The sequence below is a fragment of the Johannesbaptistia floridana genome, assembly GCF_057440575.1.
In genome coordinates this window covers 1-47,296 of sequence record NZ_JALKVM010000375.1, presented here as the reverse complement: position 1 = coordinate 47,296, position 47,296 = coordinate 1, and the positions used below count along the sequence as shown (strand labels likewise).

Below are 47,296 nucleotides of genomic sequence, written 5' to 3'. Positions count from 1 at the left end.
AGAAATGAACTTTTTCTGAGGTTAATTTAGTACATAAGTTCTGGTGCAAGATATGAGTTGATGAAGATACTCAAAACAAAATTTTAGTGAGTTTGCTTAAACAAGCTAATCACAATATCGTAACCTCAGATCTTGCATCTTTACCTAATGTTACTTGTGGTGGTTGAGTAATGAGTTTTGAAGTAATGAGTAATGAGTTAAAGAATTAATGCTCAACGCTTAAAAATTGGTATACCTTTGCCAGATCTTAGGCTAAAGAGAAATGAACTTTTTCTGAGGTTAATTTAGTACATAAGTACTGGTGGAAGATGTGAGGTAACTGTTAATGAGGTTGAAATGAACGGAAAAATAGATTCATTAAAACTAAATGCTATTTAAATTTGATCTCTATTGTTACTGAAACTTTTCTAAATCCGCTAATCGAGCTTTGATTTTACGATCTATTTCGTTATTATTATACTTGATCTTTTGATTTTTTTGTAATAAAAGTTCCTCATATCTTTTCATCAATACAACAGGAAGGGATGTTAAGCTTCCTGTGTCCCAGACGTAGTTCAAAATCTCTTGATATAATTTTTGATAATTAGAATCAAATTTATTAGCATCATTTTCCTGATAATTAATAGGTAAGTTTAATTGTTTTTGATTGATTACAAAAGATATGCTTATAACAAATTTAGAGATATAATAATGTTTTTCTTGCAAATCTTCCTGAGAAAAAGTTTGTTTAAATATTTGTTGATATTTATCTAAAATCTCTTTGGTTTTTTGTTTATATTGTTGCTCAATTTGATTTAACTCAGTGATTTTAACTATAGTTTGTTGATTGAGAAATTCTAAATTATTAAGAGCTTCTCTAATTTGATTAAAGTTCATATTTTCTTTTCCTACAATTTGCATTAATTCAAGATTTTCAATAATTTGAAAGTTCATAAGATTAATTGTTAATAGGTTTTTAATATTATACTCATTCTAAAAGAAGTAATGTAGATTTCCTTTTCCCTCATATCAAAGCACCAGTACTCATGTACTAAATTAACCTCAGAAAAAGTTCATTTCTCTTTCGCCTAAGATTTTGCAAAGGTATACCAATTTTTAAGCGCGATCGCATTAATTCTTTAACTCATTACTTCAAAACTCATAAAGATGCAAGATCTGAGGTGAATGCCCACGCCTGACAGGAAGCAGGGTCTTTTCATTCTTGACAAAGAAAATGGTGAGGAGAAGCAGGGAGCACCGGAGCTTCTGAGCAGGGAGAGGGGATTTTTTACTAATAATAAATCCCCTTTTTTCTAATAATAGCTAAAAAGAGCGTAAACTTTTGTGGTGTCTAGCTTCTAGCTAAGACAAAATTTTAGAATGAAAAGACCCTGGACAGGAAGAAGGAAGAAAGTGTAACGAGAAATACAATTTACCCAAAAATGTCGAGAGAGCAAAAAAAGCGAGAAGCCTATTGCTGATTACCTACCTTGACAGTTAACATTAATTTTGTGAGACTACTTATTTTACTAAGCAATTACTATGTCATCAGCCGCTACAATTACCGCCGCCTGCCGCAAATTAGGCATTAAACCCGAAGAATATCAAGAAATAATTAAAAGACTAGGACGTGAACCAAATCTAGCTGAATTGGGAATGTTTGGAGTGATGTGGTCAGAACACTGCTGTTATAAAAACTCTAAACCTCTGCTGAGACAATTTCCCACTCAAGGCGATCGCATTTTAGTAGGACCTGGTGAAAATGCCGGAGTTGTTGACTTAGGTGAAGGTTTACACATTGCTTTTAAAATAGAATCCCACAATCATCCCTCAGCCGTAGAACCATTCCAAGGAGCCGCTACTGGTGTTGGGGGAATTCTGCGAGATATCTTTACCATGGGGGCACGTCCTATAGCCTTACTTAATTCTCTGCGTTTTGGACCTTTAACACAAGGGCGTACGCGCCGTCTTTTTGATGGAGTAGTAGCGGGAATCTCTCACTATGGAAATAGTACAGGTGTACCAACAGTAGGAGGAGAAATATACTTTGATGCGGCCTATACAGGTAACCCCCTAGTTAACGTCATGGCCATCGGTTTGATGGAGACAGAATCTATTGTGAAATCTGGGGCTAAGGGTATCGGTAACCCAGTGTTATACGTAGGTTCAACCACGGGAAGAGATGGAATGGGGGGAGCTAGTTTTGCTAGTTCAGAATTAAGTGAACAATCTTTAGATGACCGTCCCGCAGTACAAGTAGGAGACCCCTTTTTAGAAAAGTCTTTGATTGAAGCCTGTTTAGAAGCCTTTAAAACTGGAGCTGTAGTTGCAGCTCAAGATATGGGAGCTGCGGGTATCACCTGTTCTACAGCCGAAATGGCAGCAAAAGGAGGAGTAGGAATTAACTTTGATTTAGATAAAATTCCTGTACGAGAAAGAGGTATGAGTGCCTATGAATTTCTCCTGTCAGAATCCCAAGAAAGAATGCTCTTTGTTGCCAGTAAAGGCAGGGAAACAGAATTAATTGAGATTTTTCACCGTTGGGGACTACAGGCAGTAGTAGCAGGAGAGGTAATTACCGAACCAATTGTACGTATTTGGCATCAAGGAGAAATCGCCGCAGAAGTTCCCGCCACCGCCTTAGCTGATAATACCCCAGTCTATCATCGAGAACTGCTCCCAGAACCTCCTGCCTACGCACAAGCAGCCTGGAAATGGTCTGTGGAGAGTTTACCCCCCTCGGATTCCACAGGAATTGAAATTTCTGGGACCAAATCTACCTGGAGAGAAATTCTCCTGCAATTACTGGAAAGTCCTAGTATTGCTTCAAAACAATGGGTTTACCGTCAATACGACCACCAGGTACAAAACAACACAGTAATCCTTCCAGGAGGTGCAGACGCCGCCATAATTAGAGTTCGGCCTCGCCTAGCTAAACCTGAGGCTTGTAAGACTGGTATAGCAGCTACTGTAGATTGTAATAGTCGTTATGTGTACTTACATCCCGAATTGGGAGCCCAAGCCGCTGTAGCTGAAGCTGCACGGAATTTAAGCTGTGTAGGCGCTCAACCTTTAGCAGTAACTGATAATCTCAATTTCGGTAGTCCCGAAAATCCCATCGGCTACTGGCAACTAGCTTTAGCTTGCCAAGGAATTGCCCACGCCTGTAACCAATTGGGCACACCAGTAACTGGAGGCAATGTCTCTCTCTACAATGAAACTTTAGACGCCGAGGGGAAACCTAAACCTATTTATCCAACTCCCGTAATTGGAATGGTGGGGTTAGTGGAAAATCTTGACCATATCTGTAGTCAGGGATTTAAACAGCCTGGGGACTTAATTTATCTTCTTGGAGATTTAACACAGTTTAGTTTAGCTGGGTCTGAATATCTGGCCCAAATTCATCAGGTGGTAGCTGGGAAAATCCCCCCAGTTGATTTTCAATTAGAAACTAAGGTACAACAAGTTTGTCGAGAAGGAATCGCTCGTCAATGGCTTAATTCTGCCCATGATTGTGCTGAAGGGGGTATTAGTGTTTGTTTGGCTGAGTCTTGTTTGAGTGGAAAATTAGGGGCGATGATTGATTTATCATCTCTACCTTCATTGAAATTACGCTGGGATGAATATTTATTTGGAGAAGGTCCCAGCAGAATTATAGTGTCTGTGGCCCCTGAATTACAAGCAGATTGGGAAGCTTATCTCCAGGAGAGTTTACCGAATCATTGGTGTCAATTAGGTCAAGTGACATCTAGAGAAGATGGTTTTACAATAGAAGAGAGTAAGTCTAATTTTGTATTAAAAACTACATATAGCGAATTAAATGATCGCTGGTATAGTCTTTGTCTGAAGTGACAAGTATTGTTAAAATTTGATTAAGAAACGGTTAACAAAAGATTAAGAATAGACCATTGAATTACCCTTCCATCCCTAAAAACCAGGAGATTGATTACCCCATGAACTTTAACCAACCCCAAGATAAGCCCAAAGAAGCTTGTGGTGTTTTTGGTGTTTACGCACCAGAAAAAAATGTATCAAGATTAACATATTTTGGTCTCTATGCTTTACAACATCGAGGACAAGAATCAGCAGGAATAGCAACTTTTGACGGGGATCTACTGCATATACACAAAGACATGGGTTTAGTCTCCCAAGTCTTTAATGAAAAAATTCTACAAACATTAACCGGAGATCTTGCTATCGGTCATACTCGCTATTCTACGACCGGATCTAGTCTGGTAGCTAATGCCCAACCCGCCATCGTTGATACTCGTCTAGGTAAACTAGCTTTGGCCCACAATGGTAATTTAGTAAATATTTCTAATTTAAGATCTCAACTAAGCAAGCTCAATTATGAGTTTAAAAGTACAACCGATTCAGAAATGATCGCGATCGCCATAGCGGCAGCGGTAGAATCAGGAAAAGATTGGCTAGAAGCAACGACGGTGGCCCTACAAAAGTGCGAAGGGGCTTACAGTTTGGCGATTGGCACACCTGTAGGAGTGATGGGAGTTAGAGACCCCCACGGCATACGCCCTCTAGTAATTGGGATTCTTCCTGGAGAACCAAATCGCTATGTAATTGCCTCAGAAACTTGCGGTTTAGACATAATTGGTGCAGAATATTTACGAGATGTAGAACCAGGAGAATTAGTCTGGATTACTGAAGCTGGGTTGGCATCTTTTCATTGGGCAAAAGAACCTGCGAAAAAGCTATGTATCTTTGAAATGATTTATTTCTCTCGTCCTGATAGTCTGATGAATGATGAAACTCTCTATAGCTATCGAGTTCGCCTTGGCCAAGAATTAGCTAAAGAATCTCCCGTAGATGCCGATTTGGTGATTGGTGTACCTGATTCTGGTATTCCTGCCGCTATAGGGTTTTCTCAAATATCTGACATTGCTTACGGCGAAGGACTGATTAAAAACCGTTATGTTGGCCGTACTTTTATTCAGCCAACACAACACATGAGAGAAATTGGCATTCGCATGAAACTTAATCCTCTTAAAGATGTTTTAGACGGCAAAAGAGTAATTATTATTGATGATTCTATTGTTAGAGGTACCACTAGCCGTAAAATTGTTAAAGCTGTACGAGAAGCAGGCGCTAAAGAGGTACACATGAGAATTTCTTCCCCGGCAGTTACTCACCCCTGTTTCTATGGACTTGATACTGATAATCAAGACCAATTAATCGCGGCAACTCATTCTCTTCAAGAAATTACTGATAAGTTAGAGGTTGATTCCCTTGCTTATTTGAGTTGGGAGGGAATGCTTAAAGTTACTGGAGAAGATAGCAGTAATTTCTGTTCTGCTTGTTTTACAGGTAATTATCCTATTGCTATCCCTGAAGCGATGAAAGCTTCTAAGTTGATGTTAGAACAAGTTTAGTTATTTGTATATGACTCCCCCTGCTTTTACCATGCAGGGGTGTTTTGTTCTCAAACAGAAAATAAAGAAGATGGGGATAGTTTAAAATAACTCTAAAAGATCCTAGAATTTATGAAATTAACTAGAATTATTATACCTATTGTTGTTTTGGCGATCGCCCTTATTTTCTTTCTGATTCCTTCTTTTACCTATGAATCTTCTCTAAAGGTTAATTCACAACAGTTACCAAACTATTACCAACAAAGACCTTTACACAGTAGAGATGGTATCGGTAAGTTTTATCTAGGTAGAGAAATTGCCAAAGTCATGGGACATCAAGAAATGCTTTGGTTAGAACGTCCTAGCCGTGAAAATCAAGAAAAGCCTCATCAGGTTGTAGACGCTTTACAACTTCAGCCTGATGATATAGTAGCAGATATTGGTGCAGGCACAGGATATTTTACCTTTCGTATTGCCCCAAAATTACCTCAAGGAAAAGTTCTAGCCGTCGATATTCAGCCAGAAATGCTTGATTTGATTAATTTTATTATTGAAGATAATCAAATAGACAATGTTGAAGCCATCAAAGGAAGTGAAACTTCTCCTAATTTAGCAGCAGCATCAATTGATTTAGCCTTGATGGTGGATGCCTATCACGAATTTGCCTACCCTAGAGAAATTATGACAGAAATTTTTACTGCCCTTAAACCTGGAGGTAGAGTGGTTTTAGTAGAATATCGAGGGGAAAATCCTTTGATTCCTATTAAAGCTTTACACAAGATGACCGAAGCCCAAGTGAAAAAAGAAATGGGTTCAGTGGGTTTACAATGGGTAGAGACAGAGGAGTTTTTACCCCAACAACACTATTTAGTATTCCAAAAGCCAATAACCTCATAATTATGATTATGAGGTCGCACTTAATTGCTGTAATTTAAGTAATTTTTGTATAATGGCGGGTTGCGGATTTGAACCACCGACCTTCGGGTTATGAGCCCGACGAGCTACCAGACTGCTCTACCCCGCTATGACTTTTTAAGTATAACTTATCTATTTAAAAATGTGCAAGCCAATTTCCATTTTTATTTTAATTTAGCTTTTCTTTTGACAAATGCCTGTAAATATGATGATAAAAAGGTAGTACTAATGTTCTAATTAAACAAAATTAGATCAACAAAACCATGGAAAGTCTAACAAAAGCACAAAAAGAACTATACGACTACCTAGTTAGGTATATAGATGAAACAAAATATGCACCATCAATCAGACAGATGATGCAGGCAATGGGATTAAAATCACCCGCACCAATTCAAAGTCGTTTGGAACGTTTACGCAACAAAGGATATATAGATTGGACACAAGGAAAAGCTAGAACCATCAGGATTATTAAATCTCAAAATAGCCCCAATAATCAAGGAATGCCTATTTTAGGAGAAATAGCAGCAGGAGGGGTAGTTGAACCATTTACCGATGTTCAAGAAAACCTTGATTTAAACAGTATCTACCAAAAACCTAATCACTATGCCTTGAGGGTAGTGGGTGACAGCATGATTCAAGACTTAATTGCTGAAGGTGATTTAGTAATTATGCGTGGCCTATCTTCCAACAGAGAAACCTTAGTCATTGAATTAGAGTTTAAGAGTTAATAATAAGCTTGACAGGTTAATGTTATCTTATTTGTATGGTAACTCAGTTAAAAAACCTGGTTCTCTCGACATTATTGGATAAATTGCATTTACAGTTACACTTTCCCTAGTAAAACTATGATACTTTTAACCCAATAACAACTACTAAATTCTTTAATTGATACTTTTGTTAAATGGCGGGAGGCGGATTTGAACCACCGACCTTCGGGTTATGAGCCCGACGAGCTACCAGACTGCTCTACCCCGCTATGACTTTTTAAGTATAACTTATCTATTTAAAAATGTGCAAGCCAATTTCCATTTTTATTTTAATTTAGCTTTTCTTTTGACAAATGCCTGTAAATATGATGATAAAAAGGTAGTACTAATGTTCTAATTAAACAAAATTAGATCAACAAAACCATGGAAAGTCTAACAAAAGCACAAAAAGAACTATACGACTACCTAGTTAGGTATATAGATGAAACAAAATATGCACCATCAATCAGACAGATGATGCAGGCAATGGGATTAAAATCACCCGCACCAATTCAAAGTCGTTTGGAACGTTTACGCAACAAAGGATATATAGATTGGACACAAGGAAAAGCTAGAACCATCAGGATTATTAAATCTCAAAATAGCCCCAATAATCAAGGAATGCCTATTTTAGGAGAAATAGCAGCAGGAGGGGTAGTTGAACCATTTACCGATGTTCAAGAAAACCTTGATTTAAACAGTATCTACCAAAAACCTAATCACTATGCCTTGAGGGTAGTGGGTGACAGCATGATTCAAGACTTAATTGCTGAAGGTGATTTAGTAATTATGCGTGGCCTATCTTCCAATGAAAATTTAAAAAATGGTGAAATAGTAGCCGCCAGAGTCCAAGGACATGGAACTACACTCAAACATTTTTATCAAGAAGAGGACCAAATTACTCTTAAGGCATCTAATCCCAGATACAAACCAATTCAAGTTAATGCCGAACAAGTAGAAGTACAGGGAGTACTAGTGGCCGTTTGGAGGTCTTTTAGTTAAATTCTGCGAATAATTTCTTGTAAAGCTGGTTTAATCTCGGGATACTGATACTTAAAAACCGTACTTTGAGTCTGTTTTGGTAGTACTTGTTGTCCTTCTAAAACTACTTGAGCCCCTTCGCCGAGGAGTAACTCTAGAGCGATCGCTGGGACTGGTAACCAAGAAGGACGACCCATCGTTTCCCCCAAACTCTGACAGAGTTGATTCATCCTCACGGGATTGGGGGAAGTGGCATTATAAACTCCCTGAAATTCTGGGTTTTTGATAGCTTCAATCATTAAATTTACTAAATCATCAATATGAATCCAAGAAAACCACTGATTACCACTACCAATTGGTCCTCCAGCAAACATCTTAAAGGGGTTAATCATTTTACCTAAAGCACCACCATTACCCAGAACAATTCCTAATCTTAGAATTACTAGCCTCACACCATACTCTTTAACTTTTTCCGCCTCTGCTTCCCATATTTGGCAAACTTCAGCTAAAAAGTCATTACCGGAGGGACTACTCTCATCAAAAGTTGCTGTTTCACTAGTTCCATAATAGCCAATCGCTGAAGCACTTATTAACACTGAGGGTCGAGGATTAACCTTACTAATAGCTTCTACTATATTTTTAGTTACCGATTGACGAGAAGAGAGAATTGCTTGTTTATATTCTGGTGTCCAACGTTCAGATATAGATTCTCCTGCTAGATTTACCACAGCTTCACAAGTATCTAAGCCTTCACCTTGATAAGTTGATGAGTTGTATGGAACAATCTCTACATTGGGAAAAGCAGAACTAGGGAAAATTTTTTCACCTCGCATCTGATTACGAGTGAAAACGATAATTTCATCTCCCTGATCCTGTAGTTTTTTAACTAAACGAGTTCCTACAAATCCTGTTCCACCAGTTATTGCTACTTTCATTTTTTAGTTATTTATTTTTGGTCATTTTTTTTATCACTATAGCCCATACCATTGGCTTGAGCGTATCTTTCCATAAAGCGCATGAATCTTTCCCAATGATTATCTGAATCTATTTCAAAACCACATTCAACTTTCTGTAAATCATCCCCTTCATCTCCTGCATAGATAATTTTAAGAGATGATGGAGATACACTAATTTCCCCCTCTGAATCAATTAAGCGTAGAGACCCCTGATATCTTTGGGTAAAACTGTTAAATCTTTCTAATGCCTTGAGATTATCAAATGTCATTAATACAGTACGGTTCCCTGTATCCTTTCCCTGTCTCAGGCTCACATTACTTAGTTCTTCGGCAATACCTACAAAAAATTCTATTCTTGGACTTGTCATTTACACTTTCATACTTTATTTTGTTATATCCTAACATTTGGTAAAGATGGAAGATCTGAGTTAAGCTTTTTTTGACACTCACCAACCTGATTTTTATGTTACATTCAAGAACACACCGTTTATTTAAATTAATTATTATTTTCTGTTTGACTGTTTTTACAACCTTATGGTTATTTAACCATAAATATCAAATAAATGCTCAAACAGTAGATTTACAAAACAAAGAAGTACTAACTATAGCAGTAAAAAATAATTCTCCTCCCCTAGGGTTTTTAGATAGTGAGGGAGAATTACAAGGATTAGAAATAGACATAGCTAAAAGATTAGCAAAGGAATTATTAGGCAGCGAATCAAAGGTAAAATTATTACCAGTAAGTAATCAAGAACGTTTAGATGTGGTGATGAATGGAGTTGCTGACTTAGCTATTGCCAAAATGACAGTGAATAACGCGCGATCGCAGCTAGTGGATTTTAGTCCCTACTACTACCTAGATGGAACAGGAATTATTAGTAAAAATCAACAAATCAAACAAACAAGGGATTTAGTCACTAAAAAAATTGCTGTACTTAACGAATCTACCACCATCCCAGTAATTAAATCTCAATTACCCCAAGCCAACCTAGTGGGTGTAGATTCCTATCTAGAAGCATATCAACTGTTAGAATCAGAACAAGTAGAGGCATTTGCTGCCGACCAAAGCACCCTAACAGGTTGGGTACAAGAATATCCCGACTATCACTTGGTGAGTCAGAATCTTTCAGGAGAACCCCTAGCGGTAGTTATGCCCAAAGGCTTACAATATCGCAATCTACGCACCCAAGTTAATCAGGCGATCGCCCGATGGCGTGATTCAGGCTGGTTGCGTCAAAGAGCCACCTATTGGGGACTACCATAATTTTTACATCTTGCATCTGTATCAAGAGTTACTGGTGGAATGCGCGAATGTAGAATTTAGGATTTTGAGGTCTCCTCGCTCATCCGTGTCCTCATTATTTGATTTAACGATTCAAAAAACCCTTAAGATAAAGTTTACTGATTTTTTATAGTAAAAAAAAATAATTATGAATGAAACCCTCGAATCTCTTCCAGTAGTTTACCTATCCGTCTTGTTAGTTATTTTACTAGCTATTGCTATATTCTTACTCAACCAAGTAGTTAAGACGCGGCGTTTAGAATCAAGATTTTCTCAACTACAAAAAAAGCTCAAAGAACAGACAGGAACACCCCAAGAATACTATGAATTAGGGAGTTTGTATCTAGATAAAAAATTATTTGTGCAATCAACTAATTTATTTCAAAAAGCCCTGAAGGCAAAAAACGTAGAACCAGAAAATCAAGCATTAGTATACAATGCTCTAGGTTACGCCTATTTTGCCCAAGAACAATACGACTTAGCGATTCGTAACTATAAAGAAGCACTCAAGTTATATCCAGGATATACAATAGCTTTAAATAACTTAGGAAATGCTTACGAAAAAAAACAACTAATAAAACAAGCAATAGAAGTATATGAGGAAACTCTAAGTATAGAACCAGAGAACAAAATAGCTAAAAAAAGAGTAGAATCCCTAAGTAGAAGAATAGTAACACCAAAAAATGAGAAAAGTAAATAAGATAAATATTGCAGAATTTTAGTAAATTCTCAGAAATGTAACGAAATGCAAAGTATAATGAAAAAAAAGTTAACCAAAATAAAGATAAAAAATAATGCGAGTTGCGATCGCCGGAGCCGGCCTAGCGGGACTATCTTGTGCTAAATATCTAGTAGACAAAGGACATACACCGATTGTCCTAGAAAGAAGAGACGTATTAGGAGGGAAAATAGCCGCCTGGAAAGACGAAGATGGAGACTGGTACGAAACCGGACTACACATCTTTTTCGGGGCTTATCCCAATATGCTGCAATTATTCAAAGAATTGCAGATAGAAGATAGGCTACAGTGGAAAGAACACACAATGATCTTCAACCAACCGGAAAAACCAGGAACTTATTCGCGTTTTGATTTTCCCGATCTTCCTGCACCAATTAACGGAGTAATAGCAATACTCAGAAATAACGATTTACTGACCTGGGGAGAAAAAATAAGATTTGGCATAGGTTTAATACCAGCCATGCTGAGGGGACAAAAATATGTAGAAGCAATGGACAAATACTCTTGGTCAGAATGGATGGAAAAACAAAACATTCCTCCAAGAGTAGAAAAAGAAGTATTCATAGCCATGTCCAAAGCGCTAAACTTCATTAACCCCAACGAAATATCAGCAACCATTTTATTAACGGCCCTTAATCGCTTTTTACAAGAGAAAAGCGGCTCAAAAATGGCATTTTTAGATGGGTCTCCCACAGAAAGACTATGTAATCCTTTAGTAGAATACATCAGAGAGAGAGGAGGAGAAGTAAGATTAAACGCTCCTCTCAAAGAAATTATGATAAATGAAGATAAAACAGTAAAAGGATTTTTATTAAGGGGATTAAATGGAGAACCAGACGAAGTATTTAAAGCAGATGCTTACGTATCAGCGATGCCAGTAGACCCCCTAAAAGTGATGATACCAGAAGCCTGGAGAGGAATAGAAACCTTTGAAAAACTAGAAGGATTAGCAGGAGTACCAGTAATAAACTTACATCTGTGGTTTGACAGGAAACTAACAGATATAGACCATCTACTATTTTCTCGCTCAGATTTACTCAGCGTATACGCAGATATGAGTAACACCTGTAAAGAATATGCAGATCCAAACCGCTCAATGTTAGAACTAGTTCTAGCACCAGCTAAAGATTGGATTAGCAAAAATGACTCAGAAATAATAGAAGCAACTATGGTAGAGTTACGGAAGCTGTTTCCTCAGCACTTTAGCGGTGACCAGCAAGCGAAACTGCTAAAATACCATGTGGTAAAAACACCAAGATCCGTGTACAAAGCCACACCAGGACGCCAAGCTTATCGCCCAAACCAAAAAACACCAATTGCTAACTTTTATTTAGCAGGGGATTACACCATGCAGCAATACCTAGGCAGTATGGAAGGTGCAGTGTTATCAGGAAAGTTAACGGCAGAGGCGATAGCCACTGATTATCCTGTAGAAGCAAATCCCCAATCGGGAGAAAATATCGAAAATATCAATGATGCCTCTACTAAAATTGGTGTATCTTAACCCGATAAGGGCGGTCATTTGCCAGCCTTGGATTTAAAATTCGGGGAACTAATGACAAAAAAGTGCTCACTAATGGGAAAATATTGTAAAAGTTAAGTAAAAATTCTGAACTCTTTCTCAAAGGTGGGCTAATCAGTGCCCAGGAAACCAACACGGAATCCCACCGGAATTTCTGAATTTACGTAACCTTTGTCTTTCTACTGCCGATGAATGCTGCAATTACCTAAACCTGAACACAAACTAAAAAAACCATTAGCCTCAGTAGCTGAGGCTTACGAATACTGTCGCCAAATAACTGCGAAGTACTCAAAAACCTTCTATTTAGGCACAATGCTAATGCCTAAAGCTAAACGTCAAGCAATTTGGGCTATATATGTATGGTGTCGGCGTACTGATGAATTAGTAGACGGTCCTCAAGCTAATTTAACGACTCCCGAAACTCTCAAGGAGTGGGAAGAAAATCTAGAAACAATCTTTGCAGGATACCCTCTAGAAGATCCAGATGTGGCTTTAGTTGATACCCTAAAAAGATTTCCCGAGATCGAGATTACTCCTTTTAAGGATATGATCGCCGGGCAAAGAATGGATCTCTACCGCAGCCGATACCAAAGTTTTGAAGAACTATATTTATACTGTTATCGTGTAGCAGGCACCGTAGGATTAATGTCCAATGCTGTACTAGGCGTGGAATCTAATACCTACAATGCACCTTGGGAATCAGAGCAACTGATTTATATTCCCCAAGAAGAAGCTCTAGCCCTAGGTGTCGCCAATCAGTTAACTAATATTCTTAGAGATGTGGGAGAAGATGCCGCAAGAGGAAGAATTTATCTACCTCTAGAAGACTTGGAGTTATTTAACTATACTGAAGCAGATCTCAATAACTTTGTGATTGACGATCGCTGGCGGGCTTTGATGAAGTTTGAAATCCAAAGAGCTAGAGAATACTACCAAAAAGCTGAAAAAGGAATTAGATCCCTTAACCGGGACTCCCGGTGGCCAGTTTGGTCCGCTTTAATGCTCTATCAAGGAATTTTAGACGTGATCGAAGCTAATGACTATGATGTCTTCAACCAAAGGGCTTTTGTCCCCACTAGGCGCAAAATGCTCTATCTACCAATTTCTTGGTTGAGAGCACAAGTTTTATAATTGAGAAAAAACTACAGGAAAAGTCAAAAATGACAGAAGGAGAATTAAATCAAGAAGAAGCAAAAGCAATCATGCAATCGCTACTTCAAAAACAAGGTAACTGGGTTGAGTGGGGTAAAGCTTGTCATCAATTACAAAAAGCTGGCTATTCTGCCAAAACTATTTTTGAAGAAACAGGCTTCCAAGGCAGTCAACAAAATTTAGTTATAGTAGCATCTCAAGTTTATGATAGTATTGAGAAATCCGGGGCCTCTTCAGAAGTACTTAATTACTATATAGGTCCTCGTAGCGATGTGTTATACGAACTACGCATTCTTAATCAAACCCAAAGGCTAGAAACAGCAGAACTAGCTATGGCAAAAAAACTAGATGCAGAGCAAACCAAAGAAGTGGCAAAAGCTGTACAAGAAGCCTCTCGCATGTCTCAATTACCTGACCAATTCTCCCTTCATCCTGGAGACGTTTTTGCTTATCAATGTTGGAAACGCGCTCGCCAAAAAAAAGACCTGCAAGACCGTTCTCGTTTAATCGCTCAAGGTTTACAATTTGCTCACTCTCCTAGCGCTAGACAAGCAATTGAAAAACTTTTGAGCGACTTTACAGTTGTACCTACAGTTAAGGCTCCTTTGTTACCTCTGTATCGCCTGGATGCAGAAGAAGAAATACCAAGAATTATACCAGTAGCGGGGAGTTTACCTCTAACTCCTCAAGAATTCACTCAAGTTCAATCTTTGAGTAGACAAGAACCTTTTAGCTCAGTTCAAATTTTTCATGCTACCAGCGTAGTACCAATACCTGGTTGGCAGGCTATTCTAAAAGCTCTAGATCCTGTAGGAATTTTTGCTTCTAGTGAGCTACTACCCCAAACAATCTCTACTAACTCAGAAACAGTTTTAGTAGTGGTAGACCGTAATTTCACAGAATGGAATATTTATACTTATTTTTTAGTGGCCGAAAACGACCAATTATTAATTCGCTGGTTTGAAACAGCTCCATCTTTACCTATATTGGGTCAAGTAATTGTAATTTTACGTCCCAAAAAGATTATCGATGAAGGAAATATAACTCAACCTTGGCAAATGGATGATTGATAAACCGATGCTGATTATTTTGTTAGTGGCTAATTTAATAATTCTGCCTCTTCCAGTATTATCAGAAACACCAGATTCTACTACTGTCCATTCTTATCCAGAAGATTTTCTAGAGGAGTATTTTGTAGAATGTAGAGAACTGGCGATCGCTGAAGGATTATTACCGGAAGATGCTCAAGTGTTATGTGATTGTACTATTGATGAATTTCAATCTAAGTATAGCTTTGAGGAATATCAACAACTAATTCCAGAGCAAAGGGAAGAGATAGGTTATGCTTGTTTTGAAGACATTTTATACGAAGAAGAGTAAGATAAAAACCTAAAATATTAACAGACTTTATTATAGAAGTATAAGTCTGTTGAAAAATTATAGGTGTGAGGAAGAGGTGCATAATTTGTTTTTTTTTAGAGGGCGAAAAACTAAAAGTAAAAGAAAAAAAAACCTAGGTAAATGGCTACTGATTAGTACATTACTAAGTGGAGTAGCCTTGATTTCAGCTACCGCAGGAGCAATTCTGGCAGTCTCATATCATGACTACAAACCCTGGCAAAAAACACAACTAACCCCAGAAGAAGAACAATTGTTTGAACAAGAATCCAAGGTTTCTCTAGATGCTAAATTGAGTAGTCCAATTAATATCATGGTCTTAGGGGTAAAAGTTTTAACCTCTGACTTAAAAGAACAAGATCAAGATCAAATAAAAGACTTGGGTTACCATGCCTTGGTGAATTCCTTTGATGGAGTGTCTGACTCAATTCTCCTGATAAGATTTAATCCAGATAATCATAAATTAACTATCTTATCTATTCCTCGGGATACTAAAACTCATATCCCAGGTTACGGAATAGCGAAAATTAATGCCGCTAATGAAGAAGGAGGACCCGCCTTAGCTGCCCAAACCATTAGCGATTTATTAGGAGGCATTGCCATCAATGGTTATATTAGAATCAATGTCCAAGGAGTAGAAAAGTTAATTGATACCCTCGGGGGTGTAACTGTCTATGTTCCCAAAGATATGAAATATACAGACCATAGTCAGCATTTATATATTAATCTGAAAAAAGGGAAACAACATCTCAATGGAGATGAGGCGTTACAATTTCTGAGATTTCGCTACGACAACTACGGAGATATAGGCAGAGTACAAAGACAACAAATGCTCATGCGTGCAGTAGTAGATAAGGCAATTAACCCCGATACCTTATTTAAATCACCAGAAATTTACAAGATTATTCAATCTCATATAGATACTAATCTGACTGTAGAAGAATTAGTAGCTTTGACTCGTTTTGCGGCTAATACGAATAAAGTTAACGTAGAAATGTTAATGCTCCCCGGTGACTTTAACGGCAATGGGAGAACAGAAATTAGTTACTGGTTACCTGATTTGGAAAAAACCGCTAAGATTATGGCAGAAAATTTTCAAACCGGATATTCCAATCTAGATGTGACTACACCAGAAAACCTCAAAGTAGCTATTCAAGACAGTACAGGAGATCCAGAAGTAGTTAATGCGATGATTTTACAACTAAAAAGAGCAGGCTATCAAAGAGTATATGTAGTGCAAAATTGGGGGGAAACACTGAGGAATACTCGCATTATTGCCCAAGGCGGAGATGATGTAAATGCGATCGCCCTGCGGGCTCAATTAGGTGTGGGAGAAGTGTTGGTGGAAAGTACAGGAATTCTCGGATCAGATATTACTATACAGGTAGGAGAAGATTGGCGATCGCAAATACAACACATTCAGAAAGTTAGTAATTGAAGATGAAATATAAACTTCCTCAAGCACGTTGGCAAATAGCTAACCCACAATTAAACCAAGTTGATTCTTTAATACAATATTGTCATCTATCCCCTCTACTTGCTCGCGTAATTGTTAATCGTGGCTTGAGAACCCTTGAGGAAGTACACTTTTACTTATACCCTCAATCTCGACCTTTGCCACCACCTGCTGAAGAATTCCCTGATTTAACTAAAAGTGTGAATTTACTGCAATCTGCCATTTCTCAAGGCTCTAAAATTGCTATCTGTGGTGACTATGATGCCGATGGCATGACTAGCACTGCTTTACTTTTACGTGCTTTAAGATACCTGGGGGCAGATGTAGATTATGAAATTCCCCAACGCATGACCGATGGTTATGGTATTAATGAGAGAATTGTAGTTAAACTCGCACAAGCAGGTGTTAGTCTCATTTTAACTGTAGATAACGGCATTAGCGCCCATCAACCCATCGCTAAAGCCAAGGAGTTGGGAGTAAAAGTAATTATTACTGACCATCACGAATTACCTCCAACTCTCCCCGTAGCTGATGCTATTCTTAATCCTAAGTTAATTCCCCCAACTTCTTCTTACTCCGGTTTAGCTGGTGTGGGAGTAGCCTATCTTTTGGCTAGGAGTTTAGTAAGTAATGACAAGTCTTCAGCTCAATTAGAGCAGGAACTTTTAGCATTATATACTCTTGGTACCATCGCTGATTTAGCTCCCTTGACTGGTGTTAACCGTTATTGGCTAAAAACTGGCTTGGGTTTGTTGCCAAAATCAACTGTTATTGGCATTCAGGCGCTGATGCAAGTTTCGGGAGTTAATGATGCTCAAAAACAACTCAAACCAGAAGATATTGGCTTTAGGTTAGGACCAAGAATTAACGCCATTGGCAGAATTAATAATCCTCAAATCGTCATTGATTTACTCACAACTCAAGATTCTGGAGTTGCCCTGGCATTGGCAATACAGTGTGAACAAACTAATCACCAACGTCAACAAATGTGCCTTCAAATCGAAACAGAGGCAATTTCTTTGATTGAGAATACACCTATTCCTTGGCAGTCAAATCGCGTTTTGTTACTGGTTAAGGATAATTGGCATCATGGTGTTATTGGTATTGTGGCTTCTCGTCTCGTGGAACGCTATGGCGTTCCTGTTTTTATAGGTACTTATGAAGATAACCATAAAGTTATTCGTGGTTCAGCTCGCGGTATAGAAGAATTTAATGTGGTCAAAGCTTTAGAATATAGTAAAGATTATTTAAATAAATATGGAGGACACAAAGCTGCCGGAGGATTTAGTTTAAATAGCGAAAATTTAACAGCTTTTGCCGAAAAACTCTCAAATTTTGCCCATCAGTTATTACAACCAGAACATCTCAAGCCTTTAGTGAAAATAGATGCCGAGGCTAGTTTTAATCAGTTAAATAAAACACTATATCAAGAAATAGACAAGCTACATCCCTGGGGAATCGGTAACGCCTTTCCTATTTTTTGGACACCGAATGTAAAAATATTACAACAAGGAATTGTTGGGGATAAACATCTTAAATTAACTTTGTCTAAAAATGGGATCACGTTAAAAGCGATCGCCTGGCGCTGGGGAGAATATTTTCCTTTACCAAGTAACTTAGATATTGCCTACAAAATTACAGAAAATAACTGGCAGGGAGAAAAAACCATTGAGTTAGAATTAGTGGGGGTGCGTTTACCAAAGGTTAATTCCCAAAGTGCAACTAAAAAAGCCCGATTTAGATATGGCGATAGCCTTTATTACTGTAGTTTTTGGGAACAAGACAATGAAGTGAGAATCAAAAACCCCTCAGGAAAAGTATTAGTTATCGATAAAGGCACATCTCAGGCTGTTGTTGGCACAACGCGAGAAAATGCTCAACCTGTAGATATAACTAAGTCTCCCTACACTGAATTGGTGCCCATAGCATATCAAGTTTTGTTTGAATAATCAAATAAAAACTTATTCTAATTTTTTATTCTCATCCTAATACGACAACGAAACCTAACTGTGGCGGACTGCAAAGTGCGATTCGTTATAATTAGTTGTGGCTAAACAGAACATATTTATAGCAATGAGCAGTCAGATATTGACAAACTCACAGGAGTAAAAAAATGGTCAGAAGCTTTATTCATAAAGCTTTTAACTTCCTGTTGCCTGTTGCCTGTTGCCTATTGCCTAGCGCGCAGAGCTATAACTATAGCTCTACGCATTATGGTGTTTGACATCAAAATAAAGCTCTTTCCCCCCTTTTTCAAGCTATCCTTTATAAACATCTTTCTTAACATAAAACTTGACAAAAGCCGCTACTTGTAATTCAGTGCTTTTTGAGATTTTGTCTAAGAAATTAATGTATAGTAATATACATTTTATCCACAACTTAAGTAATTTTACTTAAAATTTCTCCCCCTCTCCCGGAGCTCCCCTGCTCCCCCTCTCCCGGAGCTATACAAGGATTTGGTGAGTTCCTTATAAAGCATAGTTTTTCAAGGGGGGTTAGGGCAGGGCTGTTTTATTCTAAAATTTTGTCGTAAGCTAGAAGCTAGACACCACAAAAGTTGAGGCTCTTTTTAGCTATTATTAGAAAAAAGGTGATTTATTATTAGTAAAAAATCCCCTCTCCCTGCTCAGAAGCTCCCTGCTCCGGTGCTTCTCCTCGCCATTTTCTTTGTCAAGAACGAAACAGCCCTGGCTCATATCTTCCACCAGAACTTATGTACTAATTTTTAAGGAAAAATGTTCTTTATGGTTAATTCTCTATAATCTTTGTATCCTAGAGGTTTAACATCAATTCTCTTACTCATTACTCATTACTCATTACTCATTACTCAACCACAACCAGTAACTTTTGATAAAGATGCAAGATCTGAGCTGGGGGGGGTTAGGGGGGATCAAAATGTCAAACATGTCAACAAGTATTGCTATAACTGAGATCTTGCATCTTTACATAATGTTACTGGTGGTGGATGAATTATGAGTAATGAGTAATGAGTAACGAGTAACGAGTAAGAAGTCTTGAAGTCTTGAAGTACTAAGCTTTGAAGCCTTGAAGTAAGAAGTCTTGAAGTTTTGAAGTTTTGAAGTAATGAGTTAAAGAATTAATGGTAAACGGAGATCGCCCTAAAAATATTCAATTTTTTTTTGATAAATAAATATTACTCTCAAGGCAAAAAACCAAAATATAATAAACCCTCCAAAATACCAGCAGCATAATTAGCTTTAGCTTGGTAGAGATTATGAGTATTTTGTTTTTGATACCATTGTCTTAATTCTGATTTAGCATTACCCACTAAGATACCCCGATGTTCTCCTGTCAGTAAAGCCATATCATTACCAGAATCACCCGCTGCCACAATTTTATCTGAATTAACTTGCCACTTATCCTGAAGATATTCTAAAGCTAAACCTTTGTCACCCCTGATGGGAAGAATATCTAAATCTTGAGAAGCACTATATATAATTTTAGTCTCTAAACCTTTACTAGCTAATGCTGATTCTAGTTGAGGGATAATCTCAGGCGCTTGATTTTCATCTAGATAATAACTAATCTTAAAAGGGTTTTGTTCTGATTCTGGTTGATTTTCTAACTGAGGGAATTTACTCCCAATAGCTGCCGCAGCTTCTCGATTCCAACCTTGACTCAAAATATTTGTCCAGGTTGAATCAGTTTCGGGTTGATTGGGATTAAAATAAATTTCTGTTCCCACAGCGGTAATTAAAGCATCAGGAGTTAGAATTTTATGGGTAGTGGTTAACTGTTGATATAGATATAGGGATCTCCCCGTAGAGTATACTAATTTTATCTCCTGTCTATATTCTCTTAATCTCTCATTGAGACTTGCTAATGCTGTATCATCTCCTATTAAAGTATTATCTAAATCACTAATCAGTACAAAAGACTGCATCCCTTTACCCCAAATAAAACATCACATCAGTTAAAGCCAAGATAGAAAGAATCAAAATACTTATTGCTGTTAGTTGGTTTAGTTTTTTTTGGGGATAAGATAGATAATTAGATCTTACCAGTACAGAGATTGAAGCGCCAATTCCGTAACTTAAAGCTAATACTAAGTATGGCCATTGTTCGTTTATCCCCCAAACTAGTAGTAAAAACACAGCTAAAAATAGCATTAGCACTTCTATTAATTTAAAGGGATTTGTTTGAGTGTAAGTTAGAATATTTTCCCAGGTAATTTGCCAAAGTCTCATCATTATTTTCGCTCTTTCTAGATTGATTTAATATTTACTAAAATTTTCTTTTTTTCATCGGGATTAATTCGGTTCGACATCATCATCTATGTCGAGTTACATAAACTTCATAACTAGACCACAAAAAATACTCATTTAATTTGAGGGATTTAATACCCCTCCTCAACACAACAAGAGTGAGGTTTTCCATAGAGATTTTTTGCTTTATCTGTTATCTTATCTAAGCAAAGGCATTAGTTGACAGCTCCCGCCGTTAATCTAGGTAGAGATTTAACGGGAGTCTTATGCTCAAATTTGCAGATAAGCTCACACCAACTACTTAATTTTGACATTGGTTGTGGAGAAATTACTCTAAAATTAAAATAAATTTAATACTTTGATAACTAAAGTGAGTGAAAATCAATCTTTGTCTCATCTAAACTCCCAAGGAGAAGCCCAAATGGTGGATGTATCCTCTAAATCAGCTACTATTAGAGAAGCGATCGCCACGGGAGCAATAACAATGTCTAAGACGGCTTTAGAGGCGATCGCAGCAGGTAATGCCCCCAAAGGAGATGTTTTAACTACAGCCAAGTTAGCAGGGATTATGGCCGCGAAGCAAACAGCTAATTTAATTCCTCTGTGTCACCCCTTACCCTTACATAAGATACAAATAGATTTTCAGTTAAATTGGCAACTTCCCGGCTATCAGATTACTGCTACAGTTAAAACTAAAGCGGAAACTGGGGTAGAGATGGAAGCTTTAACAGCAGTTTCTGTCGCAGCATTAACTATTTATGATATGGCTAAGGCTATTGATAAATCTATGGAGATTGGGGGTATTCATTTAGTTAAGAAAACTGGTGGTAAGTCTGGAGAATTCAGAACTACTTAATCAGCCTACATAGAAGGTTCCTGTCACCTAACAAATTTTTTTCTTTATAATTTACTCATTATGCTTTGAAGTACAAATTAATTTATGTCTCGAAAAAATGAATTCCTCATTCTTTTAGTAGTTTTTATTATTACATTGTTTTCTTTGGGTTTTGGTATTTCGTGGTTGCTGAAAATAACCGACCAATCGTCAGACCCGTCACCTCCTACTACCTCTACTACTAATGGGACAGAAGAAGATGAGATAAAAGAAGATGAGACAAAAGAAGATGAGACAAAAGAAGATGAGACAAAAGAAGATGAGACAAAAGACAATCCAAATATTAGTTATGGAGAAGAATGGCTGATCAAAGAAAATATATCCTCAAATAAACAAGCAGATATAAAAGCCTTGAAAAACGCAGGGATAAGAGACTTGAGTGACAAGAATTATACAGAGGCAATAATACTATTAGACAAAGCACTTAAAATAGAGCCCAATGATCCAGAAGCTCTAATCTATCTGAATAATGCTAGAAGTAGTGAGTTAAATCCAGATAAATCCTATAGGATTGCCGTTGTTGTACCCATTGGAACCGAAGTTAATATAGCTCAAGAAATGTTAAGAGGTGTAGCCCAAGCCCAAAATGAAATTAATCTTAAGGGGGGAATTAATGGAATTGGAATACAAGTTATTATTGCTAATGATGACGCCGATATAGAATTAGGTCCCAAAATAGCAGACGCTTTAGCCTCTGATCAAAATATTTTAGGAATAGTAGGTCATTATTCCAGCGATGTTACTCTAGCAACAAAGGATATTTATCAAAAAAACAATTTAGTGGTTATTTCTCCCACAAGTACCTCAGTAGACATCTCAGGAGCAAGTGAATATCTTTTTCGCACAGTTCCCAGTGATTATTATAGTGGTCATGCTTTAGTTAAATATATGAGAGAAGAGCTTCAATTAACAAAAGCTGCTGTGTTTTATAATTCTTCCAGTAACTATAGTACATCTTTAAAAGAGATGGTGAATACTGCTTCACTGATAAGCGGCAAAGAAGTAGTTGTTGAGGTCGATTTGGCTAACGATAATTTTAATGCTCGTGAGGTACTTAAACAAGCCAAGGAAAAAGGCGCAGAAGTTTTAATTTTTGTCCCTAATTCTTCTACTATGGAGCAAACTTTGGAACTGGTTAAACTTAATCAGCAAGATTTACCTATGCTAGGAGGAGATGATGTTTATCAACCTCTTACCTTAGAAGTAGGTCAAGAAAATGCAGAAGGGATGGTAATAGCAATACCTTGGCATATTTTAGCTAATATCAATAGCGAATTCACTCACAATGCTAATGAATTGTGGAAAGCAGAAGTTAACTGGCGTACCGCTATGGCTTATGATGCTACTCAAGCTCTTATAGCAGCAATTAAGCAAAATCCTACTCGTACAGGAATACAAGAAGTCCTCTCAAATCCAGAGTTTGTGGCTCAAGGAGCTGGTAACGACATTCGTTTTTTACCCTCAGGCGATCGCAATCTAAACATACAATTAGTTAAGATTGAGTTTGCACCTAATAGTAATTTTGGTTATCGCTTTGTGCCAATAGATAATCCTTAATATTCCTGCTATCTGTTGAGCGATCGCCCAGACGATAGTAATAATAATATGAGTTAGGGGCGCTCATTAACTAATAAGGCAAAAGTCTCGTAAAATAAAGGTTGAGCGCGGTTTTTGTCCAGATAAGTTAAAAAAAATCGGCTAAAACCTAGTATAGTTATGCTTTTATAGCATTTTTAGTTTTCTCGAAAGGGAAGTTACTATTTAAGCAATTATCAACAAAAGTGAGTTTTTTATAGCGATTTAATGAAAAATGTTAAAGTCTTTTGGTTTTGTCAAAAAAATTACTCTAGTAAGCGTAATCTGGCTCTTAAATGCTCTGCCAGTGACTGGGGCAGAAAAAATCTATTTTGTTTATAGCCCCTTAAAGCTATCCTTGAGGGTTCAGTCTTTAAAAACTTTTGCTGAGGATGGCACTGTTAACAAAGATTTAGGATTTTATCTGAATAGAATTAATGCTACCGAAGCCGAAAAAGCTGAATTTAAAAAAGCTTTAGTAAGTCCCATTGATATTGATCCGGTAATTTTATCTAGGCTCCTGAATACAGATATAGGGGAAAGATTGCTGAAAGATTTTGGTGATATTCTCACAATTGAAGGAGGAGAAAATGGCAAATATTTAATTAGAGGAGCAATGATTCAGGCGGCTTTTGATCCAGAAGGATTAACAATTTTAAACTTTTTAGATAAATTAGCCACAGATATAGAATTTGATTTAGAAAATTTATTGACTGTAGCTGATTATCTTAAAATTGTTGTTAAAGCGAGTGAAAAATACACAGAATTGATTGCTACACTCTCAGATCAAGAAGCTTCTCAAAATCCTGAAATAGATTTTAGTCAAAGACAAGATATTAGTCAATTCGGACCCTTTAAGTTTGAAAAAAAGACTTGGAACTTGACCGATAGTAGTCGCGATCGCTCCCTCTATGTTAATGTTTATCAACCAGAAACCTGGCGAGGAGAATCAGTTCCGGTAGCGATTATTTCTCATGGTTTAGGTTCTCGACCCGAGGATTTTGATCAATACGCTTCACACCTAGCTTCTTATGGTTATCTAGTCGTTATTCCTCAACATCCAGGGAGCGATGAACTACAGACTGAAGCCTTGAAACAAGGTTATTCCCAGGAATTTTTTCGCCTCAATGAATTTATTGATCGCCCTTTAGATATTAGCTATGTTATTGATGAATTAGAAAGACGTAATTCTAAAGAATTTGAAAATCGTCTGGATTTAAATAATATTGGTCTTCTTGGTCATTCTTTTGGGGGCTATACTGCTTTAGCAGTGGCAGGAGCGACTATCGATTTTAACTATCTAGAGAACGATTGTACCCTTTTAGAAACTCTAGAAATGTTTAACACATCCCTATTGCTACAATGTCGAGCTTTAAAATTAGAGCGCCAAGATTATAATTTTCGAGACGAGCGTGTTAAAGCAATCTTTATTTTTAACCCAGTAATGGCCTCAATTTTTGGTTACGAGGGTTTGGGCAAAATTGAAATACCGACCTTTGTTGGCGCCGGGACCTACGATCCGGCAACTCCTTTTGTTTATGAGCAAGCCCGTGGTTTTCGCTATCTGCAAACTCCTCAAAAATACCTATTATTAGAGGAAGGGCAAAGTCATGTTGATTTTTCCCATCTAGATGGCGGTCTTTATAAATTAAATCAGACCTTGCCGAATCTGACTTTACCTAGTGTTGAATTGCTTCATCACTATACCAAGAGTGTAATGGTGCCCTTTCTTGAAGTTTATATTGCTAATCAACCCGAATATGAAGTGTATTTGCAGTCATCTTATCTAGCTTACTTAAGTCAAAATCAAAGGTTTAAAGCTTTCTTAATTACTGCTGATTCTAGTGAAGAATTTAGTCGCCAAGTCAATAATTTTTTACGAGCTAATTTATATAAACAGCTTAAGCAATTTCCTGATTTAGAACAAAGACTCAGATAAGTTTTGTTCATTGCTTTTGGGACCAAAACTTGGCTAATTTCTTTTGTTATCTATGGCATCGACTTGTCTATTAACTTATAATGCCAATAGTTCCATCCCAATGCAATTTAATCTAAAAATAGTTCCCATTAAAATTCAAAAGTATTAATCGATTCATGACTAATTCCAAACCTTCCCTAAATTATGTTAATTGCACAAAATTTACCGATAAATTTGCGAGTAATTTTACTAGTATTCGCTGTGATACTCGTTATTATTGCCTTGCCTGGACTGATTGCTTTACTACTAAAAATTCGGGAGAGAGCAATTTCCTCTGACAGTCAAGAAGTATTGCAAAGGATAGTAGAACCTAATAACGATTTATTGCAATCCATCGCCCTCCTCTTGAGCGCCGATGTAATATTATTAATAACAGGACGCTTTGTCCCTGAAATAGACTCAATTGATATCATTGAATTCCCAATTGGTATAACTACAGCTCTGGTCATGATTTGGCTAGGCTATCAGTTATTTAAGCGTCTCTTTGAAATTTATATTACTAAGCTCACTCTAGGGGGGCGCAAGTTAAATGAGGATTTATTAATTTTCGCTAAGTGGGCAACTTTTTCTCTATTTCTATTTATTATTATTACCGTTTTTTCTGAAACTCATGAAATTAATATCTTTGGCTTGATAGCCAGTTTAGGAATAGGTGGAGTGGCGATCGCTTTTGCTGCCCAAAAGACATTGGAACAGTTACTTGGAGGAATTGTTCTCTATATTGATCGCCCCTTTTTAGTAGATGATTATATTGGACTGCCTGATGGAACATTTGGGAGAGTCGAATCGATGGGCTTGCGTTCCACAAAAATTCGCATCTCCGGTAAGGGTACTTTGATGATAGTTCCTAATAACTATTTGACTGGGATAAACATTGAAAATTTCACAGATGCCAGCAAATTAATTAGTCTTATTACGATAAATTTTTCTGAACCTCTTCTCGAAGCCCAAAAAGCTTTTATTCGTCAGTTAATCTTAGATTCTGGTATCAAGCGCGAAGTAGATTCTCGCAACATAAATGTTAACTTTACAGATATTATCAATAAAGGAAACAAAAAGATTACTCAAGGTCAAGTAAAATTTTTGATGCCTTTAGCTGGTGAAGCATCAGAAGAATTTCGTCTCCAAATAATTCACATAATTGGAGAAAATATACGCCAGAAATTACTCGATCATGGAATTGATTATGAAATAGTAGACCAAATTTTGATAGATTCACAGATTTCCATATAGTCTCTCAATTTTTCTCCAAAGTCAATGAATCCAATCCTTCAGGTATACCGATTCCTCACTAATTCTCACCTTTCTCACTTTGCTATTTTCTTGATATTTATCATATTTTCAATTTCAATCGGGCAACATACTGCAAAATTGATTCAATTGCTTTTATTCCTTTTTTCGCGCCAGCAACAGCAAAAAATCTATCAAAATTGGATTGAGCCGATTAAAAATCAAATCAACCGCATGGGGACTGGGATTTTTCTTTACCTTTCTTGGTATTGGCTGGGTAATTATGAGGATTTACCTGGTTGGCTTGATTTTTGGGTAGAGTTTGCCTTTACAATTTTGGCTATTTGGATTCTTTGTTTCTTATTCGGGCAATTTACTAAAATATATGGGGTTAGTTTATTGGAAAAGATTGGAGGAGATGCGACAGAAATTCTCCTAGCCATTGAAACCATTTTTAATCTCATTGTTGGGTTAAGTGCCCTCACCGTTTTTGCTTACCAACACGGATTTCCCTTGGCAGGGTTGTTAACTGGCGTTTCCATTAGCGGGATAGCCTTCGGTTTTGCCGCTCAAAATACCTTACAACAACTTTTTGGAACAGTTATCTTGTTTCTAGACAAACCTTTTATTCGGGGTGAATACATTCGCCTCCCAGACAAGACCTTTGGTCGCGTTGAATCTATTGGTTTGCGCTCTACAAAAATTCGGATTATTGCCAAAAACACTCTCTTGATCGTACCGAACTCGAAAATGGCGGATTGGGAAATCGAAAATGTGACTCGGGGTAAAAAGGTGATGATCTTGGTTTACCTAGATTTTGAGCAGTTGTTAGACGAGTATGAAAAATCCCTCGTTAGGCAAATCATCACCAAATATATCAATAAATTTCTGAGCATTGAGCCAGACACTTCGCATATTGCCTTTTTACAGCACCCTGACCGGAAAGTCATCCGCGCCAGGATAAACTTTTTTATTCTCGGTTCCACTGAAAGTTCGATAGAGCTGCGAAGGCGAATAGTAAAGATAGCGGCAACAGAATTATCCCAGGAACTCGGGACTTATGGAATTAACTTTACAGCCAATGAACCTGTCATTTCTTTTGATTCCCCAATCACGCTTTAGCAGTTATCTGAACTATGCTATTCTAAATCAAAATGAAAATCGGCAACGTCAAGAATACTTAGTTGAAAAAAAACAAAAAGAAAAATGATTACAAGAACATTTTTTACTAATATATCTCTGGAAAAATGGGTTCAAAGAGTTTGGTTAGGAATTTTACTGACAGGACGAATTATTTTTAACACTTTTACTCGTCCTATAGATTGGCAAACTACTGTAGAACAAATGAAAGAAGTTGGACCTGCTTCTCTAGTTATTAACTTAATTACTGCCGCAGTTATTGGCATGATTTTTACAATTCAAGTCGCTAGAGAATTTTTAGCCTTGGGGGCGGCTAGTACTGTAGGAGGAATTTTAGCGATCGCTCTAGCTAGAGAACTTTGTCCAATTATGGCTGCTGTGGTAATTGCGGGTCGAGTTGGCTCAGCCTTTGCCGCTGAAATTGGTACTATGCAAGTTACAGAGCAAATAGACGCTCTCTATATGCTCAAAACCGATCCTGTAGAATACTTAGTGGTGCCAAGATTTCTCGCTTGTTGTATCATGTTGCCGATGTTAACCATTTTAGCTTTATTCACAGGCTTAACCGGCGGATTAATTATAGCTCAAGGAGTTTATGGTATTGCTAGTAGTGTTTTTCTTGACTCGATTCAATCTTTTTTAAGTCTAAAAGATGTCTTGACTGGACCGATTAAAGGTTTGGTATTTGGAGCTTTAATTGCTATCATTGGTTGTAATTGGGGTTTAACTACTACAGGAGGAGCTAAAGGAGTAGGAAAATCTACTACGGCTGCTGTTGTTACTTCTCTATTGGCTATTTTTATCTCTGATTTTCTATTAACCTGGATTATTTTTCAAGGAACAGGAGCAGGTGGTAGTTTACTTTCCAAATAATTTAAGTTTTGCCAGACAGTAACTTTGCTGTCTTGGGATCCAATAACTAGAAATTCGTTATTAGGAGAAAGGACTAATACTGTAGCTAAATTACTGTTTAGAGTTTTCAGTAGTAATCCACTTTTTACATCCCAAAATTTAATTTGATTGTCTATACCTGTACTAATTAGAACTTGATTATCAGCAGTAATAGCTATATCTGTAACTGCATCTAAATGTGCTTGTAAAGTATAGTTAATTAATCCTGTACTTACATCCCAGCTTTTTATTTTGCCATTTTTGCTACTAGTTAACATAACCTCTCCATTAGAGCTCAAAATAACTTTATAAATAGGAGAAGCATGACCTGCTAACCCTTTTTGTAATTCGCCGGTTTTAACTCTCGATAGTTTCAGTTCACCATCATAACTAGCACTAGCGAGAGTTTGGCTATCAGCACTGAAAGTCAATGTAGTTATAATATCTTGATGATCTGATAGAGTATTTACAAGTTGTCCGTTTTTTAGATTCCAAAGTTTAATAGTTTCATCCCAACTACCACTGGCAATCATTTGACCATCAGGTCTGAATGCTATGGAGGATATAGATAATTCATGTCCTCTCCAAGTTTTCAAATTTTTTCCAGTCTCAGTTTCCCATAGGGCAATGTTTCCATTGCCATCCCCAGTAGCTAAAGTTTGACCATCAGGACTAAAAGCAATTGAGACAACAGTAGAGTTTAAGTCAATAATTGTTATTAATTTACCAGTTTGTAGTTCCCAAAATTTAAGGGTTCCGTCAAAACTACCCGCCGCTAAAATTTTATTATCAGGAGAAATAGTGATTGAGTATGTAGAGCTATTATCTAAAGATAATGTGTGAATAAGCTTCAGACTTTGCCAAGAATTTGATTGAGAGTTAGACTGAGAAATTCTCTCTTGTGGTTGAGTGGATAATTTTGGTGATAGGGGAGAATCGCACCCATTCAGTAAAACTCCAAGTGTTAATATTGTCAACCATCTAAAGAAAAAACAATTAAATTTCATAAGTTATTCAGCTTAGCGCCACCTGAACTAAGATTTTGTTAACAGTTATTGATTAATCAGGCAATTGATAATCATCGATTTCTAAAACAATTTGATTTAGTAGATTAGCATAATTTATTTGCTGTTCTAGTTGTTCAGTATAAGAAAATAACTGACTTAATCCTCGAATCAGCTCAATTAGATCATTTCTCAACTCAGGATCGCCAATTACTTCATCTAAATTATCAGTAAGAGTGTTGATATTCTCCAGGGCTAAACTAGTTGAATCGAGTAGTTCTTTTAATTTATTGATAGTTTGAGGGTCATTGATCTCAGCTGAAAAGTCTTTTAGATTAGCAGTTAATTCCACCGCATTAGTAGATATGGTATCCAAATTATCTATAAATTGACTGTCCGATAATTCAGTGATTAAAGGATTTAATCGTTCTAGGGTTACTGCGAGTTCATCACTAGCTTGTCCAAGACTAGTGACAGTTGTTGTGATTTGGTCTTGATTAACCACCATAAATTCTTTAATTTGTTCACTAGCCTGTTCTAAAGAATTTAAAGTAGCATTCAGTTGCTCAATTGTCTTTTGAGCTTCTGCTTCTGCTAATAAACCATCTGCTCGCTCACTAAAACTATCTAATGACTCTAGAGTAGAATTGAAATTACTAACAGTCTTCTCCGCTTCTAACTGTTCTAACAACAAATCCAGTTTTTTACTGAGATCATTAAAGTCATCTAAAGCTACAGAACTTTTTTGGAACAGGGTACGAACAGATGCAGTAACTTTCGGTTCACTGATAATATTAGAAATGCGTACCAAAGAGCGAATCAAAGTATTAACATCTAGTTTCCCTTCTCCTTGTAGGCGAGATTGATTACAAATAATAATTGTAGGATCACAATCTGAGTCCAGAGGCATAGCCTTTACTCCCTCTGCTGGTAAAGGTTGTAGTGGAGTAATATCGATAGAAGTTTCCCCCACTAACCCCGCTTGAGTTGCTTCAATTAGAGAATTAGCAGGAATTAGGCGATCTGCCGGTCTAATTTCTACCTCTAAGGCTACTCCCTCAGGTTCAGCTTCAACCGAGACCACTTGTCCAACTTTGACTCCTCGATAGTCTACTCTTGTACCTACTGTCATACCAGCAGCATTAGGAAAAACTAAAGTAGCACGATAGCTACGACCCCTAAAAGTAAAATTCGTAAGCCACATAATCAAAGCAGCTAATAAACCAAAAGATACCAAAATAGTTAATCCTACACTGCTTTGAAACATAAAGGGAGATAATCTTCTCCTCTCACCACTAGTATTTTGCATTTTTTTATCTTTGTTAGTTACGTTAGTTACTTAGATTTTAGGGAATTGGTCCTTCAATGTCACCATGAAAAAACTGTTTAAGTACAGGGTTTTCAGATTCGTAGGCTTCTTTGGTTGCTCCGTCCCATTGAATTTTACCATCGTATAGAAAAATAATTCGGTCAGTGGCTCTTCGTATCGTACTATCTTGGTGAGTAACTACAAGATATGCGTCACAAATTTCCTCAAGTCCTAAAAAATCCCGCATAATATTTTCGAGACGAGTAGAGGCAATAGGGTCCAATCCCGCAGTTGGCTCATCGTACATTATAATTTTTTGAGTATGGTCAGTTTTCTTGCGATGCATATTAGCGAAGATTGCTCTAGCCGCACCAACTCTTTTACGCATTCCTCCAGAAAGTTCTGAAGGATAACGTTTACCAATACCAGGTAAACCAATTTTGTTTAATGCTTTTTCTACTAGTTCTTCTATTTCTGAAGGAGATAATTTTCCTTGTCTAGATAACGCAAAGCTAATATTTTCTTCCACAGTGAGAGAATCAAACAAAGCTGAGTCTTGAAATACAACACTTACTCCCAAAGTATCTTCTCCTTGATTAATAGTTCCTAAACGTTTTTCTCCACGAATATAGACATCTCCAGAATCCGGGGCTATTAAACCCGCAATCAGTCTGAGGATAGTTGATTTGCCTGTACCAGAAGGTCCAATTACTCCTACAGCTTCTCCTGCATGAATTTCTAGATTGGCATTTTCTAAAATTACCTTAGGACCAAATGCTTTAGAAACATTTTTCAACTCAACTAAAGGTTGACTAGTGATATTATTCAACTAATTTGCTCCTTTTTTACCTACAATTTTATTTATTCTGCTAACTTTGACATACATTGCTTAAATCCTCTGTTATCAAACACTAGTATTTAGGCAGATTTGGCCCATAAACTTTCTGAAACTCTTTATCGATAGGGAGAAACGAGAAAGTAAGACATGGTGCTATTTAAGAATTTGTTCAACATCTTTAAAATCTATTTCCACATCAGTGGCCAAATAACGTAATACTGTAATCAAGTTTAAGCCATTTTCTTCCTCTAAGGCAGCTTGTACAACAGCCCCACGCAAAACGTATTTTCCATTACTTCCGCCTGGAATAGAAATTATTTCTCCTAGCTTTTCTAAAACTTCTTCCCCTTTTGGTGTATTTAAGACTCTAGACAGCTCAATGGGATTAATATTTATTTTTCTTGCTAAAAGGTTTTTGAATTTTGCTTTCTGTTCTTCATTCATACCAATAAACTTAAAATAATATTCAAGTTCCCGATTGATGACCCCCGATTCGGCAAATAAAGTTAAAGAGCTTACCTTAACGGATATATTAATTGGTCCATACAAAATATATATTTTTTCTGCTGCTTTAACAGGTGAGGAAGTTAATGAAAATGATAAAATTAAGCAGAAAAAAAGTCTAAATAAAAAAAAATCATTTTTTTTATTTGATTTAATATTATTAATTATTTGCATTTTTATCTATAATTAGGATTAAATTACATTTGCTCTTCTATTGTTACATCAAAACCATTCCAGATATTTTCAAAAACAGGTAGATTATTATTTATGAGAATTTTGGCACAGTCTTATTGTGATTAACCATATTTAAGCACATAATCTATTAGTACAGGGAAATATCCTATGAATTTAGTGAGTCTTTGAGCTTATATAAAACCCCCATAAATGGTAAAAACCAAGGGTCTTTATGATATAAAAAATTGGTAGGATTTTTTAGATTAAGAAACGGGAAATTACAGGGCTTTTCTAAGATTAAATCAGCTAAATTGCGTCCAAAATGAAAAGCGTTGGCGACACCATGACCGCAATAACCCATACTGTAGTAAATATCACCTATTTGACCTAGATGAGGCATTTGATCAAAGGTAAATCCCACATATCCGACCCAAGAATATTCAATTGCTATTTTCTTTAATTGGGGAAAAATACTTTGCATTTCAGTAATCATGCGTTTTGCTGAAAGTAAGGGATCTATTTCGACATAACTGGCTCTTCCTCCAAAAATCAAACGGCGATCGTATACTCGAAAATAATGAAGATATTTTTTTGAATCAAATACTAAACGGTTATGGGGAATTAATTTCTTAGCTTGATTTTCATCTAGTTGTTCTGTCGCAATAATATAACTGCCAATAGGGATAATACGACGGCGAATTTCCGATGGAAAGTCAGGAGTATAACCGTTTGTTGCCAGGGCTATTTTCTCTGTGTAAACCTGACCCTGAGAAGTTTCTACAACAAAGGAACTTGTTGGGCGAGAAATTGAAATTACTTCGGTTTTTTCTACTATTTTTACTCCTGCGTCTAAAGCTACTTTCATTAATCCTTGTACATATTTAGCAGGATTAAGTCCCCCACTCAAAGGATCTAATAATCCCCCATGATAATAATCTGTTTCTAATTCTTGACTTAGATCGGACGGTTGAATTAACAAAGTATCATGTTCAAAGCAATCTTTTAAAATATTTTGTGCTTTGACAAAGTTTTGATAATGATTCGGGTTACAAGCAGCCCACAATCCCCCTGCACGATAAAAATCACAGTGAATATGATGTTGTTTCAAAAATTGTTCTAAACCATCAATCGCTTTTAAGGTTTCAGAGTAAAAAGCAATGGCTTTTTCCTTACCATATTTTTTTAATAAAGTATTGGGAGATAATTTTAGCCCCGCAAGGGTTTGTCCACCATTACGGGTACTTGCTCCATATCCCACTTGATTTTTTTCGATGATAGTGACATTAATCCCTGCTTTGGCAGTGAAAATTGCTGTAGTAAGCCCCGTAATTCCTGCACCAACAATTACTAATTCTGTTTGTTGTGGAAGTTGAGTTTCTGGTGTTGATATAGGATTTTTAACAGTATCAAGCCAGTAAGAATGTGTTTTCATCTTCTAGTTATTGGTATTATATTAATTTTTCCCGAAGAGAAAAAAATAGAGATTTTGAGTTTGATTATAAAATGGTTTAGCTTTCAAATAAGAGGTACGAAGTAATTATTACTTTTCCTTAGGAATTACTCCGTTTTGTTAGCTACTCTATCTTTGACCCACGATCTAAGGCTAAAACTGTACCTTCAGGTAAAGGATCCCATCCTTCAGCACTAAGAGGTACACTGGCTACAAGGGTCATTCTTGTATCTTTTTCCAGACCTTGAATATGTAAACCCATAGTCGATAGTTCAGTACCATCAAAAGATATAATACTCAATCCAGGTGGTCGCGGCTGACTGAAACCTCCTTTTTCTTCCCAACATCGACGGTGGGCATGAACAAATAGGGTTTCCCCATCGGAATAGAGAAAATTTGCTTGACCATACAACCGCAATTCCTGAGCAAATTGAGAGATTATATCGAGTCTTTCCTCTAATGATGGCGGTTTTTTCCTATTTTGCCATAATGGTTGCAAACGTTCCAGTAAAAGACAAAAGGCATATTCTGAATCTGTTTCCCCAATAGGTTGAAAATTACCCTTAGACAAAGTCATCTCTTGCCATATCTCTTTTAAACTCCCGTTATGGGCAAATATATGACGCTGACCGCCTAATTCCCGAATAAAGGGATGGGTATTGGCAAAACTGGGAGACCCCGCAGTGGCATAGCGCACATGGGCGATAGCACAGGTAGTTGTGAGGGGATGGGATTCTATAAAACGTACCAAAGGACTATCACTCGCTGGAACAGATTCCTTAAACAGAATTGCTTCTTTACCCTCATGATAGGCAATCCCCCAACCAGACTTATTCTGGTGGATTTGACCACCATGTTTAGCAAATTCGTGTAAAGAATACTTAATAGCAACGGGAATCGAACTGGATATTCCAAATAATTCACACATAGTTCCACAATTAGATAAATCGCCCTCACCAGTTTTGGAGAGAGGTTAAAAGGTTAGAAATGGGATGTTGTTTGAAGTAATCGAGACAACGCTTTATATCTTACAATTAGCAATGATGCTAAATCTCGGTTAACTCCATGACGTACTAAGATTCTCTGATTCACGCATTACAGTTATATGTATACAGCAAGGTCCTCGTAGATATTGTCCATGAAATAGTAATTGTCAAATGCACTTTAAGTGCAATTTTATATTAAATTTTATGAAATATTTTTTCTTGCCAAATGTGGCAAAATCCGCGAGAGAAAACCTGCTCAAAATTACACCCTGTTTTTGAAGTTCCCGTATCAAGTAACTCTATAGCATTAATTCTTTAACTCATTACTTCAAAACTTCAAAACTTCAAAACTCAACCAGCACCAGTAAATGAGTGGGTTTTGATGCTTTGATCTGAGGTTACTGTACCTCATGAGTCCTTTGAAATTCTATATCTGTTACTAGATAATGAATTGGATAATCGCACCTTGCCCAAACTCATTAATTTATGACTAACATCCTTTAAATCATCTAACCAAGCACTGAACTCAATCACTTGTTGTAAGTCATAATCATGGCTTTGTTTACTTTTACCTAATTCTTCAAGACGATGCTCAAGATAGGTTAACGCCTCTGTTAAATCTGGTAAAGTCAAGGCTTGATTAGGGGATAAGTTAGCAGGAGAATATTGTCCCAAGACTTGAAAAAACTGATGAGTAGTTTGGGTCAAATAGGAAATTTCTGGTAAGATAAGTTGAGCAACTGGATTTTTCTGCTTAGGGGCAATAAATTGTTTTAAATCTCTGAGGATCAGAAAAATTTCTATCACCAATTGATTTTGATTTTCTAAAGACTCTTCCTCTGATGAGCTTCCTATCCCTTGGGATAATTCAATCATCGCCGAACCGAGCAGCTTAGAATTCTTGGCCAATGTCTGATTGATTTGTCTGTCTAATTGCTGGATCTGTTTTTCTTCAGTTGTCTGGGGATTAAGATATTCATTGACAAGGACTTGATAGAAAATTCCGCACTGCATTAAAATGTCTTGAAAGCCTTTTTGTAACTGTTTTGTAGAAAGAGGCGGAGGCATTAATAAAGTGGCGATTGTTCCCATAATTACACCCGCGCTATTATAACTGAATCGCTCCCAATAATATTGATTTAATCCCATATCATAATGACCAATCGCTACCATAACAAAACTGACAATAGCTTGACCAGCACTTTTGGGGATACCCAAGCCATAACAAACAAGAACAGTTAACCCTAAACCTATGCCTACAGATAAAGTATTTTGATTAAAAGCAACCATGGTAACAAAGCCAATAAATCCCCCTCCGATAATGCCTAAAAGTCTTTTGCTACTTGCTTCAATATTTTCTCCTATAGTAGGGTTAAAAGCAACCCAGAAACCATATATTAAGTAGTTAACTTTTAGAATTGGTAAAGTATTACCTATGGAATAAATTAAAGCAGAAAGAACAGCGAGTTGGAAAATAAAAGAATTGAAAATTTTCAAAATTTTCATAGGAATAAGATGATTTAAAGATAATTAATGATTAATTTTATTTGCGGAGCAATAATCTCCTCTGTTGCCTATTTATTGACGGATCCATCAGGAGCTTATGAGCAACTGATTTATCTGAACTAAACTCTCCCCAAGCACTCACTTCATCAATCAATTTGCCTAAACGATGCACCAGACTATAAAAGCATAATACTTCTGAGATGGGCATAGCTTTTAATTTCTCGGTGCTTCTCGCTTCAGCCAATGTTTCTTGAAGTTGGATAAAGTTGCGATTTAACAGCTCGATGTCTGAGATTTTACTCTGCTCTATCATAACTGTTTTAAGCCTGGAAAGACAGTTAGTTAAAGATTGACAAAGGTCGCTTAATTCAGTTATTAATTTAGCCGATAAATGCATACCTTTGCTAGTTTGAATGAGACGCACAATAGCCGATAAATGAAGAGCGATATTTTCTTCAGTTTTCAGAATAGACTTCCAATCTTCTTTCCCCAATTGGCGAGCGGTAATGTCAAAAGAGCTAAGTTTAAATAGCTTTTGGCTGGCTTGGACAGTTTTTAAAATTTTTAATTGTAAATCTTGCGATTCTGCCTCATTAAAATTTCCTGCTAAGTAACCCCTAAAAGTTTGCTCGATCAATAAACAGCTATTATCAAGAATTTGTTCTAATTGTGCCTCAAGTTGATCCCTCATGAAGGTTGGCCAAAACAAAGAACCAACTATCAAACCAACAATTTCACCAATCAAAAGACTGCTGACGAGATCATATCCCATATTTATTTTATCAGAACTACCGCTCATAATAATAATGGCTGGCATTTTGATGGCAAGCCCAAAAAAACTGAAAGCTAACCCACGCAATTGTAAATAGAACCACAATATACCAGCCAATAAAGTATTAATAAAAATCGATATATAATTGTTTCCTAGCAAGTAGGCTTCGATGACACCTAGTATGCTCGTCAATCCAAAAATTAGTGTCAGTTGAGGAAATGCAAACCAAGCTATTCCTGGTCCAGCCATGCTAAATATCCCAGCGATGAACGATGCAATAAACGTGAAACTAAAGCCAAAAAACTGAGCGATCGCATAGGCAAGTGAGCCAGAAATAGCCACTTTCAAAGAAGTTTGTAAAGATGAAGGAATCATAAAAAATTTGGGGTTTCGTTTTACTAAGTTTAACCGACCTCAAGCTGAAAAGCGATCGCTACCTCAAGAGGTAATTACTACCCCCAAAGGCGAAGGTCAATCAGTTGAGTTAAAAATTAATTGTGAGGGTGAAAGAGCACAAAATTTCCTAACGGTAGATTCCACTAATCCAACGCACTAAAGGCATTAAATAATTAACGGGGGAACGTTTTTCTAAGGTTACTCTTGCTTCACCAATCGCTCCTTCAGGAATAGGTACAGATGGCTCTGTACCTCTATCCCATTTAAAACCAGTAACACTTTCAGGATCTCGCTCTAAAGCAATTTCTACTTGCACCACAGGCAAATTTTTCGCTTCTCCCGGATCTGGTGAAGAATAAGGAACAGGATTAGTCATTAAAGCTTCGGCTAATTGGGAATTTCCTACTAAACTGGTCACTTCCTCAGGAGTAATGGTTTCTTTAGACACATTCTTGATCGTGCCGACAATACCTCCAAATCTTTCTCTCGCTCCACCAAATCGTCTTTCTGTTAAAAGGTTGGGAGTGACCTCTACTTTCATGCCTGAATTGATCCTATCGGCATTTTCTGGAGTAAAGAAAGCCAAAGCAATCTCTTCAGAATTAGGAGATGCTTCCAATTGTAATCTACCGATGGAGGTTCCTGTACTCACAAATTGCCCCACATTAACATTAATTTCCATTATTTCCCCATCATATTGACTCACTACCTGGCTTTGATTTGATAGTTCAATTTTAGTATTCTCAATTTCTCGCTCAAGATTATCAATGGTATTGATTCTTTTGATTTCCGACTCTAAATCGTCTAGAGAGATTTCTGCTTCTTGAGAGGCAAGATTTTCTGCCTGCGCTTGTAAGTTTTGATTTTGTGCTTTTAGACTTTCATTTTGCGATACTAACTGTTTATCTTTAGCGACTAAGTCTTCTAACTTTGCTAATAATTGGGTTTTTTCATTGAGGTTTTTCTGTAAAACATCTTCGGCTTGAATACGACTAGAATCCAAGGTAGCAACTGCACCTTCTTCTGATAGTTCATTATAAGCTTCAAAACGAGCCGCTATTAATTTGTCAATTTCATCTATCTGTTCGAGCCGTTGTTGATAAGTTTTTCTTTGACGAGTTATCGCAATTCGTTCTTGTTCATTAGATTCTATTTGTTGATTATTCGCTGCTATTTGTATAGGAATAGTTTCTTTTTGTCTTTTGATGCTTTCTCGCTTTAATAGAGAACGTTGCTCTTCTATTTCTGTAATTGCAATATTCTCAGCTTCATATTCCGCTAGTTCCTGTTGTTGAGTTAACAATTTTTCTCTTAACTCGGCAGCTTCAATGACTGCTAAAACTTGACCTTTGACAACTTTGTCTCCTGGTTTAACCTTTATACTAACTACTCTACCGCTACTACGAGACCAAAAATTAACTTTAGAACGAGGAACTAAAACAATTGATTGACCTACTACTTTCACAGGAACTTGAGCCAGAAAACTCCAACCCAAAAAGGCTGTTGAAAGAATGATTAAGGGCAATGTACGAATTAAAACAGGTGTTTTTTTGCTTATTTGATTTGAAGAATTATTCTTCTTGAGATTATCATTTTCTGGGGATGCTTCCTTAACTGAAGATGACTCCTGATGAGTTAGTTGATGTTTTTTATTTGTTTCTGTCATTTTCTCTCATGAGATGATTCTATTATTTTAAGAGTTAGAATTTTGTTAACTACAATTTTAGTTAACTGTAAGGGCAGCAAGTCATTGTGGTTAGAACAAAATTTCTCATTATGTAGCATTATAATACTATAATTATTCTTAAGTACTTGACGTACATTTTCTGACTTCCATTATGCACCAGAAATTTTTAATCTGCGATCAATTTGTTTCACGCTGAATCCTACCACACCGGATCCAATGGCACAAATTTCCTTTTATTACAGTAACAATAATTGTTTGAGAAAGGGACGAGTTCTTTGTATCTATTTCTGATGCGCATATATGAATAAACTTGCATATAGTTAATAAAATAAGTAATCAAACTCTCTCCAGCATAATCTCTTAATAAAGGTCAATTTGTAACACAAACAAAACTTAATTTATAGGTTGCACTTTCATGACTTTGAGAAAGTTAAATTAATGATACTTTAATAGATAGTTAATATATCCAAAGTCATCGTCAACATCCCACCACGATCATCGGAGTACCGATGATAGTGGGGGCTTGCAAAAGCCTATAGTTGACCAGTCTTAGTTTTATCAAACTACGTTTTTAAAGCCATCACACCTACAAATACCTCGCCAGTTTGTAGCTTCTGTGGTTAACAGTTAAACATCTGTATTTGGGCTAAAGAAGTGCTGTTAACTCGACAAACTTTAAAAACATTGACGAGGCGACCTTTACCCTAGAAATAGGAGTTAAATATTTATTAGAAAAAAGGCAACGTAAATGTGCTGATTGTGGTCTTTCTAATGTTCCTTTTATGTCGGTAGAGTAGCAGTCAGAACAACAGGTAGTTTTAACATTAAAACTGCTAACCAAACAGTTCAAGGTATTAGCCACAAATACTGTAAACCTATTCACAAATCAGATGGATATAACTATGCAACATAAATTATGTCCCTCATTTCCTCTCATCGCTAACCTGATGAGAGGTTTAGCGAGAGTCTCCATGAGGGCGGAAAGATGAACAATTACGATCTGGCGATCGCCAATGGTCGAGTTATAGACGTTGAAACCAACTTCGATGCCGTTAGCAATGTTGGGATTAAAGATGGAAGAATTGCTGTCATTACGGAAACGACAATTGACGGAGCAGAAACCATCGATGCCACGGGTCACATAGTAACAGCGGGTTTTATAGATACTCATTTTCATTGGGTTCGTCCTATGGGCTTTAAGTTGGCTCTGCGGGACGGATGCACCACTGTTATGGACTGTGAGTTTGGTGTTCTCGGCACCATCATGGAGCAGTGGTACCAGGAACGGGAAGGTAAGTCCCAGGTCAATTACGGGGCAACAGTGAGTCATGAACTGGCCCGGTCTTTAGTCCTGGATCGGGCTAAGGCTCCAGATGCTCCCGATGCTCAGAAGAGTCGCGGAGCTGGGATGAACTGGGCGGTAAAAAAACCGACCCTGGAAGAGGGTAATCAGATTCTCCAAATTCTGGATGAGGGGCTTCGGGCTGGGGCTATTGGTCTGGGTTCTACCGTTGGATATATGCGCGGTGGAGTTACCGCCCGCGAGATGTTTGAGGCGCAACGAGTGGCTGCTAACTATGGGAGATTAGTTTCTGTTCACTTGCGTTCAACACCAGGTACATCGACCACTGAACCCAACGGTGCCCAGGAAATTCTTGGCAATGCCTTAGCCCTGGGACAGCCAGCTATCATCTGTCACTTTAATAATCCTGGCTGGCAGATGATCCACGAGTTGCTTGTCGCTCTGCGGCAACGAGGACATAACGTTTGGGGTGAAATATATCCCTATGCGGCAGGTTCGACCACCATTAACGCCGTTTTTCTGAAACCAGAAGTATGGGTCAAACAACTTGGTTATCAGTACGAAAATACTCTGTTGGATCCCGTTACCAACACCTTCTACACCCAGGAAAGCTATGAAAAGACCTTGAAAAAGGCTCCCGCAACCCTAGTTGTGGTCTTCAAGATGCCCAAGGAGGAGATTCTTGGCTGGCTGAGGTTACCGGGGGTGACTATGGGCAGTGATGCCATGCCGATTCCCGGCGATTTCCCCTGGGATACGCCCTACGACCAGTTGCCCAATACCCATCCCCGCACAGCAGGTGCCCATGCGATTAGCCTGCGATTAGCCAAAGAAAACGAGATTCCCCTCATGCAGGTGCTGGCCCAGTTGAGCTACAACTCGGCCAAATATTTGGGGGATGCAGGGCTAGAGTCGATGCAGGTACGGGGTCGTATGCAGGAAGGTATGGTAGCGGATATCACCATCTTTGATCCAGAAAACGTCAAGGACAACGGAACCTATGCCCAAGGGGCGCAGCCCAGCACTGGCATCCCCTATGTAATTGTCAATGGCAAAATCGTGGTTAAAGATTCGATAGTGCTTAAGGATGTCAACCCCGGACAGCCGATCCGATACCAGCCTGAAGTAAAAGGCTGCTTCTCACCCCTGAGTATCGAGCAGTGGACCAAAACATTTTTGGTTGCCCCCGAAGAGTGGGATATTAGTGGGCTCTCGGCTATTACACTCAAGTAAAGTACCTCAGGGGGGTGACCTCACAAGGGTAGGTTTTTTACAAAGAGCTTGTAGTAAAAGTAAGACAAGGTAGACAAGGAGGGAAAGTGGACAAGGAAGTATCTGTATTTTAGGTGTACATTAGTATGAAAACACGCTGTTTTAATTGTATTATCTCCCTTGTCTCCTTGTCTTCGTTCCTCCCGGAGTCCCATATCAAAGCACCAAAACAAAAGTACAGAAATTGGCCGACAAGGGAGAATCAATTTTTAAGCGTTTAGGATCAATTCTCTTACTTCAAAACTCATTACTTCAAAACTCATTACTCAACCCCCACCAGTAAATGAGTGATAAAGATGCAAGATGTGAGTTGTCCCGTCCTCACCGAAATGTTAAAAACCTACCGTTGGGGGGATCTGTAAATATAAATATTGTTAACAGTACAACGCTCATTGCTATAAGTGTACCTCATGAGTCCTTTAAAATGCTATATATTAGAGTACTTTTTCAGCAGATTACAACATAAATGTATAATAATCTATTGAGTTCAAATCTAAATTTTTTTGATTCCCATAATTTTAATGACGTTGATCAATTAGTTGAACAATTAAATATTTATCGAGAAATCAAAATTAATCTTCTTAGTTATGAACCTTTTAAAATCGAAGTTTATCAAGTTGATTTTGATAAAATTTTATTGTTTTTTGCCAATTCATTTTCTCCATTACATTACATTGGAAAAAGACGAAAAGGATTTTTACATTTTGATATTTACTTGAAATTAGGAGGATATCCTCTTGAACATAACCAGGTGATAAATATTAATACACTTAATAGTTTTGATCCTAATCGGGGTGCAAATTCTATTATTCCAAGAGATAGTCTAATTTGTGATCTTCAAATTGAGAAAAATTTATTTTTTTCAACTTGTCAGAAAATGCGTCGTGAAGATTTATTAGAAAGTAAATTTTTCCAAAAAGACTTTATAGACTTAGAGAAAAAAAGTTGTGAATATCGTAACTATATTAAAGAATTATTTTGCCTGATTAAATCTCGATCATCTTTATTGAAAAGAGCTGATTATCGTCAAATTATTTTAGGGGATTTGTTACCAATTTTAATCGATGCAATTCCTCGACAAAAACAAAAATCTTATATTAGGCTAAATCAGAGTTCGTTAAACAAGGATCAATTAGTAACTCAAGCAATAGATTTTATTCATGCTAATCTGAATAAACCTCTCACTTTAAAAGATATTTACACTCATTTAGGTATCAGCCGTCGTACCCTTTTCTATAGTTTTGAGAAGATTTTTGGTTCAACTCCCATGAACTATATTAAAATTCAAAGATTACAAGGAGCAAGGCGATCGCTGAAAGAAGTAGACCCTAAAATCATGTCGGTTATGAATATAGCCCATCAGTGGGGATATTGGAATTTAAGCCGTTTTGCCAAAGATTATAAATTTATATTTGGTGAGTTACCATCAGAGACTCTGAAAAAATATGATGGCTTAAATTGATAAGGAGAATTTATGAAACAAGATTGCTGGCCTTGGTTTTTAAAATGATCGACGATAGTTGGATTTGTTGTTTTCTTGATTGTTTTGTTTAGTGAACCGCCTAGACTCTGGTTTTGGTTGGCAGTTTTCGGTGCTTTGATTTTCTACCGCTTTGAGCGGGCTATCCGTAATGATACTTAAATACAAGGAGGAGTTTGATGATTGCGCCTTATGATGATTGGGCTATTCTAGCAGTATTCGTTTTTTTCTATAGTCTAATCGCCCGACCTTTAGAAAAAACTTGGATCTCAAGTTCCATGATATTTATTGCCTTTGGTTTATTATTTGGTCCTTTTGGGTTAGGGATTTTAAACCTAAATGTTAACTCTGAAAATCTCAGAGCAATTGTTGAATTAACTTTGGCTTTAATTCTTTTTACAGATGCCTCCAATGCCAATTTAGCTGTACTCAAAAGCAGTATTCGCCTACCCTTTCGCCTTCTTATAATAGGATTACCACTCACTATACTATTTGGTTTTGTGGTTGCTAAGCTACTGTTTCAAGATTTGAGTTTAATTGAAGCGGCAATTCTAGGTACAATGCTTGCGCCAACAGACGCAGCTCTTGGTAAAGCAGTGGTTACCAATCCCTTGGTACCGGATCAAATTCGTGAAGATTTGAATGTGGAAAGTGGTCTTAACGACGGTATTTGCGTTCCCATCCTATTTGCATTATTGGCTGTGGCAACCAAGCAAAATTATGAAAACACTACAACTCAATTAGTGTTTAAATTATTTATTGAAGAAATTGGTATTGGTGTACTTGTTGCTGCTAGTTTTGTGATGATCGCTACCCAATTAAGAGCATTCGCCTTTCGCCGCAATTGGCTTTCTGAAACTTGGGAAAAAGTATTAGTGCCTGCTCTAGCTGTTGCCTGCTTTGCTACTGCTCAAATTTTAGGAGGGAGTGGCTTTATTGCTTGTTTTGTTGGCGGGCTTCTTTTTGGTAGTATTGCCAAATCTTATAAGAAAGAACTTTTAGAAGCTTCAGAAGCTATTGGTGATACGATGTCTCTCCTTACTTGGGTAGCCTTTGGTTCAGCCATCGTGAGTATTGCTATTGGTCAATTTAGTTGGCAATTTTTCATCTATGGTATCTTAAGTCTGACAATAATTCGTATGTTGCCCGTATTTCTCTGTTTATTAGGGATTCCTTTAGATCTAGAAAGTAAACTATTTGTGGGATGGTTTGGTCCAAGGGGATTAGCCAGTATTGTCTTCGCTGTAATTGTGTTAAATGAGCAACTGTCTGGTGGTAGCACTATTGCTATGACTGTTGCTTGGACAATAATTTTAAGTGTTTTAGCCCATGGTTTAACAGCCAATCCCTGGGTTAAACGCTATGGTCAAAGAGATTAATTAAACTATTCTGATTGACTAGATATCTTCGGATTTATCGCTTAACATTCGTTGTAAAAGTACGGTATAAATTGGTTTGCCCCCTAACTGATGAGCCATCATCGTTGATGTTAAAGTTGTGATCATCAATCGAACATGGGTTTTTCATGGAGGATGACACTGCAAAACTGATGGCAGAGAAGGGGGTTTGGTGGAGTATGCAACCCATGGGTAATGATGAAGATCGGTTGGTCTTTGAGAACCCCATCAGCACGGCCAAGTACGAGCAGTGTGTCTCCGGGCTCGACCATGCTATGGAGTGCGCGAGGCGGCACAACCTGAAGATTGCCTTCGGCTGTGACATGCTGTTTGATCCTCAACAGACCAAGAAGCAGGGTAAGTTTTTAGCCAAGTTGCAAAAATGGTTCACCCCTTTCGAGGCGTTAAAGATGGCTACCTCAACGAATGCTGAACTACTGGCGCTTTGTGGCCCACGAAATCCTTACCCCGATGGAGCTCTTGGCGTCATCCAGTCAGGGGCCTATGCTGACATGATCCTGGTGGATGGCAACCCCCTCGAAGACCTGGACTTAGTGGCCGACCCCGAGCAGAACTTTGTTGTGATTATGAAGGACGGCGTGATTTACAAAAACGCCTTGTCTTCGGCAGAATAAGAGTACTAATTTTTTCTGAAGAAAAGTTCATTCTTCAAACGTCCAGATGAAACCCTGGCTTTGATTATGAAAGACAACTTGACAAAAATCAACTCTATAAGCTACAGACAAACTTCATTTTGAACATGAATACTCCCTCATTATTACGGTCCTGGGATAATCTCCTGCCCGACCAGGCAAGCATTGCTTTTGACGACCCTTATGGGCAGTTGTCAGAGGAACAATTGCAACATTTGCGCTGGCTGAGCCGCATTAACTGGTTGCTCAAAAGTGGCAAAGCCGAACCCGATGGTCCCTCGGCTCAGCGGGCCACTATTATTCGGCAAACTTTTGCCCAAGATGGTCTTGATGCTGACTGGCTGCTTTCCCAGCGCGAGGTCATCCGCCAGCAGCGCATTCAGCATGTCTACAACCCTCGGATGGAAGAAAAGCCTGTTAAGCTATTGGGGTTGGCATTGCCCCTCAAGTGGGTGAGCGATCGCCAGATGACTCAGTTTTTGCTGACTCCCTCCCTACCTTACTGTAGCCACATGCCTCCGCCGCCCTCCCACCAGGTCGTCCGCGTTGAGGCGCTTGAGCCCATCAATGTGATTGCTACAGAACGCGCTCAAGGTTTGACCAATCCGGCTCTGTGGGTTGAGGGTACTCTGCGCTTTGATGTGACCAACCATTCTGTTCATCGGGTGGATGGCATCCTGCGGGTCGAAGCTATTTATAGAACTGAACCGATCGCGATCAGACCCGCAACACCTCACGAGGTTGACACTGTGTTTAACCGTCCTCGCCGCGATGCCGAAGCCTATCTCTGTCCCAATCTGTTGGATTTGATTGGCGTCAATGACACCCAAGATAGCGTCTGAGGATATGGCATGAGCATGACTGATGAAGAATTTGCACAATTATGTTTCCCTTCGTCTTCGTAATTTCAAAAGTTGATGGAAAACTGTAGATAAAGTTGCTGTAGACAAACCCAACATCAAGACCCCGCTAATAGCTTCTAGTGCCCCTAGAACCTTCCAAGGATATTCCATAACAATGTCTCCATAACCGAGTGTAGCAAAATTCACAGCAGAGTGATAGAAGGCTTCATAATAATTGGAAAATTGTCCGATAAAGACAAAACTAGCTGCCCAAACCAAAACTTGTAACAAACAAGTAGTCAATAAAAAGAATAATGTTATATTTAGAATATAAAATCCTCGAATCAAATGTGATGTTTTAGAGTTTCGTGGAGTTGAATGAATAAGTTTCGATACTATTCCAATCAACATTGAGGTAGAAAATGCCTGGATCATTTGTACCACTAAAAACATGAATATAGCTAGAATAATGATCAAAATATAAGACATTATTTTATTACCTCAACATTTCCGCAATTTCTTTTAAATTGGACAATTGTAAGAAGATCATACTAACTAAAACTATAAATAAACCATGTATTTTGTTTGATTTCATTAGGGCTTATATCAGGAGGGAAGGTCTTAATAAAGTCAATTTGGGAAGGACAATCTAAAATAATTCCATTAAGTATAGAAAGATTGGGAAGAGAACAACTATATAATCGTAAACTACCCGCACTGACCTTCGGTACAGGTGTGTACTTTTCGTAGCCCTTCAGTTATCAAACAAGTGATAATTAAGAATCGGAATTAATTGATCGCTCAAAGCCGTATAATATAATGAGAACAAATAAAACGAGCCAAAACCAGAGACGGGGAGGTTCGCTTAATATAACAATGATAAAAATAGTTATTCCCATCCAAACCCACCATTTAAACCACCACTTATACCATTGATTCATCTTTCCGCCCTCATGGAGACTCTCGCTAAACCTCTCATCAGGTTAGCGATGAGAGGAAATGAGGGACCATTATTATGTTGCATAGTTATATCCATCCGCTTTGTGAATAGGTTTACAGTATTTGTGGCTAATACCTTGAACTGTTTGGTTAGCAGTTTTAATGTTAAGGATTTAATGGTTTTTTGTGGGAATCTAAAACGAAAACTCCCATGAGTTTAACTCCTATTTCTAGGGTAAAGGTCGCCTCGTCAATGTTTTTAAAGTTTGTCAAGTTAACAGCACTTCTTTATCCCAAATACAGATGTTTAACTGTTAACCACAACAGCTACAAACTGGCGAGGTATTTGTAGGTGTG

General features: G+C 37.5%; 38 protein-coding genes, 2 tRNA genes and 1 pseudogene. 24 read left to right on the top strand and 17 right to left on the bottom strand.

Annotation, left to right across the window (positions count from 1 at the left end):
• Positions 1 to 393: 393 nt before the first annotated feature.
• On the bottom strand, positions 394 to 933 hold the full coding sequence (locus MW688_RS21110) for a hypothetical protein (RefSeq protein ID WP_486737983.1): 540 nt from the start codon (positions 931 to 933) through the stop codon (positions 394 to 396).
• A 588-nt stretch (positions 934 to 1,521) separates the two neighbouring features.
• On the opposite strand from MW688_RS21110, the gene purL reads away from it, so the two are divergent.
• The 3 genes from purL to MW688_RS21095 all read left to right on the top strand — a co-directional run bounded on the left by purL (position 1,522) and on the right by MW688_RS21095 (position 6,242).
• A complete protein-coding gene (purL, locus tag MW688_RS21105) occupies positions 1,522 to 3,831 on the top strand; it encodes a phosphoribosylformylglycinamidine synthase subunit PurL (RefSeq protein WP_486737982.1) in 2,310 nt (769 codons plus the stop codon).
• Between the two features lie 101 nt (positions 3,832 to 3,932).
• Positions 3,933 to 5,366, top strand: a complete 1,434-nt coding sequence (gene purF, locus MW688_RS21100; RefSeq protein ID WP_486737981.1) for an amidophosphoribosyltransferase — start codon at positions 3,933 to 3,935, stop codon at positions 5,364 to 5,366.
• Between the two features lie 111 nt (positions 5,367 to 5,477).
• Positions 5,478 to 6,242: a class I SAM-dependent methyltransferase gene (locus MW688_RS21095; RefSeq protein ID WP_486737980.1), complete on the top strand. Its 765-nt coding sequence runs from the start codon at positions 5,478 to 5,480 to the stop codon at positions 6,240 to 6,242.
• Between the two features lie 53 nt (positions 6,243 to 6,295).
• On the opposite strand, the gene MW688_RS21090 is transcribed toward MW688_RS21095, so the two are convergent.
• Positions 6,296 to 6,365, bottom strand: a tRNA-Met gene (locus MW688_RS21090).
• Between the two features lie 158 nt (positions 6,366 to 6,523).
• Here MW688_RS21090 and lexA (MW688_RS21085) point away from each other — a divergent pair.
• A pseudogene (gene lexA, locus MW688_RS21085) lies at positions 6,524 to 6,961 on the top strand (transcriptional repressor LexA); the annotation flags it as partial.
• A 201-nt stretch (positions 6,962 to 7,162) separates the two neighbouring features.
• On the opposite strand, the gene MW688_RS21080 reads toward lexA (MW688_RS21085), so the two are convergent.
• Positions 7,163 to 7,236, bottom strand: a tRNA-Met gene (locus tag MW688_RS21080).
• A 154-nt stretch (positions 7,237 to 7,390) separates the two neighbouring features.
• On the opposite strand from MW688_RS21080, the gene lexA (MW688_RS21075) reads away from it, so the two are divergent.
• Positions 7,391 to 8,008 carry a transcriptional repressor LexA gene (gene lexA / locus MW688_RS21075; RefSeq protein ID WP_486737979.1) on the top strand — a complete coding sequence of 206 codons (618 nt, stop codon included), beginning with the start codon at positions 7,391 to 7,393 and terminating at the stop codon, positions 8,006 to 8,008.
• On the opposite strand, the gene thyD is transcribed toward lexA (MW688_RS21075), so the two are convergent.
• Both thyD and psb28 read right to left on the bottom strand, forming a co-directional pair.
• Entirely contained in the window at positions 8,005 to 8,922 is a 918-nt protein-coding gene (thyD, locus tag MW688_RS21070) for a thylakoid membrane protein ThyD (RefSeq protein WP_486737978.1), read from the bottom strand. The two genes, lexA (MW688_RS21075) and thyD, sit on opposite strands and share 4 nt — an antisense overlap.
• 11 nt (positions 8,923 to 8,933) lie before the next feature.
• Entirely contained in the window at positions 8,934 to 9,311 is a 378-nt protein-coding gene (gene psb28, locus MW688_RS21065) for a photosystem II reaction center protein Psb28 (protein ID WP_486737977.1), read from the bottom strand.
• A 146-nt stretch (positions 9,312 to 9,457) separates the two neighbouring features.
• On the opposite strand from psb28, the gene MW688_RS21060 reads away from it, so the two are divergent.
• The 8 genes from MW688_RS21060 to recJ all read left to right on the top strand — a co-directional run bounded on the left by MW688_RS21060 (position 9,458) and on the right by recJ (position 18,441).
• On the top strand, positions 9,458 to 10,207 hold the full coding sequence (locus MW688_RS21060) for a transporter substrate-binding domain-containing protein (protein WP_486737976.1): 750 nt from the start codon (positions 9,458 to 9,460) through the stop codon (positions 10,205 to 10,207).
• Between the two features lie 166 nt (positions 10,208 to 10,373).
• Positions 10,374 to 10,925, top strand: a complete 552-nt coding sequence (locus tag MW688_RS21055) for a tetratricopeptide repeat protein (protein ID WP_486737975.1) — start codon at positions 10,374 to 10,376, stop codon at positions 10,923 to 10,925.
• 94 nt (positions 10,926 to 11,019) lie between these two features.
• Positions 11,020 to 12,468: a 15-cis-phytoene desaturase gene (gene pds, locus MW688_RS21050; protein WP_486737974.1), complete on the top strand. Its 1,449-nt coding sequence runs from the start codon at positions 11,020 to 11,022 to the stop codon at positions 12,466 to 12,468.
• A gap of 210 nt (positions 12,469 to 12,678) precedes the next feature.
• Positions 12,679 to 13,617, top strand: a complete 939-nt coding sequence (gene crtB, locus MW688_RS21045) for a 15-cis-phytoene synthase CrtB (protein WP_486737973.1) — start codon at positions 12,679 to 12,681, stop codon at positions 13,615 to 13,617.
• A gap of 29 nt (positions 13,618 to 13,646) precedes the next feature.
• Positions 13,647 to 14,708 carry a RuBisCO accumulation factor 1 gene (locus MW688_RS21040; protein WP_486737972.1) on the top strand — a complete coding sequence of 354 codons (1,062 nt, stop codon included), beginning with the start codon at positions 13,647 to 13,649 and terminating at the stop codon, positions 14,706 to 14,708.
• The gene (locus MW688_RS21035) at positions 14,701 to 15,018 is read left to right on the top strand and encodes a hypothetical protein (protein ID WP_486737971.1); all 318 of its coding nucleotides are present in this window, start codon (positions 14,701 to 14,703) and stop codon (positions 15,016 to 15,018) included. Before MW688_RS21040 ends, MW688_RS21035 begins: the two co-directional genes overlap by 8 nt.
• A gap of 85 nt (positions 15,019 to 15,103) precedes the next feature.
• Entirely contained in the window at positions 15,104 to 16,474 is a 1,371-nt protein-coding gene (locus MW688_RS21030) for an LCP family protein (protein WP_486737970.1), read from the top strand.
• A gap of 2 nt (positions 16,475 to 16,476) precedes the next feature.
• Positions 16,477 to 18,441 (top strand): single-stranded-DNA-specific exonuclease RecJ, encoded by a 1,965-nt coding sequence (gene recJ / locus MW688_RS21025; protein WP_486737969.1) that lies wholly within the window; start codon positions 16,477 to 16,479, stop codon positions 18,439 to 18,441.
• A 1,211-nt stretch (positions 18,442 to 19,652) separates the two neighbouring features.
• Here recJ and MW688_RS21020 read toward each other — a convergent pair.
• Both MW688_RS21020 and MW688_RS21015 read right to left on the bottom strand, forming a co-directional pair.
• Positions 19,653 to 20,396, bottom strand: coding sequence for a sucrose-phosphate phosphatase (locus tag MW688_RS21020; RefSeq protein ID WP_486737968.1), 744 nt, complete (start codon positions 20,394 to 20,396; stop codon positions 19,653 to 19,655).
• A 4-nt stretch (positions 20,397 to 20,400) separates the two neighbouring features.
• The gene (locus MW688_RS21015; protein ID WP_486737967.1) at positions 20,401 to 20,703 is read right to left on the bottom strand and encodes a hypothetical protein; all 303 of its coding nucleotides are present in this window, start codon (positions 20,701 to 20,703) and stop codon (positions 20,401 to 20,403) included.
• A gap of 376 nt (positions 20,704 to 21,079) precedes the next feature.
• Between MW688_RS21015 and moaC the strand changes: the two genes are divergently transcribed.
• From moaC to MW688_RS20985, 6 genes are all read left to right on the top strand, one after another.
• Positions 21,080 to 21,574 (top strand): cyclic pyranopterin monophosphate synthase MoaC, encoded by a 495-nt coding sequence (moaC, locus tag MW688_RS21010; RefSeq protein WP_486737985.1) that lies wholly within the window; start codon positions 21,080 to 21,082, stop codon positions 21,572 to 21,574.
• 84 nt (positions 21,575 to 21,658) lie between these two features.
• Complete coding sequence (locus tag MW688_RS21005; RefSeq protein ID WP_486737966.1) at positions 21,659 to 23,170, top strand: ABC transporter substrate-binding protein; 1,512 nt, start codon at positions 21,659 to 21,661, stop codon at positions 23,168 to 23,170.
• 253 nt (positions 23,171 to 23,423) lie between these two features.
• Positions 23,424 to 25,127, top strand: a complete 1,704-nt coding sequence (locus MW688_RS21000) for an alpha/beta hydrolase (RefSeq protein ID WP_486737965.1) — start codon at positions 23,424 to 23,426, stop codon at positions 25,125 to 25,127.
• 183 nt (positions 25,128 to 25,310) lie between these two features.
• Complete coding sequence (locus MW688_RS20995; RefSeq protein ID WP_486737964.1) at positions 25,311 to 26,399, top strand: mechanosensitive ion channel family protein; 1,089 nt, start codon at positions 25,311 to 25,313, stop codon at positions 26,397 to 26,399.
• Positions 26,400 to 26,423: 24 nt separating this feature from the next.
• Complete coding sequence (locus tag MW688_RS20990; protein ID WP_486737963.1) at positions 26,424 to 27,518, top strand: mechanosensitive ion channel family protein; 1,095 nt, start codon at positions 26,424 to 26,426, stop codon at positions 27,516 to 27,518.
• 84 nt (positions 27,519 to 27,602) lie between these two features.
• Positions 27,603 to 28,409, top strand: coding sequence for an MlaE family lipid ABC transporter permease subunit (locus MW688_RS20985; protein WP_486737962.1), 807 nt, complete (start codon positions 27,603 to 27,605; stop codon positions 28,407 to 28,409).
• Here MW688_RS20985 and MW688_RS20980 read toward each other — a convergent pair.
• The 9 genes from MW688_RS20980 to MW688_RS20940 form a co-directional block, all read right to left on the bottom strand.
• Positions 28,370 to 29,434, bottom strand: a complete 1,065-nt coding sequence (locus MW688_RS20980) for a WD40 repeat domain-containing protein (protein ID WP_486737961.1) — start codon at positions 29,432 to 29,434, stop codon at positions 28,370 to 28,372. The genes MW688_RS20985 and MW688_RS20980 overlap by 40 nt on opposite strands.
• 52 nt (positions 29,435 to 29,486) lie before the next feature.
• The gene (locus tag MW688_RS20975) at positions 29,487 to 30,698 is read right to left on the bottom strand and encodes an MlaD family protein (RefSeq protein WP_486737960.1); all 1,212 of its coding nucleotides are present in this window, start codon (positions 30,696 to 30,698) and stop codon (positions 29,487 to 29,489) included.
• Between the two features lie 79 nt (positions 30,699 to 30,777).
• Positions 30,778 to 31,560 carry an ABC transporter ATP-binding protein gene (locus tag MW688_RS20970; protein ID WP_486737984.1) on the bottom strand — a complete coding sequence of 261 codons (783 nt, stop codon included), beginning with the start codon at positions 31,558 to 31,560 and terminating at the stop codon, positions 30,778 to 30,780.
• Positions 31,561 to 31,731: 171 nt separating this feature from the next.
• Positions 31,732 to 32,256, bottom strand: coding sequence for an alpha/beta hydrolase (locus MW688_RS20965; RefSeq protein ID WP_486737959.1), 525 nt, complete (start codon positions 32,254 to 32,256; stop codon positions 31,732 to 31,734).
• Between the two features lie 166 nt (positions 32,257 to 32,422).
• Entirely contained in the window at positions 32,423 to 33,688 is a 1,266-nt protein-coding gene (locus tag MW688_RS20960) for an NAD(P)/FAD-dependent oxidoreductase (protein ID WP_486737958.1), read from the bottom strand.
• Positions 33,689 to 33,830: 142 nt separating this feature from the next.
• A complete protein-coding gene (locus tag MW688_RS20955) occupies positions 33,831 to 34,634 on the bottom strand; it encodes a class II glutamine amidotransferase (protein WP_486737957.1) in 804 nt (267 codons plus the stop codon).
• 466 nt (positions 34,635 to 35,100) lie between these two features.
• Positions 35,101 to 36,198, bottom strand: coding sequence for an aromatic acid exporter family protein (locus tag MW688_RS20950; RefSeq protein WP_486737956.1), 1,098 nt, complete (start codon positions 36,196 to 36,198; stop codon positions 35,101 to 35,103).
• A gap of 37 nt (positions 36,199 to 36,235) precedes the next feature.
• On the bottom strand, positions 36,236 to 37,345 hold the full coding sequence (locus tag MW688_RS20945) for an aromatic acid exporter family protein (RefSeq protein WP_486737955.1): 1,110 nt from the start codon (positions 37,343 to 37,345) through the stop codon (positions 36,236 to 36,238).
• Positions 37,346 to 37,493: 148 nt separating this feature from the next.
• Positions 37,494 to 39,032 carry an NHLP bacteriocin system secretion protein gene (locus MW688_RS20940; RefSeq protein ID WP_486737954.1) on the bottom strand — a complete coding sequence of 513 codons (1,539 nt, stop codon included), beginning with the start codon at positions 39,030 to 39,032 and terminating at the stop codon, positions 37,494 to 37,496.
• A 1,006-nt stretch (positions 39,033 to 40,038) separates the two neighbouring features.
• On the opposite strand from MW688_RS20940, the gene MW688_RS20935 reads away from it, so the two are divergent.
• The 5 genes from MW688_RS20935 (at position 40,039) to MW688_RS20915 (ending at position 46,000) form a co-directional block, all read left to right on the top strand.
• Entirely contained in the window at positions 40,039 to 41,589 is a 1,551-nt protein-coding gene (locus tag MW688_RS20935) for an amidohydrolase family protein (protein WP_486737953.1), read from the top strand.
• Positions 41,590 to 42,094: 505 nt separating this feature from the next.
• Positions 42,095 to 43,090 carry a helix-turn-helix domain-containing protein gene (locus tag MW688_RS20930; RefSeq protein ID WP_486737952.1) on the top strand — a complete coding sequence of 332 codons (996 nt, stop codon included), beginning with the start codon at positions 42,095 to 42,097 and terminating at the stop codon, positions 43,088 to 43,090.
• Between the two features lie 197 nt (positions 43,091 to 43,287).
• Positions 43,288 to 44,487, top strand: a complete 1,200-nt coding sequence (locus tag MW688_RS20925) for a cation:proton antiporter (RefSeq protein ID WP_486737951.1) — start codon at positions 43,288 to 43,290, stop codon at positions 44,485 to 44,487.
• 146 nt (positions 44,488 to 44,633) lie between these two features.
• Entirely contained in the window at positions 44,634 to 45,140 is a 507-nt protein-coding gene (locus MW688_RS20920; protein WP_486737950.1) for an amidohydrolase family protein, read from the top strand.
• A gap of 125 nt (positions 45,141 to 45,265) precedes the next feature.
• Positions 45,266 to 46,000, top strand: a complete 735-nt coding sequence (locus tag MW688_RS20915) for a DUF3299 domain-containing protein (protein WP_486737949.1) — start codon at positions 45,266 to 45,268, stop codon at positions 45,998 to 46,000.
• Positions 46,001 to 46,039: 39 nt separating this feature from the next.
• Here MW688_RS20915 and MW688_RS20910 read toward each other — a convergent pair whose 3' ends face one another.
• The gene (locus MW688_RS20910) at positions 46,040 to 46,303 is read right to left on the bottom strand and encodes an ion channel (RefSeq protein WP_486737948.1); all 264 of its coding nucleotides are present in this window, start codon (positions 46,301 to 46,303) and stop codon (positions 46,040 to 46,042) included.
• Positions 46,304 to 47,296 lie beyond the last annotated feature (993 nt).

Coding starts and splice junctions, on each gene's coding strand:
- MW688_RS20995 (WP_486737964.1), top strand. CDS start 25,311: ATGTTAATTGCACAAAATTTACCGATAAATTTGCGAGTAATTTTACTA.
- thyD (WP_486737978.1), bottom strand. CDS start 8,922: ATGAAAGTAGCAATAACTGGTGGAACAGGATTTGTAGGAACTCGTTTA.
- MW688_RS20935 (WP_486737953.1), top strand. CDS start 40,039: ATGAACAATTACGATCTGGCGATCGCCAATGGTCGAGTTATAGACGTT.
- MW688_RS20975 (WP_486737960.1), bottom strand. CDS start 30,698: ATGTTTCAAAGCAGTGTAGGATTAACTATTTTGGTATCTTTTGGTTTA.
- MW688_RS20915 (WP_486737949.1), top strand. CDS start 45,266: ATGAATACTCCCTCATTATTACGGTCCTGGGATAATCTCCTGCCCGAC.
- MW688_RS20920 (WP_486737950.1), top strand. CDS start 44,634: ATGGAGGATGACACTGCAAAACTGATGGCAGAGAAGGGGGTTTGGTGG.
- MW688_RS21035 (WP_486737971.1), top strand. CDS start 14,701: ATGATTGATAAACCGATGCTGATTATTTTGTTAGTGGCTAATTTAATA.
- purL (WP_486737982.1), top strand. CDS start 1,522: ATGTCATCAGCCGCTACAATTACCGCCGCCTGCCGCAAATTAGGCATT.
- MW688_RS21055 (WP_486737975.1), top strand. CDS start 10,374: ATGAATGAAACCCTCGAATCTCTTCCAGTAGTTTACCTATCCGTCTTG.
- purF (WP_486737981.1), top strand. CDS start 3,933: ATGAACTTTAACCAACCCCAAGATAAGCCCAAAGAAGCTTGTGGTGTT.
- MW688_RS20925 (WP_486737951.1), top strand. CDS start 43,288: ATGATTGCGCCTTATGATGATTGGGCTATTCTAGCAGTATTCGTTTTT.
- MW688_RS20960 (WP_486737958.1), bottom strand. CDS start 33,688: ATGAAAACACATTCTTACTGGCTTGATACTGTTAAAAATCCTATATCA.
- MW688_RS20955 (WP_486737957.1), bottom strand. CDS start 34,634: ATGTGTGAATTATTTGGAATATCCAGTTCGATTCCCGTTGCTATTAAG.
- MW688_RS20990 (WP_486737963.1), top strand. CDS start 26,424: ATGAATCCAATCCTTCAGGTATACCGATTCCTCACTAATTCTCACCTT.
- MW688_RS20965 (WP_486737959.1), bottom strand. CDS start 32,256: ATGCAAATAATTAATAATATTAAATCAAATAAAAAAAATGATTTTTTT.
- lexA (WP_486737979.1), top strand. CDS start 7,391: ATGGAAAGTCTAACAAAAGCACAAAAAGAACTATACGACTACCTAGTT.
- MW688_RS21020 (WP_486737968.1), bottom strand. CDS start 20,396: ATGCAGTCTTTTGTACTGATTAGTGATTTAGATAATACTTTAATAGGA.
- MW688_RS21110 (WP_486737983.1), bottom strand. CDS start 933: ATGAACTTTCAAATTATTGAAAATCTTGAATTAATGCAAATTGTAGGA.
- MW688_RS20980 (WP_486737961.1), bottom strand. CDS start 29,434: ATGAAATTTAATTGTTTTTTCTTTAGATGGTTGACAATATTAACACTT.
- pds (WP_486737974.1), top strand. CDS start 11,020: ATGCGAGTTGCGATCGCCGGAGCCGGCCTAGCGGGACTATCTTGTGCT.
- MW688_RS20950 (WP_486737956.1), bottom strand. CDS start 36,198: ATGAAAATTTTGAAAATTTTCAATTCTTTTATTTTCCAACTCGCTGTT.
- psb28 (WP_486737977.1), bottom strand. CDS start 9,311: ATGACAAGTCCAAGAATAGAATTTTTTGTAGGTATTGCCGAAGAACTA.
- MW688_RS21095 (WP_486737980.1), top strand. CDS start 5,478: ATGAAATTAACTAGAATTATTATACCTATTGTTGTTTTGGCGATCGCC.
- crtB (WP_486737973.1), top strand. CDS start 12,679: ATGCTGCAATTACCTAAACCTGAACACAAACTAAAAAAACCATTAGCC.
- MW688_RS21015 (WP_486737967.1), bottom strand. CDS start 20,703: ATGATGAGACTTTGGCAAATTACCTGGGAAAATATTCTAACTTACACT.
- recJ (WP_486737969.1), top strand. CDS start 16,477: ATGAAATATAAACTTCCTCAAGCACGTTGGCAAATAGCTAACCCACAA.
- MW688_RS21005 (WP_486737966.1), top strand. CDS start 21,659: ATGTCTCGAAAAAATGAATTCCTCATTCTTTTAGTAGTTTTTATTATT.
- MW688_RS20940 (WP_486737954.1), bottom strand. CDS start 39,032: ATGACAGAAACAAATAAAAAACATCAACTAACTCATCAGGAGTCATCT.
- MW688_RS21040 (WP_486737972.1), top strand. CDS start 13,647: ATGACAGAAGGAGAATTAAATCAAGAAGAAGCAAAAGCAATCATGCAA.
- MW688_RS21000 (WP_486737965.1), top strand. CDS start 23,424: ATGTTAAAGTCTTTTGGTTTTGTCAAAAAAATTACTCTAGTAAGCGTA.
- MW688_RS20945 (WP_486737955.1), bottom strand. CDS start 37,345: ATGATTCCTTCATCTTTACAAACTTCTTTGAAAGTGGCTATTTCTGGC.
- MW688_RS20930 (WP_486737952.1), top strand. CDS start 42,095: ATGTATAATAATCTATTGAGTTCAAATCTAAATTTTTTTGATTCCCAT.
- MW688_RS20985 (WP_486737962.1), top strand. CDS start 27,603: ATGATTACAAGAACATTTTTTACTAATATATCTCTGGAAAAATGGGTT.